The sequence below is a fragment of the Paenarthrobacter sp. OM7 genome, from assembly GCF_029873575.1.
Classification (GTDB): domain Bacteria; phylum Actinomycetota; class Actinomycetes; order Actinomycetales; family Micrococcaceae; genus Arthrobacter.
Window position 1 is genome coordinate 2171669 of the sequence record NZ_CP123579.1, and the last position, 56794, is coordinate 2228462.

Consider the following 56794-nt stretch of genomic DNA (forward strand, 5'->3'; position numbering starts at 1 on the left):
CAAGGAAGGCCTGAAATCCAAGGAGGCCATGAACAAGGACCTCAAAGCGCTGGGGCGGAAGGCGCTCAAGCAATTCGCCAAGGACTATGCGGCCACCCCAGCCTTGGCCATGCTGACGGGCTCCGGGAAACAAGCCCTCTATGGCACCCTCACTGCCAACGCCATCCGCAACGTGTGGGCACACGCCGTCATCTTCTGCGGCCACTTCCCGGAAGGAACGGATACGTTCACCGAGGAAATGGTGGAAGGCGAAACCCGCGGCGACTGGTACGTCCGTCAGATGATCGGATCCGCCAACATCTCCGGGTCACCGTTCATGCACCTCATGACGGGGAATCTGTCGCACCAGATTGAGCACCATCTCTTCCCTGACCTGCCGTCCAACCGGTACGCCGAGATTGCGCCCAAGGTCCGTGACATATGCCAGCGCTACGGCTTGAAGTACACCACAGGGCCGCTGCTTAAGCAGGTCGGCTCTGCCTGGGCCAAGGTCTTCAAGCTCGCTGTGCCCTAACCCTGCCGGATGAGCGCCCGTCCGCGCCGCGATCCCGGTCCCACGGTCTTGGTGAACCGGTTTCTACTCGGGCTTGAATGGTGACAGCCGGCTGATTCTCTGTCGTGCGTCGGCTATCAGGGGACGTGCTGCCAGGGCTCCTGACTTCACAGAAGAGAACACCTTACTGATGGTGCCGCTGAAGCGTCCCTCGCTTCGCATGTTTTGGGTCAGTTCCCACGTGGTCCGGATGGAGTGCACGGCGAGGACGACGACGAAGAGGGAGATCACCAGGCCGGCCACTGAGGCGGCCACGATCATCACCCCAGTGATGTGCACCAGGAGCACGGCAGAAATCACAACGGTGTGGGCGTCAAAAAGTTCCATATTCATTTCTCGTGGAGTAGAGGGTGGGCTGGTTTCGCTGGGAATCCCTTAGCCGGAATTATCCTAGAACAGAGGCCAGGGCACCGCCGGCATGTCACCGCTCGGAGCCGGGAACCGTCCAAGCAGGCGCAGTCGCTCGCAGCGTGTGGCGAGCGAGGCGATTTCTTCGGCGCTCAGCAAGTCCGCCAGGTTTTGACCCAGCCCACCGTTCAAACCCTCTGCGACACGATCGATGCCTTCGAGTTCCCCGGCGGCCAGCGGGTCGCCCAGCCATCCCCACAGCACTGTGCGCAACTTATGGTCATGGTGGAAGGTCAGTCCATGGTCCACGCCGTGTCGGTGTCCGTCCGCCATGGCCAGAATGTGGTCGCCTTTACGGTCGGCGTTGTTGACGATCATGTCGAAGACTGCCATGCGTCTGAGCGCTGGCGAGTCTTCGTGAATGAGGGTGACCATCCGTCCCTTCTCATCCTGTCCTTCGAGAACGTGCTTCCATCCCGTTTCCGGCGCGTGGTCCGTTGCAACCAGATCGACGGCGCGCTGGGCAGGGTCTCGCTCTTGCCACAGTTGGACCATTCCTTCGCCCAACGGGCCATCGCGCAGCCAGGTGCATGGCACGATGTCCCCGCCGAATACCTGCGATACCAGGTACGCGGCCACCTCTCGGTGAGCAAGTTTGCCATCGGGGAAATCCCAGAGCGGACTTTCGCCTGCCATCGGCTTATAAACGACTTTTACGTCCCCGATGGCGCCCAGGAATGTCGCGTTTGAAGCCGTCGTGATGCGGCCAGTGAGCGTCAGCTCGGCGGTCGCCAAGTCCGGCGCCGGCATCACGCCTCGGGAAGGGTGCAACTGTGCCCGTCGGCGTCTATGGGGTATCCACAGAGCGGGCACGTCGGGCGCCCGGCTCCGACGATTTCACGGGTGCGCTTGGCGAATGCGCGGGCGGTGCCTACCGGCATGCGCACCAGCAGCATTTCCGCTTCGACTGCGTCGTCCCCAACGAGCGGCTCGTCGTTGTCATCAGCATCGACGTCGGCGATGGGGTAGGCCTCAATCACCACTTGGGCTGTGGTGGGATCCCAACCCAAACTCATGGCTCCAGCGCGGAACTGCTCGTCAACCGCCTCAAGGGGATCGTTGTCGACAAGCTCGATGGGAGTACTGGTCGGTACGCTGAACGGATTCCCCTGAACAGTGATGAGCTGGTCAAGGATCTCGTCGATCTTTTCTGCGAGCTGGGCCGACTGCTGCTTCTCCAAGGCAATACTCACGATCTGCTTCCCTGCACGCACTTGCAGGTAGAACGTCCGCGACCCTGGAAGGCCAATGGTCCCAACTACAACCCGATCAGGCCAGGCAAACTCGTGAACACTTGTAGGCATGCTTGTATTTTAGGCACATAAGGTTCACGGCGCGTTCTGTCCTGCACCGCCGCCCACCGGCGCATCGCCGGAATGGATGCCGTTCGACAGCCATGACAGATCACCCGCATCGGTGTTGGTCGCGTAGACACTGGGCCTGTCAGCGCCGTAGCGCACGATCGATACGGAGGCGGGGCCCACGTTAATACGCTGGAACAGGTCAAGGTGCATGCCGAGCGCGTCGGCAAGGATCGACTTGATGATGTCACCGTGACTCACCGCCACCCAGGTTGCTCCCGGCCCATGCTCGGCTTCGAAGGCTGCATCGTGGCGTCTGATGGCTGCCACGGACCTGGCCTGCATCGCGGCCATGGATTCACCGCCGGGAAACACGACGGCGGATGGTTGAGTTTGCACCACCGGCCACAAATCCTCAGTTGCGAGATCACTGAGCATGCGGCCCTGCCACTGGCCGTAATCGCATTCGGTGATATCGATTTCGACTGGTGCATACGGCGTGCCGGCCTGGCGGTCGAGAATGAGCTGGGCGGTCTGCCGGCAGCGCTCGAGAGGACTCGACACTACCCCGACTACCGGCACTGCTGCGAGCCGGTCTGCCGTCAACGCCGCCTGTTCGCGCCCTACCTGGTCCAGGCTCACGCCCGCGGTCCGGCCGGCCAGCAGTCCAGTTGCATTGGCTGTGGTGCGGCCGTGCCGCACGAGAATAACTGTCGCCATCCACTCAGCCTAGTATCCCGCACGTCACGGCGTGATCCGCGAATCGTTTCTCCCGGTCTCAGGCCATCATCAGGGCCTCGACCTGTTCGGGCAGCATGAGACCTTCAGCGACAGCGACGTCGACGACGCTCTGTCCGGACACGAGCGCCTTGTGGGCGATGTCGGCCGCAACGGCGTATCCCAGCACAGGGAGCAGTGCCGTGGCTTGTGCTGTGGAGGCCCGTGCCCTGGACCGCAGCAATGCTTCGTTCGCTTCGATGCCCTCGACGCATAGGTCCCGCAGAACATCCGTGCTGTTGGTCAGCCAGTTCATTGATTGCAGCAGGGAGTGGGCGATGACCGGTTCAAAGGCGTTCAGTTGTAGCTGTCCGTTGTCGGCAGCCATGGTGACAGTGAGATCGGCCCCGGCAACGAAGAACGCAACCTGGTTGACGACCTCCGGAATCACCGGGTTGACCTTGCCGGGCATGATCGAGGAGCCCGCTTGGCGCGGGGGCAACCGGATTTCGGCGAGCCCTGTTTGGGGTCCGCTGGAGAGCAGCCGAAGGTCGCTGCAGATCTTGGAGAGCTTGATGGCAGTGCGTTTGAGCGCTCCGGAGAACGTCATGAACGCGCCGGTGTCCCAGGTTGCTTCAACAAAGTCGTGGGCACGGTCCAGTTTGACCCCGCTCACCACCGAGAGCTTGTCAATGACGCGCTCCACATACCGCGGATCTGCGGTGATGCCGGTACCGATGGCCGTGGCGCCCAAGCTGCACTCAGGCAGGAGTGCGGCCGCTTCGCGCAGACGCCGTTGGTCTTCCTCCAGAGTTACCGCGAACGCGGTGAATTCCTGGCCGAGGGTCATGGGAACTGCATCCTGAAGCTGCGTGCGACCAATTTTCGGGATGGCTGCGAAGGCCTGGCCCCGTTCGGCGAATGATTCTGACAACAGGGCCAGGCGCTCCAGGAGGTCCTCCAACGCGAACACGAGGGCCAAGCGCACCGCTGTCGGGTAGACGTCGTTGGTGGACTGGCACTTGTTGACGTGCCCGATCGGGTCGATCACTCCATAGGAGCCGCGGGGGTGGCCCAAGGCCTCCAGGGCGAGGTTGGCGATGACCTCGTTGGCGTTCATGTTGGTCGATGTCCCGGCGCCACCTTGGATGACGTCGACGGGAAAGGCATGGTCAACGTCACCGGCGGCCATTGTGTCGCAGGCTTCAGCGATGGCCTTGCCGACTTTCGACGGGATCAAGCCCAGCTCGGCGTTGGTCAGGGCTGCAGCCTTCTTCACGAATGCGAGGGCGCGGACGAGGTGCCGGTGGGTTCCCAGCTGGATGCCGCTGATGGGGAAGTTGAGGATGGCCCGTTCGGTGTGGATTCCCCACAAAGCGGATTTTGGGACGGCCAAGGAGCCCAGGCTGTCGTGCTCAATTCTTACTCCTGTGTTCATGAGGTGATCGCGATGACTTTGGGTTGGGTCATTTCCTCGTAGGCGAAGTGGACGCCTTCACGGCCCATGCTGCCGTACTTGGAACCGCCGAAGGGCATGGCGTCGTGGCGGTAGTCGGAGGAGTCGTTGATCATCACGCCGCCTGCGTCGATCGCCTTGGCGGTGGCCAGGGCCCGGCCCAGGTCCTTGGTGAAAACCCCTGCCTGGAGGGCGTATTCGCTGTCGTTGGCCAGTGCGATGGCTTCCTCGGCGGTGTCGAAAGGCTCGACCACGACGACCGGGGCGAAGAGTTCCTCGCTCCAGGCTTCGCAGCTGCGGGGCACCCCGGTGAGCACAGCGGGGGTGATTACGGGTCCGTTCAGGGTCCCTCCCGTCAGCAGTCGTGCCCCGGCGGCTACGGCCTCCTCGATCTTCCGTTTCGCTTCGGCGGCGGAGGCGGTGCTGATCATGGGCCCGACATCGGTGTGTTCGTTGCGGGGGTCGCCGGTTTTCAAGGCGGCTGTTTGGGTGACAAAGGCATCCAGGAAGGTGTCGAAGACTGCCCTCTGGACGAGGATCCGCTGGGCACCGATGCAGTTCTGGCCGGCGGCCCAGAAGGAGCCGGACACGCTGGCTTCGACGGCGGCTGGGATGTCGGCGTCGTCGAAGACGATGACGGGTGCGTTGCCGCCAAGTTCCATGGACAGGCGTTTGATTCCGGCGTTCGCGGCGATGGCCCGGCCGGTGGCGAATCCTCCGGTGAAGGAGACCATGCGGACCAGTTTGGAGGAGATGATGGTTTGCGCGACCGTGCGGTCACCGAGGACAACGGTGACGAAGTCTGAGGGCAGTCCTGCCTCGCGAAGGAGGTCCACGAGGAGGATGGCGGTCAAGGGTGTCAGCTGGGAGGGCTTGAGGATGACGGTGTTGCCGCCGGCGATGGCCGGGCCGAGCTTGTGGGCCACCAAGTTCAACGCGTCGTTGTAGGGCGTAATCGCTGCGATGAGCCCCAGTGGTTCACGGGTGAACCATCCCTGGCGGTTCTCAGAACCGGCGAACGAGTCGAACGGAACGACTTCGCCGACGTTCCGGCGGGTTTCCGCCGCCGAAAGCTTCAGCGTGTTTACCGCGCGGGAGACTTCTTTACGGGCCTGCTTGATGGTCTTTCCGGCCTCGGCGACGATCAGTTCGGCGACCTTCTGCGACCGCTGCTGCAACAGGTCTGCGGCGGTGTCCAGAATCCTGCCACGCTCGTGGCGGGGCATGGCGGCAGCTGCCGGAGCGGAGGCAGCGGCGCGGATGAGCTCGACACGTACATCCGCCTCGGAGCACTGGGGCAGGGTAGCCAGAACGGTACCGTCAAACTTGTTGCGAACCACCAGATCGTTGGTGGTGGCTTCGCTCTTGGCCTCGGCGATGGCTGTTTCAGGCACGGACGGCTCCTTTGGCGAATTCGTCAACGGCGATGATGTCGGAAATGAGGGCGTAGGCTGTTTCGACGCGGCCGGCTCCCGGACCGGAAACGGTGACGGCCCCGAGCAGGTCGGTGGTGAAGGAGACGGCGTTGGTGGCACCGGAAATCCCGGCCAGCGGGTGGTCCGCCGGAAGGGCGATCGGCTGGACGGAAGCAGTGATGCTGCCATCGCTCTCGCGGCGGGCTTCACCGATCAGCTTCCACCGGAAGCCGCTTGCCAGGGCTTGGGCGACGGCTTCACCCTCGAGGTTCTGAATTCCTGTGGTTTCCACGTCATTGGGGTGGATGGTGGCACCGAGCAGTTCGTTGGCCAGGATGGCGACCTTGAGCCGGACGTCGGAGCCGCCGATGTCGGCGGTCGGATCCGCTTCGGCGTATCCGAGAGCCTGGGCCTCGGCGATGGCCTCGTCCAGATGCAGGCCGGCTTCCATACGCCCCAGGACGTAGTTGCTGGTTCCATTCAAGATTCCCTGCACGGCGTTCAGCTCCAGACCTCCGAGCATCTTGTGCGCCAAACGGATCACGGGCGTGCCGCTCATGACGGCGCCTTCATACTCAAAGCGAACGCCGTTGTTGGCGGCGAGCTTGGACAGTTGAGTGCCGTGCAAGGCCACCGGCCCCTTGTTGGTGGTCACCACGTGCTTGCCCGATTCGATGGCCCATTTCACATGCGAAACGGCCGGTTCTCCGTCAATGGGGCTGGTGAAGGTGGCTTCGACCACGATGTCGGCGGGGCTGTTCTTGATGACCTCTTCGTTGCGGGGGTCGGAGCTGCCGCCCGGGAGTCCGTCGAACGAAGATCCGCGGGGCATGGCCAAGACAGCGGCAAGATCGATGCCATCGCCTTGGACGAGCGAGCCGAAGGCGAGGTCGGTGATGGCCACAACGCGGAGCTCGAACCCGAGGGAAGCGAAGCGCTGCGGTTCGTCGCGGATCAGTTCGGCCAAGGCGCGGTTCACGCCTCCGAAACCGATGAGGGCCAGGTTGTAAGTAGTCACGTTGATCTCCTTGGGTAGGGCGGTGATGCTGTCCTCCAAGCTTCAGTCCGCGGAGTGTCAGTTACTTATGGGCGAATCGCCCGCCGAAGATGCCGAAACGCCCAAATGCGGGCAGTTTGATCCGTGGCCGCTTCATATCGCGAGGACTACAGTGGATGTATGGCTGCAAGCCGCAATCCGCTCGATGAGCTGAGGGAAACGATTGGCCATCTGGCCAATCAGCTCAAGCTGCCAGGGTCGGAACGCGTTGACGACCTGGTGGGCGATTTCATCGGTGCGCGGCCCGGTCCCGCCCGGCCGCTGTCCGAAGTGCAGGCCGAGCTCGATGCGCTGGTCGGGCTGGAGACCGTAAAGGAACAGGTCAGGGCCTTGGTGGCATTGCTCCAGGTCCAGGCCCGTCGCAAAGCCCACGGACTGCCGGAGGTGGCCACATCCCAGCATCTTGTATTTCTCGGAAACCCGGGCACGGGCAAGACCACCGTGGCGCGCCTCCTGGCCGAAATGTACCGTGCGGTGGGCTTGCTCCAGAAAGGACACCTGGTCGAGGTGGACCGTTCCGGCCTGGTGGGTCATTACGTTGGAGCAACTGCCATCAAGACGGACCGGGTAATCCGGCGGGCGTTGGACGGCGTCCTGTTCATCGATGAGGCCTATGCGCTTGCCCCGGAGGACGGCCGGATGGATTTCGGCCCCGAGGCGATCGAGGTCCTGCTCAAGCGGATGGAGGACCACCGCCACCGCTTGGTGGTGATCGTGGCCGGTTACCCGCGGCTCATGGAGTCTTTCTTGCTCTCCAACCCCGGGCTGCGGTCAAGGTTCGCCCGCGAGATCACCTTCCCCGATTACTCAGTAGACGAACTGGAGACGATATTCCAGCAGATGCTGGCCCAACATGAGTACACGCTGGAGCCAGGCGCGGGTCAGATGTTGCGCCGCATCCTCGCCGGGCTTCACGCAGGAGAAGACTCAGGGAACGCCCGCTTCGCCCGCACCTTGTTTGAGCAGTCACTGAATCGCCAGGCGCTGCGGCTGACGCGCGACGAAGAACCGGGCCTCGACGCACTTGATCGTGAAGCGGTCATCACGCTCACCGAGGATGACATCGTCGGGGCCGCTCTGGCTCTGGGCCAGGAGCCGCAGCCGGAAGCCATCCCGGAACCGGAGCCCTCACGCTGGTGGCGCTGGCTTGCCTGACCTGAATCAGGCCTTATCCTTCTGGCTATGATCGCTTCCGGGCCGGTGACCGGAGATCGCAGCACGGACATCGCCTTCTTTGTGTGCGTCCTTTTTCTTGCCGAACGGCAGCACTTTGAGAAGCGGGTGCAGGATGACCATGATCACCAGGCCCCAGATGGCGCCGAGAATGGCTGAGCACAGCGTGTTGACCAGCCATGCGAGGAAGCCACCCACAACGGGGATTCCGGCAAAGGGTGTCTCAAGGACATGAACAAGGTCGTACGGGCCGTGCCAGCCGAGGTCGTGTGCCCCCTGCAACATGATGTGGCCGCCAACCCAGAGCATGGCGATGGTCCCGATGAGGGTGATCGCGGCCAACACGGCGGGCATTCCCTTGACGAGAAGCCGGCCGAAGCGCTGTGAGCCCGCGGAGTCCTTGGTGGTCAGGTGCAGGCCGATGTCATCCATCTTGACGATCAGTCCTACCGCACCATAGACGATGACCGTAATGGCGATCGCTACGACGACGAGGATGAACGCCCGGGCCCAGAGGGACTCGGTGGCTACCTCGTTCATGGCGATCACCATGATTTCGCAGGACAGGATGAAGTCGGTGGTGATGGCTCCCTTGGTCACCTTGGCTTCGGCCTCAGGGCCGCGTTGGACAGCTGGTGCCTTCTCGGCATCATCAGCATGGCCGCGGAGCTTGTGCCAGACCTTTTCGGCGCCCTCGTAGCAGAGGTAGGAACCGCCCAGCATGAGGATGAACGGAATGATTCCCGGGATGAAGGCGCTGACGAGCAGCAGCGCCGGCAGGATGATCACCAGTTTGTTGCGCAGCGAGCCCCAGAAGATCTTCTTGATCATGGGCAGTTCGCGGGATGGGTCAGCCCCGGACACGTACTGCGGCGTTACGGCGGCGTCGTCGATCACTACGCCGGCAGCTTTGGCCCCAGCCTTGGCGGCTCCCGCTGCGATGTCGTCCACCGAGGCGGCCGCGATGCGGGCCAGGGCAGCAATGTCATCCAACAGGGCGACGAGACCGCCGCTCACAGGGCTGCTCCGTCCTGGTCAAGGCCGGAAGGCTGGGCGTGGATAACTGGTACAAGGAGCATGAAGGGCATGCTCGGATTATACGTTGGCTGGTAAAACCGGGGATGGCCGTGACGCGCCTTAGCCCGGACATTGCCACCTGAAATATACCTGTGCGCGGGTTTTGCCTGCCAGGCATCGCCGGCGTGATCCACCTATGCTGGCTTCATGTCTACTGATGAAGAGAAGGATCCTCCCGTACCTGCTGACCTTGAGGGCAAAATGCCGAGAAAGGTCCACGACGCCTCCCGGCACGACGAAAAGGAAACAACCGAGGAAGAACCTGACGAAAGTTAGTTGGTCGGAGGCGCTCAAAGGAGTGTTGACAGACTCGAAGTAACGCGGGTAACCTAAGTCACATGCTCGCTTAGTAACGCGCGTTACCATCACGCATTACCAGGCAAGCGAACCAGACAAGGAAGGTCTGGCGCACGACTCAGAACACCGAACACCGGAGCATTCGATGGCGAAAAGCACCACCCCCGGCACTGCGGCCGTCCGGCAGCGCGGAGTCACCATGAAAGACGTCGCCAAACATGCCGGTGTTTCCCGGACGGCTGTTTCCTTTGTGCTGAGCAACCGCGAAAATGCCAGCATCTCAGAGGAAACCCGCACCCGGATCAATGACGCCGTGCAGGAATTGGGCTACCGCCCCAATGCCGGCGCCCGTGCGTTGGCATCACAGCGCAGTGACTGGTACGGGATCGTGACGGAGATCGTCACGGCACCCTTCGCCGTCGACATCATCAAAGGCGCGCAAGACCAAGCCTGGCTTGACCGCCGGTTCCTGCTCATCGCGCCATCCGACCAGGCCGATGCCGTAGGACCCAACCAGGGCCTGGAGGATGCTGCCATCGAAAAACTGTTGGAGCAACGAGTGGAAGGGCTTCTCTACGCAGCCACCTTCCACCGGGGCGTCCGGGTTCCAGAGAGCGCCAACGAAGTACCCACCGTCCTGATTAACTGCTACGACGCTGATGGAAAACTGCCCTCGATCGTCCCGGACGAACGTGGGGGAGGCAGAGTCGCCGTCGAACGTTTGCTCCAAGCCGGCCACTCGCGGATCGGAATCATTAACCTTGACCCGGTTATCCCTGCCGCAGTAGGCCGGTTGGAAGGTGCACGCGAAGCACTTTCCGCTGCCGGACTGGAGCTTGACCCGGACTTGGTGGTGTCCGGATACGCAACGGCGGACGGCGGTTACGACGCCGCATGCCGGATTCTGGACCGCTATCCACCGAAGGACAGGCCAACGGCCCTGTTTTGCCTCAATGACCGCATGGCGATGGGCGCTTATGACGCCATCAAGGAACGGGGACTGACCATCCCCGGGGACATCGCCGTGATCGGCTTCGACAACCAGGAACTCATTGCGGCCTACCTCAGGCCAAAACTGACCACGGTTGCGTTGCCATTCGAAAAAATGGGCGCCTTGGGTGTCCAAACGCTTGCCGCTCTTACAGCAGGACAGCCGATCCTTGCCGACCAGCAATTGGTCGACTGTCCGCTGCTAGAACGCTCTTCGGTCTGACCGCGAAATCAACCTCGAAGAGCAAACCCCTTACCCACCCCTTCACCTTGGACGATGAAGATAGGAAAGAGATAACCATCATGACACAACCCCGATTCAGGGCTGCCCGGATGACGGCGGCGAGCCTTGCAATAGGCGCTATGCTTCTCACCGGTTGCACCGCGAACGTTGCCAAGACCAACACGTCCGACGCCGGCGCGAACGCCGGCGCGTTCCTCACCATCCCGCGTGAAGACATGGGCACGTTCGTGCAGAACTTCAATCCCTTCGCCCCCACGGTGAACCCCATGGTTCAGCAATCCATCTACGAATCCCTCCTCATCTTCAACCCCGCCAAGGGTGACACGGTGCCGTGGCTCGCCACCGAGTGGAAGGCCGCCGAGGATGGCAAGTCCGTCACGTTCACCCTCCGTGATGGTGTGAAATGGTCCGACGGACAGCCTTTCGTTGCAGACGACGTTGCCTATACGTTCGAACTTCAGAAGAAGATCAAGGGCGGCTTCGAGTACTTGGACACCGTCACCGCCGAGGGCAACAAGGTCACTTTCACCTTCAACAAGCCGTGGTCCCCGGCCCTTTACGACGTCGGCCACATCACCATCCTGCCCAAGCACATCTGGTCCGCTGTGCCGGACCCGGAAAAGGATGCCAACGCCAAGCCCGTGGGCACCGGACCATACACCGAGGTTGACAGTTTCCAGGCACAGTCCTTCGTGCTGAAAAAGAACCCCAACTACTGGCAGCCGGAAAAGCAGAAGATCGCCGGTATCAAGATGCTCGCCTTCGCAGGAAACGACGGCGCCAACCTCGCCGCAGCGAACGGCGACGTGGACTGGGCTCCCCAGTACATCCCCAACATCGAAAAGACCTTTGTCTCCAAGGACAAGGAACACCGTCAGTACTGGTTCCCGGCTACGGGTGCCATGATCAACTGGCAGCTCAACACCACCAAAGCGCCATTCAACGATGTTGATGTCCGCAAAGCACTGAGCATGGCAGTTGACCGCGGGCAAGTCACTAAAATCGGCATGAGCGGCTACGCCAAGCCGGCCGACTGCACCGGGCTGTCCGGCAACTACGAGACCTGGAAGAATACCCAGGTCAAGGACAACTGCACGTGGACCAACCACGATGTCCAGAAGGCCAACGAGCTGCTGGACAAAGCCGGCTACCCCAAGGGAGCTGACGGAAAGCGCACGCTGAAGGACGGCAAGCCTTTCGAATTCAAGATCTCCGTGGGTGCTACTTCGTCTGACTGGCTGTCCGTGGCCAACGTCATCTCGCAGAACCTGGCAGAAGTCGGCGTCACCACCAAGGTGGAGTCCCCGGACTGGGCCGCTGTGGTTGCCGGCTACGAGACCGGCGACTTCGACTCCGGCATTGTCTGGAGCGCCAACGACCCCAGCCCGTACAAGTACTTCAACACTTCCATGGGCACAAGCACCGTGAAGCCCGTGGGCACCAAGACGTTCGACAACTACCACCGGTTCGGCGACACCACGGCGGATGCCTTGCTCGCCGACTTCGCAGCGGAGGCCGATCTGTCCAAGCAGAAGGACATCGCCAACAAACTGCAGGAACAGTACAACGACGTCGCGCCGCTGGTGCCGCTGTTCTCCGGCCCTGAATGGGGTGCCTTCAACGACACCCGCTTCACCGGCTGGCCCACCGAGGCCAACCCATACGCCACTCTCTCGGTCCGGTCGCCTACCACGGTGCTGGTCCTGACCACGCTGGAACCGCGCAAGTAGTCCCCACCGCCGCCCTCACCTCGCTGCGCTTCGGCCAGGGAACCCGGGCGGCGTGGGCCCACCCACCGCCGCCCTAACCTCGCTGCGCTTCGGCCAGGGAACCCGGGCGGCGTGGGCCCATCCACCGCTTGAGGCCCAGTCGGGCCTCACCGCGCACGCCCGGCGGTTCTACGCCGTTAACCCGGCCGACTCCGCCGGGCGTGCCTCCCATACTTTCCGCACTTCCCGAATGGAGGGAAACCGTGCGCTTCATCCTGCGCCGCCTGGGTTTCTACCTGATCGCCTTCTGGGCGTCCATCACCCTGAATTTCCTGCTTCCGCGGTTCATGCCCGGGGACCCCGTCTCCCGCATGTTCGCCCGTTCCCAAGACCGGATGCAGCCTGAACAGATCGAGGCCCTGCGCAAGCTGCTGGGTGTTGACGACCGGCCCCTCTGGGCTCAATACATCGATTACCTGCACAACATCTTCACCGGGCAGATGGGTGTTTCCATCTCCCGTTTCCCCACCCCGGTGACCGAGGTCATTTCGTCCCAGATCGGTTGGACACTCTTGCTGGGCGGTACCGCACTGGTCATTGCCGCCGTCGTAGGAAACCTGCTGGGCATCCTGGCCGCCTGGCGGCGCGGCGGAGCGATCGACTCCGCGCTTCCGCCGGTGCTGGTGTTCATCGGCTCCTTCCCGTACTTCTGGCTCGCCATGGGCGCTCTCTACCTGTTTGGCGTGGTGCTGGGTTGGTTCCCGATCCGCCACGCGTTCACGGACGGTTTGGAGCCGGCGTTTACTTGGGAATTCATCGGCGACGTCGGTGCGCACCTTGTGCTGCCGGCGCTGACCATTGTGTTGGTGTCCATCGGCGGCTGGATGCTCGGCATGCGGAACACCATGATTGCCACCAATTCCGAGGACTACATCACCATGGCCGAAGCCAAGGGACTCCGTCCGGGCCGCATCATGCTCCGCTACGCAGCACGCAATGCCATGCTTCCCTCCGTCACGAGCTTCGGCATGGGACTGGGATTCGTGGTGGGCGGCGCCCTGCTCACAGAGGTGGTGTTCGCCTATCCCGGCGTCGGCTACCAGCTCCTCAACGCTGTCCAAGGCCTCGACTATCCGCTCATGCAGGGCCTGTTCCTGACCATCACCGCCGCTGTTCTGCTTGCCAACTTCCTGGTGGACATCCTCTACGTCCGCCTCGACCCGCGCGTGCGCAGCAACTAGAGGGACCGATCATGACAACCGCACTTCTGAAGCAGCCAACTCCAACGCCGGTCCGCAAGCCGAACCGCAGCTTCGTCCACGGCCTGCTCACCAACAAGAAAGCCCTGACGGGCATGGCCGTGATGATCATCTTTATCGCTTTGGCCTTACTGGCACCGATCCTGTTTCCCGGCGATCCGTCGCGGATCACGGCCATGGCTTCACTGGAACCTTCAGCCGAGCACTGGCTGGGAACTACGGCCAAGGGACAGGATGTCCTCGCGCTGACCGTCCATGGTTCGCGGAGCTCACTGTTCGTGGGCCTGACAGTGGGCGTGGCATCCACTTTCATCGGTATCCTGGTGGGCCTTGCCTCGGCGTACTTCGGCAAATTCATTGACGAAGCACTGTCCCTGGTCACCAATGTCTTCCTGCTGCTGCCCGGCCTGCCGCTGTTGGTCATCCTGGCCGCGTTCCTTCCGCCGGGACTGGGGACCGTAATCCTGGTACTCGTGGTGACCGGATGGGCCGGTTCCGCCCGCGTGCTGAGATCGCAGGCGTTGTCCATCCGTTCCAAGGATTTTGTGGCTGCAGCCGTGGTGTCCGGCGAACGGGCCGGCCGGATCATGTTCCGCGAGATCCTGCCCAACATGGCCTCGATCGTCATGGGTACGCTCCTGGCTTGCGTCATCTACGGTATCGGCGCCCAAGCAGGCCTCGAGTTCCTGGGCCTGGGCGATGTCAGCACTGTCTCCTGGGGCAACAACCTCTTCTGGGCCGGCAACGAAGGTGCACTGCTCACCGGAAGCTGGTGGGTCTTTGTCCCCTCCGGCGTGTGCATCGCGCTGGTGGCTTTCGCCCTCGCCCTCATCAACTACGCCGTGGACGAGGTCACCAATCCGCGGCTTCGGAAGATCAAAACGCCTAAAACAACACCCACGAACACCGAAAGGAGCGCCGCCAAATGACCATCTCCCAAGTTTCTTTCGGCTCCCGCCAACCGGTCCTTGACGTCAAGGACCTCACCGTCAAGTACATCGGTGATACCCGCTCCACCACCGCCGTCGACCGCGTTTCCTTCAGCATCGGCACCGGTGAGGTATTCGGCCTTGCGGGGGAGTCCGGCTGTGGGAAGTCCACCATTGCCAACTCCATCATGAGGCTCCTGAAGGATCCCGCAAAGATCGCAGGCGGAAGCATCTCCTTTGGCGGCAAAGACGTCCTGGCCATGAGCCCGGAAGAGCTGCGGCGCTTTCGGTGGCAGGACGTTGCAATGGTGTTCCAGTCAGCCATGAACTCGCTCAACCCGGTGCTGACCATCGGAGAACAGATCGTGGACATCTTCACCACCCACGCCGGTTACTCCCGTAAAGAGTCGATGAGGCGTGCCGGTGAGTTGCTGGAACTTGTAAGGATCGATCCCGCACGGCTGAAGTCCTATCCGCACCAGCTCTCCGGCGGTATGCGTCAACGTGCCGTTATTGCCATGGCCGTTGCGCTCAAGCCATCACTGTTGATCCTCGACGAACCCACCACCGCGCTGGACGTGGTGGTGCAGCAGGAAATCATGGCCCAGATCAAGGAACTTCAGCGCGAACTCGGCTTTTCCGTCCTTTTCATCACGCACGACATGTCCCTGATGGTGGAACTCTCGCACCGGATGGCCGTGATGTACGGAGGCCGGATCGTGGAAACCGCCAAAGCCCAGGACGTCTACGCCACCCCCCGCCATCCGTACACCCAGGCGCTGATGGGCGCATTCCCGCCGCTCACCGGTCCACGCGTTCCGCTGACGGGATTGCCCGACGGTGTGAAGTTCCGTAACATCCCGGACCTCGCCGAGGTGACACCCGGCCATTTTGTGGCTCCGTTCGGTGGTGACGCCCCGGTGGTTGATTCAGCAAACCTGGAAGGAGCCGCACGATGAGCCACTCCCTGATGAGCCCATCGGCCGTGTCCACTACCGGCACCCCCGCCCTTGAGATTCGAGGTTTGGGAAAGACCTTCCCGATGGGCGGCTTGTTCTCCCGCGGGTCCGTCCGTGCTCTGCATGGGGTTGATCTGACCATCCACCAAGGCGAAATCGTGGCCCTCGTGGGGGAGTCCGGTTCCGGGAAGAGCACCCTGGCCCGCTGTGTCGCCCGTCTGGAAAAGCCGAGCTCCGGGGAGATTCTCATTGACGGCGTCGATGTTCTGAAGCGGGATCGTTTCCACGCGTCGCGGGCGTTTCGGTCCCAGCTGCAGATGGTGTTCCAGGATCCTTTTGGCTCGCTGAACCCGGCGCACAGGATCGAGCATTTCCTGGGGCGCTCCCTGGCGATCCACGGGAAGAATGGTGGTTCCCAGGAGGAGACCCAGCGGCGGCTTGAGGAGCTCATGACCACTGTTGGCCTGGAGGCCGACATGCTGAACTCGTATCCGCACGAGCTCTCCGGCGGTCAGCGCCAACGCGTTGCGATAGCCAGGGCGCTCGCCGTTGAACCGCAGGTCATCCTGGCCGATGAGCCTACCTCCATGCTGGACGTTTCCGTACGGATCGGCGTTCTGAACCTCATGCGCAAGCTCCGTGACCAGCAAGGCATCTCCATGCTCTACATCACCCACGACCTCGCCTCCGCCCGGTACCTGGCGGACCGGACCGCGGTCATGTTCGCCGGTGAACTGGTGGAGGAAGGGGAGTCCCTGGACCTGTTGGCCAACCCCGCGCATCCGTACACGCAACTCCTGGTGTCGGCTGTCCCGGATCCCGCCCGGGCAGGCTCGTACGATCCCGTCCGTAGAGCCGAATTGCGGCAGGCGGTCATGGCTTCCACACACTGCGCTTTCGGCGGCGACCCGGACCAGGCGTGCTCGGACAAAGCACCCGTCCGTCATCAGGTGGGGGACCCCGAAAACCGTCACTGGGTCCGCTGCCACCTGTACCGCCCATGGGCCGCTGCCGGCGGCCATGCCCTGGCGAGTGAACCACTCCACCCCGGCCACCCGGCGTCGAACGCTCAAGAAGAGGCTTCCGCATGACTGAACTGACCCATCCGCTCGCCACCATTCCGCAGGATGAGTTGGTGGCACGCGCCGAAGCCGATCCCCTGAGGCCGCGCTTCCACTTTGTCTCACCGGCCGGTTGGCTCAACGACCCCAACGGTGTCAGTCACTGGGACGGCACCTACCATCTCTTCTATCAGTACAACCCCGAGGGCGCTTTCCACCACCGCATCCAGTGGGGCCACGCCACCAGCACCGATCTGGTCACGTGGATTGACCAGCCTGTTGCTTTGGAACCCTCCGAGGGACCTGACGCCGAGGGCTGCTGGTCCGGGGTGTTGGTTAACGACGGCGGCACGCCCACCTTGGTGTATTCGGGCCGCGCAGAGGGCAAGGAGTTGCCGTGCGTCGCTGTAGGAACCCCTGACCTGCTGAGCTGGACCAAGGACCCCGGGAACCCTGTTATCGGTGCCCCACCTGCCGGCGTTGACATCACGGCCTACCGCGATCATTGCGTATGGCGCGAGGGAAGCACATGGCGCCAGTTGGTGGGTTCAGGAATTCGACACCTCGGCGGCACGGCGTTCCTCTATGAGTCTTCGGACCTGCGGTCTTGGGACTACCTGGGCCCGCTGATGATCGGGGATGCCTCGCAGGGCGATCCCGCCGACACTGACTGGACCGGGACGATGTGGGAATGCGTTGACCTCTTCCGGGCAGGGCAGGGATCGTTGGGGTCTGCGCCCGCTGACGGCTCGCCGGATGTGCTGGTCTTCTCCGCGTGGGACGACGGCGAAACCCGCCACCCGCTGTATTGGACCGGCCGCTACGGCGGCGATACGTTCGAGCCGGATACGCTGCACCGATTGGACTTCGGAGGGCGGTTCTTCTATGCACCACAATCGTTCCAGGATGAGTCCGGCCGGCGTGTCATGTTCGGCTGGATGCAGGAAGGGCGAAGCGATGCCGCCATGGTGGAAGCGGGCTGGTCGGGCGTCATGAGCTTGCCGCGCGTCGCCACGTTGGCGCACGACGGAACCCTGGAGTTCGCACCGGTTCCCGAAGTAGAGAAGCTGCGCAGAAGCCTCTTCAGCGTCCCCGGCCGCGTGATGGTGGGGGCGGGTACGTCCGTGGAGACCGGCGTGTCCGGTAACCAGCTGGACCTTGAACTGGATGTGCAACTTGCACCCGGGGCAGAGGTCCGGCTCGGAGTGCTGGCGTCGTCGGACGGGGCCGAGGAGACAGTGATCGTGCTGGACCGGGCCGCTGATGGGACCCCCGGCGGCACCCTTCGCCTGGACCGTACGCGCAGCAGCCTCGACCCCACCATCGATGCGGAAGACAAATCCGGGCCCCTGCCGATGACGGACGGCCGGGTGCGCCTGCGCGTGTTGGTGGACCGGTCCGCCGTCGAAATTTTCGCCAACGGCAAGCCGCTCACGGCCCGCGTCTACCCGACCCTGGGCGGCGAGCGCGTGACGCTGGCAGCGACTGAAGGGTCGGCGCGGCTCCTCTCCTTCGATGCCTGGACGATGGCCGGGATCTTTGACAGCGCCCGCAACCTCATCCCGAAAGGACTGTGAACCCGTGGAAATGTCATCACCGGTTACCCGCCGTGGATTACTGACGGGCGCCGGCGCGGTTGCGCTGGGCGGGTCCCTGGCGCTGTCCACCCCTGCAGAGCCCGCCATGGCGGCGGGTGGCCCAGCCTCGAAAGGATCATCGCGGATGCGCCCGGTCTATCACTTCAGCGTGCCTGACAACTGGAAGAACGATCCCCAGCGACCCATCTACCTCGATGGGGAGTACCACTACTACTACTTGTATAACGCTGACTACATCAACGGCGGTGGCGGCACGTCATGGCGCCGTGCCACCACCACTGATCACGTCGCGTTCAGGGACCGCGGGGTCGCGGTACCGAAGTTCAGCAATTCCAACGGCGACTGTTGGTCCGGATGCCTGGTGGTTGATGAGCGGAATACTGCGGGTTACGGGGCGGGTACGGTGGTGGCACTCGTCACCCAGGCGCCGGAGGGCCGGCAGGCACAGTACCTCTGGTACTCCACAGACAGGGGCCGGTCCTTCATATCAGGTGGCCAGGCTCCGGTTTTGCCCAACCCGGGGGTTCACGATTTCCGCGATCCCAAGGTGATCTGGGACGAGGACCGCAACCGGTGGTTCATGGCCAACGCGGAGGGGCAAAAGCTGGGTTTCTACACGTCCCCGGATCTGCGCTCCTGGACGCGGGTTGGCGAGTTTCTGCGCAGCGATTTGGGGCTGCTGGAGTGCCCCGACCTCTTTAGGATGACCGCCGACGACGGCACCCGGCACTGGGTGCTGGGCACCAGTGCAAACGGCAAGGGCCGCGGACTGCCGGCAACCTATGCCTACTGGACTGGAGCTTTTGACGGCAGCTCCTTTGCTCCAGACCATCCTGAGCCGGAATGGCTCGATTACGGCTTCGACTTTTATGGCGCAGTAACATATCCGCATCACGATGCGTCGGGGGTGGAGGACCCAACCCTCCGCCGGGCGATTGGTTGGGCAAATTTCTGGGACTACCCCCACAACACGCCAACCCTTGCCACTGACGGCTACAACGGCGATGACATGATCGTCCGGGATATCCGGCTCAAGCGTGGCAATGGCGCCTATTATCTCGCCTCCGCCCCCACCTCTGCGCTGGGTGACCACGTAACGCGAACACATCGCGTGGGTGACGTGGCGGTTGCGGGTACCCATGACCTGGAGATTCGCTCGACCGCTTACGACCTCACGTGCGAACTGGTGTGGGATCCGGCTGCGCCGCCCGCCAATCTCGGGTTGGAGGTCTGCCGAGCACCCGGTGGCGGCAGGCACGTGGCCGCGGGGGTCTTCCTGGGTGGCCCGTTCACGTACGTCAATCGCCGCCCCACGATCAACCCGACAGCCGGCGAAACGCAAACGCCGGTGGACCCTGCCACAGGCCGCCTCACGCTGCGGATCCTGGTGGATCGAACCAGTGTGGAAGTGTTCGTTGGAGATGGGCGCGTGGTGCACTCGCACCGGGTGTTCCCCCTTGAAGGCGACGACGGCATCCGTCTTTACGCCCATGAAGGCACGGCGACGTTCCGGGATATGACCATCAGGGAACTCAAGGTCACGCCGTAGCAATGGAGGGCGTGGGGGAATAACTACTGAGAGCACTCAGTTATGAGTGAAGTCAATAAGTGGTTTCCCATCAGGGATCAGTATTCCCCCACAGCCCAGCCCACCAGGAAGAAGTCCCCATTATGCCTTCACTGAACACGTCCGTCTTGACTGATGCAGTTGTCCTCGTCACTGGAGCCAACGGTGGCATTGGCACCCACTTTGTCCACGAGGCTTTGGCCCGCGGTGCGAGCAAGGTTTATGCCACGGCGCGAAATCCGCGCACGTGGGGCGATGATCGCATCGTCCCGCTCACCTTGGATGTCACGGATCCGGCATCCGTTCGGGCGGCCGTCGAGGCTGCGCAGGACACAACAGTCCTCATCAACAATGCCGGTGCCAGCACACCGACGCCTGGCATCCTCAGCCACACGGATGAGGAGATCCGGCACAACGTGGAGACCAATTTCCTTGGGCCGTTGTTCCTGGCCAGGGCCTTCGCTCCGGTCTTGTCCGCCAAGGAGGAGTCGGTGCTCATTGACATTCATTCCGCCCTGAGCTGGTATGCGGTGGCAGGGATCTACAGCGCCACGAAGGCGGCCCTGTGGTCAGCCACGAACTCCCTGCGCCTTGAACTCGCCGCCGGGAACGTGCATGTCGTGGGGGTCCATGTTGGCTACGTTGACACCCCCATGGCCGCGCACTCCGCCGAGCCGAAAACCGCCCCCGCGGACCTGGTGGCAACCGTATTCGACGCCGTCCAGGCCGGCGAGTATGAAGTCCTCGCGGATGAGACGTCCGTGAACCTTAAGGCCGGACTTAGTGCCCCTGTGGAAGCCATCTACCCGCAGCTGAAGCGCGTCAGTGCCTGAAACCAAAGGCAGGGACACCTCAGTGGTGGCCCTGCCTTTGGTGCGTATGGTGCCGGTCCCTGCGCCCGAGGTTCGGGCTTCCTGTTGCGACGGTGTGCAGGTACGGTTCCCTACGCTTGCCGAACCTGTACTTCGGCGGTCAGTGGGGTCCAGGACTTACATGATCCCGGTGGGAACCAGCAGTGCCCAGGCCAGTGCAGGTGCTACGAGGACCACACCGCCGGCGTACACCATCAGTTGCTTGTAGACACGCTGGCGATCGTCTTCGCGGGCATTGGCGACAACCAGTGCGCCGTCGGTGGAGAACGGGGATACATCGACGACGGTCGCGGCGATAGCCAGTGCTGCCACGGTGCCCGAGGCGCTCAGTGAACTGGTTGCAAGCAACGGTCCCGCCAAGGGGATGAAAGCCGTGAGCAGGGCGGTGGAGGATGCAAAGGCCGAGCCGACGCCGATGACGTAGCAAAGAACCAGTGCAATGAGGAGCGGGGCTCCGAGTGCCAGTGCCTGCTCGGCGAGCGTATCGATGACGCCTACGTGCTGCAGCAGGGATACGTAAGTGATCATGCCGGCGACCAGGAGCACGGTGGACCAGGAGACTCCGCCGATGAACGTCTGGTGTTCCTTGATGTTGACCAGCGCCAAGAGCAGTCCTGCGGAGAGTGCCACGAAGCCGATAGGCATGTGGAAGCCCAAGGCGCAGACAAGCATTGCGACGATCAGTGCCAGCGTGAGGATCTGCTGGCCGTGTGGCCGGGCGGTATGCGTGGTGTCCAGGTCAGCGAGCTGGCCTGTGGCGCCGTCGCGGATCTTGCCCAGGAGGGCAAACAGCACCACTGTCAAAACTGACAGGATGAGGTTCAGCGCAAAGCTTGCGGCGAAGAGTGAGCCCTGCGAGATGGGGAAGCCGTTCTTCACTGCGATGTCGTGGACCAGAACACCCGCCACTGACAGCGGTGAGAATCCACCCGCATGTGCTCCGTTGATGATGAAGGCACCCATGAGGACGGGGTGGATGCGTGATTCATAGGCCAGCCCTATGGCGGCAGGGGCAAGAAGGGCGACGGCGGCAGGGGAGAAGGTGCCAAGGGCTGTCAGCGATGCTGCCAGGAGAAAGAACACCCAAGGCAGGAGCATGGTCTTGCCGCGAACCAGCCGGACACACGTCTGGACGATGATGTCGATGGTCCCATTCCGTTGGGCCATGCTGAAGAAGTACGTGACACCGATGATGGTGATGATGATGTTGGCAGGGAAGTCCGCCAGGATTTCCTTGTCCGTCATGCCCAGCATGAAGTAGCCAACGCCGAAGGATGCTACCAGTCCCATAACCCCGATGTTCAGCGGCCATTTCGTGGCGACGACGAACATCACCACGAGGATGACCAGCGGGATGATCTGGATGGCAGTCATGGTCGGCTCCGATTCCGGGGTGGCCGCCGGGTTGAAGATGGCGCCCCCGAACAGGATGGCAACCAGGCCCAGGATCACGGAAGCGGCAACCGTTACCAGCAGGATACGGCGGCGGCGGTTGGGACTGCCGGAATTCTGATCCCGGGTTTCGCTCTCCGATTCGGGAGCTGGTTGGTAAGTAACTTTAGCCATGGTGGTGTCTCCTCATTGAGTGGCTGATGCCAGCGGGGCTTCGACGGCACTGCCGAGAGCCTCCGGGACGTGAATGATGCTGGTGGCGATGGTGCGGGCGGTCCGGTCGACGCCCACCAGGAGGGAACCGTCCCGGTGTTCGGTCCAGGTTTCAATCACGCCGGCCGGCGTGCGGAGTTTTAGCGTGGGGCGGGAAGGGATACCGGTAATGTGGTTCAGCACTGTTCCCGGGGTGCGGGCGGCCAGTGTCAAAGCGATGCTTCCCGTGATGGCCAACGCCGGATGCGGTTTGCCCATGGAGAGCATCATGACGTTGACGTCGCCTTCCAGGTCCTCCCCGGTGGGTGCGCCCACGATCGCAAGCTTGGGGACGGCCCGCGCGGCTTGCGAAGGACTGGCCGCCAGGCCCATCCGGACAGCTGCGAGGCGTCGGATCATGTCCAAAGTATCCAGCTGCAGTTCGACGCCGGCACTCCAGGTTTCATAACGGGCAGTGTCCAGTCCCAACTCCTCGGCACGCACCATGACCACCGGCGCACCGGCGTCGACCATTGATACCGTCCACCGGGTGCCGTTTGCGACAATGACGTCCGTCGGCGCGCCGGTAGGAAGGAGCTTGCCGGTGGTTTTTCCTGCCGGATCACGGAAGCCAAGACCCACCCTGTAGCCAGGAAAAACGACGCCGGGCATGTCTGCATCCGGAATGATCGGCAGTGCGCCCTCGGGGGTCGAAACCCGTTGGATGATGATCTGGCCCGTATTGGTGTTGCGGGTGACGATGCGGGTGGAATCGCCGTCGGGCGAAACCCAGCCTTTTTCAATGGCGTAAAGCCCCACAACCGCGGAGCAATTCCCGCAGTTGCTTCCCCAGTCCACGGCTGCCTCTTCGATGCCTACCTGGGCGAAGGTGAATTCGACATCGACTTCATCGTCGTCGGGCCGACTGAGGATCATCGCCTTGCTGGTGGTGGAGGTGGCCCCGCCGACCCCATCGATCTGGCGGGAGTCCGGGCTTCCGAAGAGCCTGGGAAGCAGCTCGTTGACGTCGGTGCCGGCTTCTTCCAGATGAGCAGTTTCAAAGACCCAGCACTTGCTGGTGCCCCCGCGCATCCATTCCGCTTCTATCTTCATGGTGTTCCCTGCATCTCGGTGATGTTCTTCTTGTACGAGGATGATCGGGATCACAAATGAAGACAATGTTGGATATATGATGGGGGCTGAAGGGATGCTTAATTCACAAGGTTGTCAGCGCACAATGACTGGATTCGGATACGCCAATGTCTGGAAAAGCTGGCTCTGTGGCAAGTCGGTCTCCCGTAAATACAGTGAATGAACCACTTGGACAGGAGCATGAATGCATGCTTAACGATGAAAACGCCGAACTATTCGATATCCGGCGGCTTGCGCTGCTGGTGGAAGTGGTCGAGCAGGGATCGATCACCGCTGCGGCCGACACCATGCTGTATACGCCATCGGCCGTTTCGCAGCAGTTGCGCAAGCTCGAGCAGGAAGTCGGACAGCCTCTCCTCAACCGCCGTTCGCGCGGCGTAGTCCCCACCGAGGCCGGCCAGATACTGGCAGGGCACGCCCGGAAAATTGTTGGGCAGATGCGGGCGGCCCGCGCGGACCTGGATCAGATCGCGGGGCTGCGCCGAGGGTCACTGACGGTTGGTACTTTTCCCACGTTGGCGGGATCGTTTCTCCCGCTTGTCATCCGGGCATTCAAGAAGCGTTACCCCGCCATTGGACTTTCTGTGCGCAGTGCCCGCTTCGACGAATTGGTCTCGGACCTTGAATCCGGGGTAACGGGACTGTGTCTGCTGTGGGATTACCCTTGGAACCGTTTCAGTGATGAGTCCATCCGCATCACTGAGGTCTTCCAGGAGAGCACGGTGATTCTCGTGGCCAAGGGGCACCCCTTGGCTGACCGTGAGGAAGTAAGTATGCGTGAACTCCGGAAGGAGTCATGGATAGTCCGCGCTGAAGCTCATCCGGTAGTGGAAGTGTTGCAGCGATCTGCCCACGATGCCGGTTTTGAACCAAACATCGGGTTCCTGGCCAACGACTACCAGGAGGCGCAGGCCATGGTCAGCGTGGGCATGGGCGTGGCAATGGTGCCTAAGACGGCTGTTGCACTCCAACATCCCGATGTCCGCGTCCTCAGTCTGGGCCCGGACGCCCCCTTACGGCGGGTACTTCTGGCTCAGCGCCAGGACAAGGTCTACGCCCCCGCCGAAGTGGCATTCCACTCCACGCTGGTGGAAATCGCCCGCGAACGGGGGCGCGACTACTTGTAATCAGTGGTCGGCGTCGGCATCAGCCTTCCGGGCGCTTTTCTCTGCGTCCTTCTCCGCACGCACTGCTTCTGCCTCGTGTTGCTCTTCTGCCTTTTCCTGGTGGATGACTTCGGCGAAGAGCTTTTCCATTTCCTTGGCCACGCCAGCGGCCGAGGCGGGGTTCTGGCCCGTAACCAAGCGGCCGTCCACCGCTACCTTCTCCTCGAAGACCCCTGCGGAGACGTGGCGGGCCCCCTGTTCCTCGAGCCGGTCCGCCAGGAAGAACGGGATGACCTTGTCTTTCCCCGCAGCCACTTCTTCGTCATTGGTGAACGCGGCTACGTCGCGGCCTTCAACCAGCCTGAACCCGTTGTCCAGTTCTACGTTCAACAGGCCGGCCGGCCCATGGCAGACGGCACCTACCAGACCGCCCGCGTTGTAGACGCTGGCCACCAGATTCTGCAGGCCTTCGCTGTCCGGGAAGTCCCACATGGTCCCATGGCCGCCCACGAGGTAGATGGCATCGTACTGTGCGGGGTCTACGACGTCGACGCGTGCGGTGTTGTACAGGCCGGCGCGCGTTGTCTCATCCTGGGTAAAGGCAACCTGGATGGGATCGTCCGTGTCCACTTCGTCGCGCGGAGGTTGGCCTCCTTTGATGGAAGCAAAATCGACGAAGTGGCCTGAGTCTTTGAAGACCTTCCAGGGATGTGCGGCCTCTGCCACGTTGTAGCCGGTCTTCTCTCCCGTGTCGCCGAGCTCGGAAACGCTGGTTAGTACCATGAGGATTTTCTTCATGAAGTGCTCCTTTCGTCCTCCTCCACCCTACGCCCCCATCAATTCCGGTCCTTTAGTAGGCTGAACGAGCATCCATGCGTCTGGTGTCGCATGCTGTAGTTGTTCCCTGGATCAGGAGAGTGAGTGCCATGCCCAAGACCGGCAAAAATGATCATGCACGGAAAAACGAGTTGCCATCGACGCTCCAGCGCTCGGATCAGAAGGCCCAGGACACGTTCGCCAAGACCTACGACTCGGCGATGGATTCCTATGACGGCGATGAGGGCAGGGCCGCCCGCACGGCTTTCGCGTCGCTGAAGCACAGCTACGAGAAGGTGGGCGACCATTGGGAACCCAAAGAGGAAAATGGACCTTCCGATGACCACGCGGCTGGAGGGGCCAGCTCGGATAAGCCCACTGCCGGCGGAGTGGACGCCAACGCTTCCAAGGAGCACCTCTACCGGCGGGCCCGCGAGCTGGACATCAAGGGCCGTTCAACCATGAACAAGGATGAGCTGGTCCAGGCACTGCAGAAAGCCAATGACGCGGCTACCCGGAAAGCCCGGGAAAGCTGAATCTGGGCGCAGGATGCCGCAGCGGGCGAATGGTTGGGCTGGGTGATGTCAGGCACATTGTGACGCGTCTGCGAAGCGCCCTGTTTTTGCTGTTGCGCCGAGGTAAGGCTAACCTAAATAGTCTCCATTTCCCCATGCCCTCCCGTTCCGGGCATACATCGCAGGCGGTTCCCTTTGCGCAAACTCAGCCGTTCCACAGCAGCCCTTGGGGTCGCTGCACTTCTTTCCCTGACCGGTTGTGGTCTTAGCGGTGGACAGACAGGCGCCACCGGGAAAGTGGCCGATACCAACCAGCGCATCGTCGTGGATAACTTCCGGGCCCCCGTGGCCAACTGGGCCCTGGAGTCCGATGCCGCGTACATTCTGTCGTTGTCCGGCTGCCTGGAAACCCTGACCAAATATGATTCCGCCCAGGGCAAGGTGGTCCCGTTCCTGGCTACTGAGTGGAAGCAGGTCTCACCACTTGAGTGGAACTTCACCATCCGTGAAGGCGTGAAGTTCCAGGACGGTACCGATCTCACCGCAGAGACCGTCGCCGCTTCGCTGAACTCAGTCCTTAAGGCCAAGGTGCCTGCAAGGGCGTTCAGCCCGGGCATTGTCAGTGGAGTCCAGGCAACTGACGCCAAGACCGTTCGCGTCACCACGCCGGTGGAGAATCCGCTGGTGCCGTTCCGCTTGGCGAGCGTCAACACGGGCATCCTCGCGCCTGCCGCCTATACCGGTGCCACGGTGAATCCCTTCGGCCACTGCACGGGACCGTTCACCCCAGTGTCTGAGAAGGCGAAGCAGTCCCTGACCCTGGACCGCAACGAGAATTACTGGGGCGGAAAGGTGCAGTTGGCTGGCGCAGAAGTCCGCTTCATCACCAATGGCGCTACCAGGGCCGCGCAAGTGCAAACCGGCGAGGCCGACATTTCCTTGTCCATTCCAGCCTCCGCACTGTCCACGCTTGAGAGTGCACCCGAGGTGTCCGTCCTGAAGGCAGATTCACCCCGCACGGCCACCCTGTACATGAACAACGGCAGGGCACCCTTCAACAACGTGGATTTCCGCAAGGCACTCCGGTCCGCTCTGGACCTGGAAGCCCTGGCCGCCAGCGTCTACGAAGGCGCGGCGTTGCCTGCAGCTGGTCCCTTCGCGCCCTCCGAACCATGGGCATCCAGCGAAGCCAAGACTCCCAAGCAGAACCTGGACGAGGCGAAGAAGCTCCTGGCCGATGCCGGCTACACCGCGGACAGGCCGCTGGAGATCATCGCCATCGTGGAGCGGACGGAGTTCGCCGACGTAGCAACGGTGATTCAGGACAACCTCAAGGACATCGGTGTTCCAGTGACCATCCAGGCCAAGGAATACGCCTCGGCTGAACCGGACGTCTTGGCCGGCAACTATGACATGATCCTGAGCCAGCGCAACCGGCTGATTGACATTGCCGATCCCATTGGCTTCCTGACGGCCGACTACACCTGCAAGGGCACGTACAACCTGAGCCACTTCTGCAACGAAGAGTACGACGCACTCATCACAGAAGCTGCCCGGACCTCCACCACTGAGGAACGGTACAAGCTGTATGGCAAAGCCGGTCAACTCCTGAACGACCAAGCCGTGAACCTGTGGCTGGTCAATGAACAAGCCACGGACGCTGTCCGCAGCAACGTCCTGTCCTACGTCCAGGACCCGCTGTCCCGTTACGTCCTGACCGCGCAAACGGCCAAGGCCGGCTCCTGACAACGGGCTGGGACAACCGAAGCACGTATGATCACGTTCCTTGCGAAGCGGACGGCGACCCTGGTGGTCGCCGTCCTGCTGTCGTCTTTCGCCGTCTTCCTGATTCCTTACGTGACCCCAGGCGATCCGGTCCGGAAAATTATCCGGTCCCGTGTAGCCGGCGATGTGGTGGACGAAGCCACCGTTCAGGCACTGGCGGAAAGCCTGGGACTCAACGATCCGCTTCCCGTGCAATATCTCCGGTGGCTGGGCGACTTCTTCACAGGGGACATGGGGTTGTCGCACATTAGCCGTACACCGGTGATTGATCAGGTGTTGCTTGCCTTGGGCATCACCCTCAGCCTTGTGCTGGTGGCTTTGGGCACGGCCGTGCTGGTGTCCCTCCCATTGGGCATTGTTGCGGCCCTGAAGCAAGGCAGCAAAACCGACAAACTGATCACCACTGTCACACAGTCCTTTATTGCCATGCCGGAATACTGGTTGGCACCACTGCTGGTGCTGGTCTTTGCCCTCAAACTTTCCTGGCTGCCCTCGGCCGGGTGGAATACGGCGTCGTCCATTGTCCTGCCGGCCGCCACGCTGTCCCTTCGGCCCATCAGCTTCTTCACCTCAGCGGTCCGCTCGGGAATGATCGATGCCCTTGAGGCGGAGCACATTCCCGCTGCCCGGGCCCGCGGCCTTAGCCACGTGCAGACTGTCCTGCGGCATGTTGTTCCCAACGGCCTGGTTCCGTTGTCCACGTTGTTCGCGGTGTGGTTCGCCGGTCTTCTGGGAGGTTCGGTCATTGTGGAGGTCATCTTCGCGATCCCCGGGATGGGCCGCCTTCTCTACGACGCCGTGGTCAACAGTGACATCCCCTTGGCGCAGGGAGGCGTGGTGGTTGTGGTGGCTTTGGCTGTTGCCATTACCACCCTCGCGGACTTCCTGCACCGGATTCTGAGCCCAAAGGTGAGTGGCGCCCTTGCGTAAACGGTCAGTGCTCGACGGCGCCGCCGTCGTTATTCTCGTCCTGATAGTTGCCGCCGTGGCGGCTGCACCGTGGCTGGCACCTTTTCCACCGGACGATCAGAACCTCGCTGCACGGCTCGCGCCACCCAGTGCCACACACTGGTTGGGGACGGACCACCTTGGGCGGGATACGCTCAGCCGCTTGCTCGACGGCGGCCGGTTCTCTTTGGTGGTGGCGGCACTGGCCACGGTCCTGACCGGAATCATTGGTTTGGTGGTCGGTGTGCTCAGTGCCCGGCGGAAGGGCTGGGTAGACGAACTGTTCACCCGTACCAATGATGTCTTGTTGGCGCTGCCGGAGATGGTGGTGGCATTGTTCATCGTCGCGGCCATGGGCACAGGTTTTACGTCCCTGCTGGTCGCCCTGACCGTAACCGGGTGGACGCCGTTTGCCCGCCTGGCCCGGACGTTGGCCTACGACGTTTCTGCCCGCGGGTTCGTCGAAGCAGCGCGCGTGGTGGGCTGTTCGCCGTCGTTCATTGTCTTCCGTCACATCATCCCGCACCTCGCAGCGCCGATGCTGGGGCAGGCGACCCTGCGTTTCGGACAGCTCCTGATCAGCGTGGGAGCCCTGTCCTACCTCGGGCTGGGCGTTCAACCGCCACAATCCGACTGGGGTTCCATGGTGGCAGCGGCCCAGCCGTATGCGGAGCGGGCACCGTGGGGGATCATTGCTCCGGGCCTCACCATCTTCCTGGTTGCCCTGTGTGTAACGCTGATCGGCCAGCGGACGTCACGGCGGGCAGCCGACCCGGTGGATGTCCTGGTAGTGGAGGGCCAGCATGCCTGAACTGGTGATCGAGAACCTGACGGTGCTGGGCACAGACGCAGGACGCCCGATTCTCTCCGGTGTGAGCCTGGCCGTGCATCCCGGCGAGTTTGTAGCGCTCGTGGGAGGTTCCGGGTCGGGCAAAACCATGACTGCCCGGTCCGTCCTGCAGTTGCTGCCGCAGCCTTTGCGGATTGCCTCGGGGTCCATCCATGTGGACTCCGTAGACGTGACCCGTGCCTCCGGACTTGAGCTGAACCGCATCCGGGGTGGCCGGTTGGGGATGCTTTTCCAGCAGCCCAAGAAGATGTTCAACCCCAGCAAGACCCTCCGTGCCCACCTGAGGGAACCCCTCCGCCTCCATTCAGGCCTGCGCGGAAAAGCTGCGGAGGAGAAGGTGCTGGAGCTGCTGGCTGAAGTGGGATTCGAGGATCCGCAGTGGGGCGCCCGGGCCTACCCGCACCAACTTTCCGGTGGCATGGCCCAACGTGCCATGACAGCCGTGGCCCTGGCGGGCCAGCCGGGGATCCTGCTTGCTGACGAACCAACGTCTGCTTTGGACAAGGTCCTGGAACGCCAGATCCTGCAGTTGCTGGACCGCGAACGGAGCCAGCGTGGTCTGGGGATTCTCTACATCACGCACAATCTTGCCTCTGTTGCGGCCTTCGCAAATCGCGTCCTGGTGATGGAGGCAGGCAAGATCGTGGAGTCGGGCACCACTGAGGAAGTGCTGGGAAGCCCGAAGAGTCCTTACACGCAAAAACTTCTGGAGGCATCAAACCTCCTGCCATCAGGGACTGTGAAGCAGGTGCACCCGGCGCGGAATGTCCTTACCCTCAACAGCGTCGTCAAGAATTTCGGCCGCGGCCGCCGGGGTCGCAGTCCAGCACTTGACGCTGTTTCCCTCGAGCTGAAAAAGGGGGAGATCCTGGGAGTGCTCGGCCAATCCGGTTCCGGGAAAAGCACCTTGGCCAGGTCAATCGTTGGTCTGGAAGGAATGAGCAGCGGCAGCATCACCCGGGCTCTGTCAGCAGACCGGCTTGCCGATCCGACTGCCGTCCAACTGGTGTTCCAGGAACCACATGACGCCTTCGACCCCCGCATGACACTCCGCGCAAGCCTGGAAGCACCCTTGCCACGGCGGCTCCCGTCGAGCGAGAAAACCCAACGGCTGAGCGACGCCATGACGGAAGTGGAACTGGAACCCAGTCTGCTGGACAGGCGTCCGGGCCAATGCTCCGGCGGCCAGTTGCAGCGGGTCACCATCGCCCGGGCGCTCCTGATGGAGCCGGAAGTGCTCATTTGCGACGAAGCAACCTCTGCCCTGGATGCACTGACACAAAGAACCATCCTTGACCTGCTGCAACGCCTGCACCGCGAGCGGGGGCTGTCCCTGATGATGATCACCCACGACATGGACGTGGTGCGCCATATGTGCCAGCGGGTAGCCGTCCTCTATCAGGGGCGGTTGGTGGAACTCACCGACACCGATAAGTTCTTCGCTGACCCGCAGCACCAGCACAGCAAAGACCTGGTCTCGGCCGCGATTCCCTGCAGGGGACTGCATCTGAAAAAGATGAGGACTGCCCCTTAGCAACAGTTCACGTCAGATGATCGAAGTCTCCCCGCACCCAGGCGGCATGCCGTTCAGCGGAGTCGTGCAAAACGGCTTTGGCTCCGGACGATATGACGTTGTTGAAATTCCCATAGATGCGATCGAACCCAAGCGTGTCCAACTGCGCGGCGATCCGCAACACCACGGCTCCGGACAGCGGCAGGCGGTTCGGGTAGCTTCGCATAAACGAGATGGAACGGCAATCCGGATTGGGAAACACGCTGTCACCGGTCAACAGAACCCCCATGCCGGCTGCTCCGGCCGCCCAGTGCGCCACGGCGCTGCCGGGAAAGTGTCCGCCGGTTTGGTGCAGGGTCAGCCCGGGGGCGATCGACATGCTGCCGGACCAGTAGGCAATGGTCGGATCATGGCGTCCCAGCCATTGGCGGTCTGCCTCAGTCACCCATACCGGGGCGCCGCCCAGCCGCCGTGACCATTCGACCTGCACGCCGAACATGTGCGGATGGCTGGCGGCGATCGCCAGGACAGGTCCGTGCTCCAGCACCGCCTTCACAGCGTCGTCGTCGATGTAGCCCACCGGATCCCACAGCAACGAGCCCTGGGACGTCACCACCAGCTGGGCCGTCTGGCCGATTCCGACCTTCGGGTCAGTACTGACGCCGATAAGACCTGGTTCGCTTTCCGAGAGCGATATCCGCTGGCCGGCCGTCCTGAGTTGGTCAAGAGTGACCCACTGTTGCCCTTCGTCAGGGACGTACTGCCGTTCGTCGGCACAGATGGGGCAGACACCCGGAACGGGTTCATCACGTTCCACCGCACAGGCCGCGCAAATCAGCATGGATGGTCCTTTCGGAGCGGTCAGATTCGGGGCCTACAGTCCACGGCCCGCGGACCGCCGTCCGCCGCACACTGGTGGGCCCAGAATATTGCACGGGTGCGACTCTCCGGAAGGGCAGGTTTCGGGGCCGACAGTGTTGCCAAAGCCAACGGACAGGCTCACAGTGGGTTACGTCAGGTCACTAACACGATCAGGGAACCGTGTATCCGCCGTGGAGGTCAACCATGAGCACCACATCCGACGACGTCTACCAAGCTTCACCCCCGGACGAAGAACCACAGCTCAAGCGGGTTCTGGGGCCCAAACTCCTGCTCCTCTTCATCGTGGGCGACATTCTCGGAGCGGGCGTTTACGCAGTCACCGGGACGATGGCGGGGACGGTGGGCGGCATTGTCTGGTTGCCGTTCCTTCTGGCCTTTATTGTGGCGACGCTGACGGCATTTTCCTACTTGGAACTGGTGACGCAGTACCCTCAGGCGGCGGGCGCGGCGCTGTATACGCACAAGGCATTCGGGATCCACTTTGTCACGTTCCTTGTGGCGTTCGCCGTGGTGTGTTCCGGCATCACCAGCGCATCAACGTCCGCGAATGTCCTCGCCCAGAATCTGTTCGGAGGTCTGGAAGTCAACGGGTGGATGGGCGCGCCTGACAAAGGAATGATCACACTGGTCGCAATGGCATTCATGCTGTTGCTGGCAGTAATTAACCTCCGCGGGGTTGGCGAAAGCGTGAAGTTCAACGTGGTGCTGACCTCGGTTGAGGTACTCGCCCTGTGCATTGTGATCGGCGTCGGGTTCTTCGTGATGGCGCAGGGAACAGGCAACATCCAGGAAATCACGGTGTTCACCGACTACCAGGACAAGGGGCTGTTCCTGGCTGTTACAGCCGCCACGTCCATTGCCTTTTTTGCCATGGTTGGATTCGAGGACTCCGTGAACATGGTGGAGGAGACCAAGAACCCGGAGCGCATCTTTCCCCGAACCATGTTGACGGGCCTCGGTATCGCAGTGTTGCTCTACATGCTGGTAGCGGTGTCGGTTGTCAGTGTGTTGTCACCCACCGAATTGGGGGAGATCAGGGAATCCGAAGGGGCGGCACTCCTCGAGGTCGTCCACAAGGGCTCCCCGGATTTCCCGATCGATAAGATCTTTCCGTTCCTGGCAGTCTTTGCGGTGGCCAACACTGCCTTGATCAACATGCTGATGGCGAGCCGGCTGATCTATGGGATGGCCCGCCAGCATGTCCTGCCGCGCGGCCTTGGCAAGGTGCTGCCCGGACGCCGTTCACCGTGGGCCGGCATCACTTTCTCCACCGTCCTGGCCCTGGGACTGATCTGGTACGTCAGCATCGATCCGGACAGCAACATCGTGGCCAACCTGTCGGGGACAACCGCTTTTCTGCTGTTGTGCGTCTTCACCGTGGTCAACGTGGCGTGCGTGGTGCTCCGCCGCAAGAGGCACCCGGACCGCAAGGTCTTTTTCACCTCGCCCGGTCAGTTGCCGTGGGTGGCCGCCACCCTCTGCGCCTTCCTCGCTGGTCCCTGGGTGGGCAGGAACCCCATACAGTACCAAGTGGCCGGCGGGCTCATGGCCATTGGTGTCGTGCTCTGGTTCATCACGTGGCTGATCACCAGAAAGTCCACTCCTTCAGCAGGGCCACGCGACCGGGAGCAGGGAACTCCTTCCGGATGAATCACCAGGAGCTGCTGTGAACGATCAAGCAGGCACCACCGAACCGGTCAACACGGAGCCTCCGCTGGACGGCGATGAAGCCGCCACCCTGATGGGCTTCCTTGAGCGACAGAGAGCGACGTTTGCCTGGAAGACGGAGGGACTTGACCGGGACGGCCTGAGGGCCCGGCACGCTCCGTCGTCGTTGACTTTGGGTGGGCTGCTCAAGCACTTGGCCCGCTTCGAGGACGATATGTCCACCGAGTGGCTCCATGGCCGCAGGCAACTTCCCCCGTGGAACGCAGTTGACTGGGACGCCGACCCCGACTGGGACTGGAATTCCGCTGCCGGAGACCCGCCGGAGGAGCTGTATGAAAGGTGGCGTGACGCTGTTGCCCGCTCCAGGGTCTTGTTCGAAGCAGCTATGGCAGAAGGCGGCCCGTCCCGGCAAGGCACCATCGCGTCCCGTCCGGACATCGAGTTGCCCAGCCTGCGCTACATCCTCCTGAACATGATTGAGGAATACGCCCGGCACAATGGCCACGCAGACCTTATCCGCGAATCTGTGGACGGTCTCGTGGGGCAAGACCCGCCCGGCTGAGGCTGCGTCCAGCGACGTCCTCTGGAGGGTTCCGCGAAAAAGATCATCATGCTTACTATTGTGGAGCGCTTGAAGTCAGAGCTGAACACCACACATTGGAGCGGATATGGCACTGGGCAAGGGAACGCGCGTGGAGTGGAACACCTCCCAAGGCAAAACGCACGGGAAGATTGTGGAGAAGAAGACCAGCGACTTCGAATTGGACGGCAATACCCACCGAGCTACTGAAGACGAGCCGCAGTACGTGGTGGAATCAGACAAGACCGGCGCGCGGGCGGCCCACAAAGGCTCCGCCCTGACCGAAAAGAACCAGTGATATGTCCCATCAGCACGATGTAGTCATCATCGGCGGGGGCAATGCGGGAGTCTCGCTTGCGGCCCGGCTGAGCAGATACGGGGTCAAGAACATTGGCCTCATTGAACCCAAGGACCATCACCTCTATCAGCCTCTGTTCTCCCACATCGCCGGCGGCAGGGCTGCGGTCAAGGAAGCCACCCGCAGCCAGGCATCCGTGATGCCCCGGGGGGTTGCCTGGATCAAAGACCATGCGGTGGACGTGGACACCACGGCCAACATGGTGATGCTGGCCTCAGGCAGCGCCGTGGGCTATCAACATCTGGTGGTGTGTCCGGGGCTCCAGTACCGGTGGGATTCAGTGCCGGGCTTGGCCGAGGCTGTCCATTCCCCGTACGGTGCGTCCCACTATGAATTCGAGCTCGCACCCAAGGCCTGGTCACTCCTGAGCAGTATCCGGTCCGGCACAGTGGTTTTTACCATGCCGTCAGGACCTGTTAAGTGTGGGGGCGCCAGTCAGAAGCCGATGTACTTGGCGTGCGACTACTGGCGCGAGCAAGGTGTCCTGGACAAGATCCGCGTGGTGATGGTGCAGCCATATCCCACCGTATTCGGCATCCCCGAGGTGGACAGGGAGCTTGAGCGGAAAATTGCTGAATACGGCATTGAGCTCCGGACAAACAGCGAATTGGTGGCCGTGGACGCTGCCAGCAGGCAAGCGACCATCCGCAACAATGTCACCAACACCACTGAGGAGCTGGGGTACGACGTCCTGAACGCCGTCCCACCCCAGTCTGCGCCGGAGTGGCTCAGAGCTACGGATCTTCCAGCCCCTGGTGGGCAGGACGGGTTCGTCCACGTGGACACCGAAACATTGCGCCACGTCCGCCACTCCAACGTGTGGTCCCTGGGCGACGCTGCAGCCACCACCAACTCCAAGGCCGGCGGTGCCCTGCGCAAGCAGACCAAGGTGCTGGCGAAGAACCTCGTGGCGGCCCGCCAGGGAAAGCCGCCCGCGATGAAGTACGACGGCTATTCCGTGTGCCCCTTCACTGTTTCGCGCACCACGGTGGTCTTCGCTGAATTTGACGACCACTATCGCCCTATGCCTACCATCCCGAAAGTGCCCACGTGGAAGGAAAGCCGGGTGTCGTGGTGGGTGGACCGCATCATGTTCCCCCAGGTCTACTGGCACATGATCCTCAAGGGCAGGGCTTAAGGACGAGTCCATTCCCACCACGTCAGCCAGGCAGCTGCGGGTTCCGGGCTAGGGTGTGGGGCTGCCACCGTTGACGTTGAGGGTTTCGCCAACTACGTAGCTGGATTCGGGCGAAGCGAGGAACACGTACGCCGGGGCAAGCTCTGCCGGCTGGCCGGCGCGGCCCAGGGGAGTGGAGTGCCCGAACTCCGGCAAGGCCTCTTTGGGCTGGCCGCTGCTCACCTGCAGCGGGGTCCAGATGGGACCGGGTGCCACCGCGTTGACCCTGATGCCCTTGGGGGCCAGCTGCTGGGCCAGGCCCTTCGTGAAATTGTTGATGCTAGCCTTCGTGGTGGCATAGTCCACCAGTGTGGGCGAAGGGTTGTAAGCCTGGATCGATGTGGTGTTGATAATGGTTGAACCAGCGGGCAGGTGGGGCAGTGCAGCCTTGGTCAGCCAGAACATCGCGTACACATTGGTCTTTAGTGTGTGGTCGAATTGCTCGTCGGTGATGCCTGCGAGGTCTTCCTGTGCCACTTGCTTGCCTGCGTTGTTGACCAGGATGTCCACTCCGCCCAAGACGGCGATGGCGGTATCCACCAGCTCCCGGCATGTAGCGGAGTCTTTGAGATCGCCTGGCACCTTGACGGCCTTGCGGCCTGCGGCTTCAATAATGCCGGCGATCCGGGCGGCATCTTCTTCCTCTTCGGGAAGGTAGGAAAGCACGACGTCGGCGCCCTCCCGCGCGAAGGCAATGGCGGTCGCCGCGCCGATGCCCGAGTCCGCGCCGGTGACGATCGCCTTGCGGCCATCCAGCCGGCCGGTTCCGCGGTAGGTTTCCTCACCAAGATCCGCTGTGGGCGTCAAATCTGCGTCCAGTCCCGGCTCGGGTTGGTGCTGTTTCGGCGGGGAGATTTTTTCGTAGGCGGTGACAGGGTTTCGGAACGTGTACTGATCAGTCATGATGGTCCTCCTGTTGTCTACGGGAGAAGCGCTGCGGGTATCGCGCCCCTAAAGCTAAGGAAGCTTATGAATCCACACTAAGCACGCCTGAGGTCAGGTGCAAAACCGGGTGGTGTGTCCCTGCTGCCCGACGCTGGCTGCGCCTAGGTGCTGCTGCCGGAAGCGCCCGACGCTGGCTGCGCCTAGGTGCTGCTGCCGGAAGCGCCCGACGGCGGGAGGTCGCCGTCGTGCTTCTGTTGGTCTGGGCGTGGACTGCTGTCGGCCGGCAGTGCCGCCGCAGGGGCCGTTGTGGCCCCGCGCTGGAGTTGCAGCAGGGCCAGCAGGGGGAACAACAGGACGGAGAGCATACCGGCGCCGACAAGTGCGGAGGAGATTCCGCTGGTGATGAATCCCTGCTCCCGTCCGATGGTGGTTACGGCCACGATGATGGGCAGCCCCGTTGCCCCGAACAGCAGGATTGCCCGCTTATGGGCCCATGTCGAGCCCCGGGGCGCCGCCAGCAAGGACGGCAGGCCGCGGATGACCAGCAGGAGCACCAGGAACAGCGGGACCAAAGCGAGGGTAGCAGGGCTTGACGTCAACGCGCCGAGATCAAAATCAATACCGGTATCTATGAAGAAGATGGGCACCAGGAATCCGAAGGCGACCGCATCGATTTTTGTTTCAATGACTCTTCGGTCAGCTTCGGGAGCACGCGCGATGGTTACCTGCCAGAGGACGCCGGCCGCGAAGGCACCCAGCAGCATGTCCAGCCCCAGCACCATGCTCAGGACAACCAACGAGCTGAGGACAAGCATGATGGACCGCATGGCGAATTGGCTGCTGGTGTGGAGGGTCCTGGTGACCTGGGCGTGGAAGAGAGTGTGCCGTGCTTTTGAAGCGAAGTAGATGGATACGCCGGTCAGGAGGACAAATCCCAACAACACCACTGAAGCCGTTCCCACTTGCTTCCCGGAGAAGAAGAGTGAAATCGCAATCAGGGGACCAAACTCGCCTACGGCGCCCAGGGCTGCAACGGCAGTGCCGACGGGAGATGTGGATTCGCCCGCATCACGGATGATGGGCAGCAGGGTTCCCAATGCTGTGGAGCACAAGGCCACTCCAATGATCACGGCGGCCTCGGGGGCGGGAGCCAGCACAAAGCCGGCGCCGACTCCGGCTGCCAGGGAGATCACCCATCCCGCGGAAGCACGTTTGATGGGGCGCCCGCGGATTGCCGTGAAGTCGATTTCGTTCCCTGCAACGAAAAACAGCATCGCCAGCCCAAAATCAGCCAAGGTGTCGGTGAACGGAGTGGATTCGATCCAGCCCAGCAGGCTGGGGCCAAACAGGATCCCCAGGACAATTTCGAAGACCACGATCGGCACCTTGATCACGGGATCAAGCAGCCGAACGGCTAGGGGAGCTGCAACTGCCAACGCTGCGATGAGGACCAGTGACGCGGACAGGCCTTGCATGTCAGGCCCCGGGCCGTCCGGGCCATGTCTTGCCCGCCCAAGGATCGTAGTCGGCAAGGAGTTCCTCCTGCGGCGGGCGCCCGCTGTCGGGAACGTGCTGTAGGTTGATCCGAACCCTGTACCAGAGCGAGCTGGATCCCCTCATCCCGTCAATAAGGACATCTGCCGGGTGCAAAGCGGAGACGACGTCCGGGTGCCGTTCTTTCCATTCCTCCAGCGCGGCGAGGGCTTCTGGTTTCGTTTTGGTGCGGGCCACCTCGATGAGTGGCATCGTGGGCATCCGGCGGCCTGAGCCGTCCCCGCTTCGCGGAGCCTTTTCTGCCGGGCCGAGCTCGGCAGCCAACGCCAGCAGCCCGTCGAGTGACCCCACGGCGTGGTCGATGCCGGCGTGGGGATCACCCACATCGGCATAGCGGCCAGGGACAGTGAGGACCGTGAACTGGTCCGGCCGGGCTGAGCGTACTTCTGCCCAGGTCAGTGGAGTTGAGACGCGGGCATCGGGGAGTGACCGGACCGAATAGGCGGAGGCAACGGTGCGGTCCTTGGCGTTCTGGTTGAAGTCGACGAACACGCTTTCACCCCGTTCCTCTTTCCACCACCTGGCGGTGGCGAGTCCCGGTGCGCGGTTCTCCACCTCCCTGGCCAGGGTTTCGGCGGCGAGCCGGACCTCGCGGTAGGACCAGTGCGGCGCGATCCGCACCAGGATGTGAAGCCCGCGCGAACCGCTCGTCTTAGGCCATCCCACCAACCCCACGTCGTCGAGGACGTCCTGTGCGACGTACGCGGTGTCCACGATCTGCGACCAATCCACACCCGGCATGGGGTCGAGGTCCACGCGAAGCTCGTCAGGGTGCTCAAGGTCCTCGGCGCGGACGGGGTGTGGATTGAGGTCCAGGCAGCCAAGGTTCACTACCCAGGCCAAGCCCGCGGCGTCCCGGATGACCGTTTCTTCAGCGGAGGTTCCGGAGGAGTAGTGGAGCGTAGCTGTGTCGATGAACGGCGGATGGTTTTCCGGCACGCGCTTTTGGAAGAACGGCTCTGCATCGATGCCTTTGGGGAAGCGCTTGAGGACCATCGGCCGGCCGCCGGCTCCCCTCAGCGCACCATCGGCCACTTCAAGGTAGTAGCGGACCAGATCGAGTTTAGTCAGCCCGGGTTCCGGGAAAACCACTTTGTCCGGATTCGAGACACGAACCTCGGCACCGTCAATGTCAAGAATCTCCGCGGGGGTCTTGGAGGGGCTCATGCGGTCACGCTAGCAACGAACGGTTGTCCCAGCCAGAGGAATCGGAGAAAAAGTGGTTCCATGCTGTTGCCGGGGCCACTACATTTACGGAACTGGCATTTATAGTAGCGAAAACGTCTTCTCCAAACCCCGAAAAAAACCAGAGGTACCCAGGCGTTAACCCCGCGGGGTGTATCCGTAGCGGTGGAATGCACATTGACGTTTTGAAGGCACATTGATGAAACATATTCTTTCCCGGCATCTATTATGTCTGCCCGGATGGCTCACCAATGAAAGGGGAATGGATTGGGCTGGGTCTGGACCTTCGACAGAAATTTGCAAAGGTAAGTGTCGAGACGGTTAACGGGAGGGTTTTCACGTTTTCTTGAATGACGAGGCCGAATTCATCCCCTGCCCCGGAACGCCTGGTAAGCATGGCGGAACGCCTCTTCGAGACGCGTTTTGCGGCCTGGAGGCATCCAGCCGCCGCCAAGGCAATCCGGCTATATTTGGCCATGTCAGCCCACCACCATCCACTGAGGGAGTCTGCACACTATGGCCAAGGAACTCGCCACCCAGCTCATCGAACAACTCCAGGCTGCCGGAGTGCAGCGGATCTACGGCATCGTCGGCGACAGCCTCAACCCGATCGTGGACGCTGTTCGCCAGACCGGAGGCTCGGCGAAAGGTGGCATCGACTGGATCCATGTACGTCACGAGGAAGCCGCGGCGTTCGCCGCCGCCGCGGAGGCGCAATTGACCGGCAGGCTCGCCGTTTGCGCAGGATCGTGCGGCCCCGGCAATTTGCACTTGATCAACGGCCTGTACGACGCCAACCGCACTGGAGCTCCGGTGCTGGCCATCGCCTCGCATATCCCCAGCAAGCAGATCGGCAGCGGTTTCTTCCAGGAAACCCATCCGGACCGGCTGTTCACGGAATGCTCGGTATATTCGGAACTGATCAGTACTGCCGAGCAGGCACCACGGGTCATGCACAGCGCCATCCAGAACGCCATCGCCCTCAGGGGAGTATCAGTGGTTACGCTCCCGGGCGATATCGCCGGTCTCGAAGCCACGGCCCCCACGCCTTTGCCTGCCACGTTCCGGCCCGCAACGGTGGTGCCAGATCCTGCGGGCGTCCAGGATTTAGCCAAGGCCATTAACGACGCCGATAAGGTGGCTGTTTTCGCCGGTGCCGGCGTTGCGGGCGCCCACAGGGAACTTATGGCGCTGGCAGAGCTCATCAAAGCGCCCATTGGACACTCCCTCAGGGGCAAGGATTTTGTCCAGTACGACAATCCGTTCGATATTGGCATGACCGGTTTGCTCGGCTACGGTGCTGCGGCGGAGGGTATCGAGGACGCTGACCTGCTGATCCTGCTGGGCACCGACTTTCCGTACGATCAGTTCCTGCCGGATACCCGGACAGCCCAAGTGGACCGGGCCGCCCAGCGGCTGGGCCGGCGGACCGACGTCGATGTTGCCGTCCACGGCGACGTCCTGCCAACACTTCAAGCATTGCTGCCACTGATCCATGCAAAGAAGAGCCGCCGGTTCCTGGATCAGATGCTCAAGAAGCATGACCGCCTGATGAACAAAGCCGTGGGCGCCTACACCCGCAAAGTGGAGAAGAAGCAGCCGATCCACCCCGAATATGCTGCCTCCTTGCTGGACCAGGTTGCAGCAGAGGATGCCATCTTCACGGCTGACACCGGCATGTGCAACGTCTGGACCGCCCGCTACATCAACCCGTTGGGCACACGGCGACTGATCGGTTCCTTCCTCCACGGCTCCATGGCCAACGCGCTTCCGCACGCGATTGGTGCGCAAGTGGCGTATCCCGGCCGGCAGGTGGTCTCAGTCTCCGGTGATGGCGGCTTGTCCATGTTGCTGGGTGAGCTCATCACCGTTGCCGCGCACAAGCTGCCCGTGAACGTGGTGGTGTTTAACAACTCCACCCTGGGCATGGTCAAGCTGGAGATGCTGGTGGATGGACTCCCTGACTTCGGCGTGGACGTCCCGGACGCAAACTACGCCGAGGTTGCCAAGGCGCTGGGCTTCCACGCAGTGCGCGTCACGGATCCAGCGGACATCGAGGCTGCGTACAGGGAGGCCTTTGCGCACCCCGGACCGTCACTGGTGGAGCTCATTACCGATCCGAACGCGTTGTCCATTCCGCCGAAGATCTCCGGGTCCCAGGTCATCGGATTCGCGACTGCCATGTCCAAAGTGGTCCTGAACCGGGGCGCAGGCGAGGCCGTGAGCATGGCCCGCAGCAACCTGCGCAACATCCCGCGGCGTTGACTCACTGCCGGAGTGCGGCGGCCAGGTAAGGGGCCGTCCGGCTTTCCGTTGAACGGGCGACGACGGCGGGCGGACCGGTGGCGATCACCTCGCCACCGGCGTCGCCGCCGCCGGGTCCCAAATCGATCACCCAATCTGCGTCCGCCACCACGTCCATCTCGTGTTCGACCACGATCACGGTGTTGCCGGCGTCGACGAGCCTGTGAAGCTGCTTCATCAGCAACTGCACGTCAGCGGGGTGCAATCCGGTGGTGGGTTCGTCCAGCAGGTACAGGGTGTGCCCGCGCTGGACGCGCTGTAGTTCGGTGGCGAGCTTAATGCGTTGGGCTTCCCCGCCGGATAACTCCGTGGCGGGCTGCCCCAACCTGAGGTAACCCAGCCCGACTTCCTTCAAGGTTTGCAGGCTTCGCGAGACGGCCGGGAGATCTGAGAGGAACCCGGACGCTATTGAAACGGTCATTCCCAGGACCTCCGCGATGGTCCGGCCACGGTAGGTAACTTCCAGGGTCTCCGGGTTGAAACGGGAACCGTTGCACTCAGGGCAGGGGCCGTAGCTTCCCGGCAGGAACAACAATTCCACCGCCACGAACCCTTCTCCCTGGCACGTTTCGCAGCGGCCGCCGGCGACGTTGAAGGAGAACCTTCCTGCGCCGAAACCCCGGGCACGGGCGCCATCAGTGGCCGCGAATTCTTTCCGCACACCATCGAAAAGGCCCGTGTAGGTGGCCAGGTTCGAGCGCGGAGTGCGGCCGATGGGCCTCTGGTCCACCTTCACGAGGCGATCGAGACGGTGCAGCCCGGACACGGCCGCAGTCCCCGGTACCGCAGTGGGCGACTCGCTGTCCGTGGACTCCGGGTGCAATTCGGCGCTGACAACATCGGCCAGAACCTGGCTGACCAACGTGGACTTACCCGAGCCGGAAACGCCCGTCACAGCCGTGAGCACACCCAGGGGAAAGTCGACCGCAAGCCCGCGGAGGTTGTGCCGGGTGATTCCTCGAAGTTCCAACGACTCATCCCATGGGCGGGCAGCACCTGTACCCGCGCGGCTGCCTTCGGGGAAAAGGAAGGGTCTGGTCACGGAATCCTGCACAGCTTCCAGGCCGCCCACGGGGCCGCTGTAAAGGACCTGGCCACCACCATCTCCGGCATGCGGTCCGACGTCCACCAACCAGTCCGCGGCCCGGACGAAGTCCATGTTGTGCTCCACAACGAACACTGAGTTTCCGGACGCCTTGAGCTGGTTGAGGACCTCAAGCAAGGGTTCGGCATCAGCCGGATGAAGTCCGGCGGACGGTTCATCCAGCACATAAATGACGCCGAACAACCCGGAGCGCAGCTGTGTGGCAATCCTGAGCCTTTGCATCTCGCCGGGAGAGAGCGTCGGCGTTGCGCGGCCCAGTGCCAGGTAGCCCAGGCCGAGTTCCAGGAGCACGGTAACCCTGGCGAGCAGGTCACGGGTGATGGCGACGGCCACCTCGTTGCCTTCGCCGGAGGTCTGGGTGCGGGACGCCGTGCCCGCGGCCGTGAGCTCGGCGGTGGGCCTGATGATCTCTGCCAGTTGCGTCATGGGCAGGGCGTTCAGCTCTGCGATGGTCTTACCGGCGAAGGTGACTGCGAGCGCGTCGGGCCTGAGTCCGCTGCCGTCGCACCGTGGGCATCGGCCGGTCTCCATGAAGCGCAGCACCCGGTCCCGCATGGTGGTGCTCTTGGAGTCCGCGAGCGTGTGGAGAACATAGCTTTTGGCGCTCCAGAATCTACCCTTGTAGGGCTTGGCAACGCGGTCGCGTTGGGGTGTCACTTCCACCACTGGCTGTTCCTCTGTGAAGAGAATCCAGTCCCGGTCCTTCTTCGGCAGTTTTTTCCACGGCGTGTCCACGTCGTAGCCCAGGTGGGTGAGGATGTCCCGAAGGTTCTTGCCTTGCCAGGCGCCCGGCCACGCGGCTATGGCACCGTCCCTAATGGTGAGGGAGGGGTCGGGAACCAAAGACGATTCGCTGACCGTGTGGGCAACGCCCAGGCCATGGCACTCGGGGCATGCTCCGGCGGCGGTGTTGGGGGGAGAACGCATCTGAGTCCAGTTGCTTGGCGCCTTGCGGATAACGCCCGGCCCGGGAGAACAGCATGCGCAGCGAGTTGGAGAGGGTTGTCACTGTACCCACGCTGGAGCGTGCGGTCGCGGTGCCGCGGCGTTGTTGGAGCGCGACGGCGGGTGGCAGCCCGGTGATGGACTCCACCTTGGGGTTGTGGCCCTGTTGGATGAGGCGGCGGGCGTAGGGTGCCACGGATTCGAAGTAGCGGCGCTGTGCTTCGGCAAAGATGGTGCCGAAGGCCAGGGAAGATTTGCCGGAGCCGGAGACGCCGGTGAAGGCGACGATCGCATCTCTGGGGACGTCCACGTCAACGGTGCGGAGGTTGTTTTCGCGTGCCCCCCGGACTCGGACAAAGCCATCCTCGGGGGCGGCAACCTGCGCTGCCGGCGCATGGGGAACTGGCCGCTGGGAATTTGTCAGTACTCTGTCCATTTCTATGACTCTAGCCGCGTTCGCGACTTGTCGCTTGGACGGGCCGGCTCCCAGCCTTGGCGCTAAGGGGCGGGGATGATGAAATCGTGCCTGCCGGCAGGCGTCGCTTTGCTGTTTGGTTGAGGGATCCCCGGACCCGGCTCCGGGCCGGCACTGATCAAGAAGAACTGATCCGGTCCGCTCAAACGGTAGTGCAGCAGGGTCCCCAGGAGGAGAATGCGGATTATGGCTGACGAAACCCTGGATGAACAGCGCACCAACGAGAACGTGGTCAAGCGGCTGATCGACTGCATCAACAATCGTCATATCGAGGTCATGGATGAGCTGTTCCATGACGACGCCGTGATGCATTGGCCTCAATCCGGGGAAGTGGTTCGCGGGGCGGAGAACCGCAGGGCCATCTACAGCGCCTTCCCACAACTCCCCACCATTACGCCGCGGCGCCTCCTGGGTGGCGGCAACCTGGTCACCGCTGAGGCCCTGCTGGACTATGGCGGACCTACCTATGAGACGGTCTTCATCTTTGAATTCCGCGACGGCAGGATTGCCAAGGAAACAGCCTACTGGAGCGAAGCCTTCCAAGCTCCCGAGTGGCGCTCCCAGTGGGTTGAGGTCACCAAGGCCTAGGCGATCCCAGGACCGCCCCGCATATCGGCTTCACTCTGCTGGAGGCCGGCGCCGTTGCTGCTTGGTTGCGGACCTGATTTCCTTGGCTGCGCGGTGCCGGCGGGCCGAGCCGCGGGTGGGCTTGGAGGGGCGGCGAATAACTTCCGGGACAAGGCCGGCCCTGACGATGTCAGCGAGTTTGGCCAGGGCGATCTCCCGGTTCCGCAGCTGTGACCGCTCCTCGGCGGCCGTCACTGTGATCACTCCGTCGACAAGTCGTGGCCCAAGGCGCCTGAGCAGCATCTGGAGCTGCCCATCCGTCAGCGCCGCAGTTTTGGCAACGTTCCACATCAGCTCTGCGCGGCTGTCTGTGGTGTTGACATGCTGGCCGCCGGGTCCCGACGAACGCGAAAAGCGCCAGGACAGCTCCGAGGCGGGAACCATCACTGTGGGGGAGATGCGCAGGTCCATGGGTCTAGCCTCGCACGTCCCGAGCCGTGCCGGGTCGGCAAAGGCAGGGACATCCTCCGACACGGTTTTAGAAATTAGGTAAGGCTAAGCTAATCTTTCGTTTTGTGATTGAACTGAGTGAACTCTCCGGGCTTGAAGCCACAGAGCTGGTCCTCCGCTATGGGGACAAGGACGTGGTACACGGTGCCGGGCTCCACCTGGAGCCAGGCCGCATTGTGGCCTTGGTAGGTCCGAACGGCAGCGGCAAGTCCACGCTGCTCCGTGCGCTCGCCCGTCTGCATGAGGCTTCCTCCGGAACAGTGACGGTCCGGCCCGCCGGCGGAGAAGCATCCGATGCGCTGTTGATGAAGCGCAGTGACTTCGCACGCCACGTAACGTTGCTGTCGCAGAGCCGGCCTGTGCCGCACGGACTGAGCGTTCGTGACGTCGTGGAGTTCGGTCGCCATCCGTACCGCGGACGGTGGCGTGCTGCCGATCCCGAGGGCCCCGCTGCTGTCCACCGTGCCATGGAACTGACAGGCGTTGCTGAACTTGCCGATCGTGGTGTCCAGGAACTCTCCGGCGGACAACTGCAACGGGTATGGCTGGCAAGCTGCCTGGCTCAGGACACGTCGGTGTTGCTCCTCGACGAACCCACCAACCACCTGGACCTCCGGTACAAAGTGGAAATTTTTGACCTGGTCTACGACCTCGCCCGCGTCCACGGTGTGGCGATTGGCGTGGTTTTGCACGACCTCGATGAAGCAGCCGCGCTGGCCGACCACGTGGTGGTTCTCTCGGAGGGTCGGATTGCAGCGGCGGGTCCAGCCCACGAAGCCCTCGATGCAGCGCTGTTGAGCGACGTCTATTCAATCCCCATCGTCACCCATACTGACCCGCTGACCGGCAGGCTGCGCACCCGCGCGGTGGGCCGGCACAACGACAGCTGAAGACTTCCAAGACAACGTCAGCACCCCAACACGAAAGGGACCCCGTGTCCATGAAGATTCACAAGGCCTTGGCCGCCACTGCTGCCTTGGCAGTCCTGCTCACCGGCTGCGGCACTACCGAAGGACCTGCCAGCCAGGCGTCCAACACTGCGGCGGCCGGCGAAGCCATCACCGTAACCGACGCCCGCGGCACCGAAGTCAAGCTCGACGGCCCAGCCAAGCGAGTGGTGGGCACCGAATGGAACGTGGTGGAGAACCTGACCACCCTCGGCGTCATGCCGGTTGGCGTTGCAGACGTCAAGGGATACAGCGCCTGGGTTACCGCCGGCACGCTGGACAGCACTCCCACGGACATTGGAACCCGTAACGAGCCCAGCTTCGACACCATTGCGTCGCTGGATCCTGACCTGATCGTTGCGACCACTGATCTTGCCGAACCAGTCATCAAGCAGCTCGAAGAGTTGGCTCCCGTTGTGGTGGTGAAGTCTGCCGATGGCAGCCGCCAGATTGCGCAGGCTGAAGACAACTTGAAGCTGGTCGCCAAGGCGACCGGCACGGAGAAGAAGGCCGACGAGGTCATCGGTGCGTTTGATGCCGCCGTCATCAAGGGCAAAGCCGATCTCGAGAAGGCCGGCCTCGGCGGTTCCCGCGTGGCGTTCGCCGATGGCTGGGTTGCTGACGGCAAGGTTTCCATCCGCCCCTACACCAAGGGATCCCTGCTGGCTGACATTAATACGGAACTGGGGCTCGTCGACCCCTGGACCGTTGAAGGGGACCCTGCGTATGGCTTGGGCTCCACGGACGTCGAAGGCCTGACTGCCGTCGATGCCGACCACTTTGTCTACATCACCAACAGTGCCGACGGTGACTTCACCGAGCAGTTGACGGACAACGCCGTGTGGAAGTCCCTTCCGTTCGTGACCTCCGGCAACGTGCACCGCCTTGCTGATGGCATCTGGATGTTCGGTGGCCCTGCCTCGATGACCCAGTATGTCGACGCGATCGTCGCGTCCCTCACCAAGTAGTCCCACCTCATGACCGACACTGCGAAGAGGCCCGCCATGACCGTACCCACGGCCGTGGCGGGTACTCCCGTCCCCGCACCGCCCACCGGACACGGCGCCCGGCAAGGAGCCCGGCGTCTTGCCGGACCGGTCCTTGTGGCTGCGGCCGGGATGGTTGTCCTGGTGTTGTTGTCGGCGCTCCACCTCACGCAAGGAACGGCCGACGTCGGCCCGTTGCAGTTGCTGGGGCTGGTCACCGGTGGCGGAACTGACCAGGACACCGCAGTGTTGGTCGGCTCGCGCGTACCGCGGCTTTTCGCCGGCCTGTTGGTCGGCGTCGCGTTGGGGGTGGCCGGTGCAGCCCTGCAGTCGGCCACCCGCAACGTTCTTGCTTCCCCGGACACGCTGGCGGTCAACGCCGGAGCCCACTTTGCCATCGTGGCAGTGGCCGCCTTCGGGCTGACGCTGCCGGCGCTGCTGTCGGGCGGTATTGCCTTTATCGGCGGTCTGGCTGCGGCGATGCTGGTTCTGGCATTGTCCGGCGGGGGAGCCAACGGCAACGGCGGTCCCATCCGTTTGGTGTTGGCCGGCACGGCGCTGGCCCTCGGCCTGCATTCGTCCACCAGCGCGCTGTTGCTGTTGTTCAGCCAGGAAACCACCGGTCTCTACGCCTGGGGGCAGGGCAGCCTTGCCCAGTCGCGCACCGATGAACTGATCCAGTTCACACCGGTCATACTTCTGGCCATTGCAGGCTTGTTCCTCCTCGCCCGCAGGATGGATTTGCTCGGTCTGGGCGACGATGCCTCCCGGCTGGCAGGTGCGGATCCGCGCCTGGCCCGGGTCGGCGCCGTCGTACTTGCCGTCGTCCTGTCCGCAGCGGCAGTAACGATCGCCGGGCCGATTGGCTTCGTGGGTCTCTGTGCCCCGGCCATTGTTCGGCTGCTGGCCTCCCGGCTCCGCGGCCTTGGCCGACACCGGGCGTTGCTGCCAATCTCCGGTGTGGCCGGTGCAGTGGTGGTCATCGGGGCCGACGTTCTTGTCCGTGGCCTCTTCGGTGCCCAAGCCGGCGTCGAAGTTCCCACCGGTGCAGTCACTACGGTCTTCGGCGCCGTTTTCCTGGTGGCACTGGCCATGCGGATGTCCGACGCCGGCTTGAGTGTTGCAGGCGACGCTTTGGCGCGGCTGCGTTCACGCCGGTTCTTCCTCACGGTATTGATCGGGCTGCTGGTGCTGCTCACGGGCTTGCTGGTGGCGGGCGCGTTGCTGGGCGATGCGAAACTCTTGCTCGGTGATCTGGTCAATTGGCTCACGGGCCAGTCCGGAAACCGTGTCAGTGCCGTGCTGGGTACTCGCGTGCCGCGGGTCCTGGCAGCAGTTCTTGCCGGAGCTGCCCTGGCTCTTGCCGGTGCGCTCATCCAGGCAGTCTCCCGGAACTCCTTGGCCGAGCCTGGGATTCTGGGAGTCTCCGGTGGCGGCGGACTGGCGGCAATCATCGTCATCACCACGGTCCCCACCGCTGGCTCGTGGGTCATCACCGGCTCTGCGCTGGGCGGCGCGGCATTGTCCGCGCTGCTGGTCTTCGGCCTCGCCTTCCGCGGAGGGCTGCAGCAGAACCGCCTGGTATTGATAGGCATTGGTGTCTCCGCGGGATTGGCCGCGATGATTACAGTCCTCCTGGTGAGTACGGACCCGTTCAACCAGACCAGGGCGCTGACGTGGTTGTCCGGCTCCACGTATGGCCGTAATTTCGCGTCGGTCCTGCCTCCCCTCCTTGCTTTGCTGGTCTCGCTGCCTGTGCTGGCGGGAATGCGGCGGGATCTGGACCTTATTGCGGTAGATGATGATTCTCCCCGTGTGCTTGGCATCGGGCTGTCCGGATCACGCCTGCTCCTGTTGTCGGTCGCAGTGCTCTTGACAGCGGGTGCTGTCTCATCGGTGGGCGTGATCGCATTTGTTGGTTTGGTGGCCCCCCACGCAGCCCGGACCCTGGTGGGGGCGCGGCACTCCCGCGTGCTTCCGGTGGCCGCCCTCATTGGGGCCGGCACGGTGGTGTTCGCAGACGTGATTGGCAGGACTGCCATAGCACCCGCACAGATCCCCGCGGGAATCATGACGGCCTTGGTGGGAGCGCCGTACTTCGTCTATCTGCTGTGGCGGTCCCGGGTGGACCGAAACGTCTGACCTCCCGCTCCAAGACCTCCCGGACACTGGCCTCCACCACATAGGATCGACTGTATGGCCGGTACCGTGGACGTTCTTGGCCCCATTCTGGAAATGATGACCTGGGTGGGGTTCGTCCCGGGTGTGCCCTTGCTGATCAGTGCCTGGATCATCGCCAAGCGCCGATGCGTTTGGGTGACCGCGGACGGTGAACGCTTTGCCGCGGGCGGATTCATGGGCCTCCACTGGGTAGACCAGTCAGACGAGGAACGCAAAGTCCTGCTGGATGTCCCGGCTGGTGCCGGAGGCTATGAGCCGCGGGCAGTAGTGGTGCATTATGACGTCTGCCATCCTTCGAGATGCTCGCTTGAACCACCGCGGCACGACCATACAGTGCTGATTGTCGGTTGGATCCTCACTGGCGTTGGCATCCTGAGCACGCTGGGCGGATTTGCCCTCCTGGTGCTTTAGTCCTGAACCCCTCGAATGACTCTCCGGACCGGATAAGGGAATCGTTGGGGAGACAGGATTTTCACCGTGGTTGCTCAACCCGATCGTCAAAGAAGGGCGCCAGGCAGTCCGCGTAGTGGTTCAATGCCTCGGTAAAGGAGAGCAGCCGGATGGTATCCGAAGTGGCAGTTTCCGTTGCGTCGGCGCGAGCTTCATCAACAAGGCACAGCAGCGGTTCTGCACTGAATCCGTTCGCGGTCAAGGTGGCAATTCCCCAAGGATGGTGGGGATCCGCCACCGAGATGCCAGCAGAATCGAAAGTGTCCCGGAGGACATTGCCCGTCACTGTCCGCCACGACTGGAGGTACGGCGGCTTTAGTTGTTCGATAAGGTCCTCGTCGTTGGCCTCATAGGCTGAACGCAGCGCCGTAGTGAGACCGTCCCACTCCTGGGCGTCGCGGACCATGAGGTGCGCGGCCCGCAGGTGGGCAAGTGTTTCGTCCAACGTCATGGCAGTCCCCAAACTTCCCGTCGTTTGCGTGCCCCGGACAGGCATGCCTGACCGCCGTCGGCCGTCATCATCAAGGAGAACGGACAACAGCCCGCCATGATTCCCGGCAGGCCGGGTGCTGTGCATTTCCGGCCTATACCGACATTCCTTGGCCGCCTAGTAAATCAGTAGTCTTACTATTAGGCTGGCCGTTTGGGGAAAGTCCCCGGCACGGAAAAAAGCGAGGCGAGGCATGACTGAAGAGCAGGACATCAAGAAGGTCACGGACATTATCAACGACTCCAGGATCGGAATGCTGACCACCCTCAACGAAGACGGCGCGCTGGTCAGCCGTCCGCTCGCCGTACAGGACGTCAAGGACGACGGCGACATGTGGTTCTTTACGGGACTGGACACCTCGCAGGTGGCGCATGTCCGGCAGGATGCCCGGGTGAACGTGTCCTTCGGCAAGAACACGGAGTGGGTTTCAGTAGCGGGTACGGCTGAAGTTGTTACGGATCGCCGGAAAATCCGCGAACTGTGGAACCAAGTGGTGGAAGCCTGGTACCCGGATGGACCGGATACTCCGGAAGTGTGCCTGCTGCACGTCGATTCGGACTCGGCTGAATACTGGACCAGTCCGGGTGGAACAGCCGCGACGGTACTTCAGTGGGTCAAGTCCAAGGTCACCAACTCCCGGTTCAGCGTCGGCGAGAGCGGAACAGTGGAACTCTGAACCACCGTGGATGACGCAGAGCGGTTCAAGGTCCTCCTTACGGAGGAACGGGACCGAAAAATGAAGCTGGTGGAAGCACTGCGCAGCGACATCACCTCGGTGAGCCTCGCACGGCAGGACTCCAATGTGGATGACGAACATGATCCCGAGGGCAGCACCATCGCGTTTGAGCTTTCGCAGGCTGAAGCCCTCTTGGAGCAAAGCCGCGCAGGCCTGGAGGAGATCAATGCTGCCCTGGAGCGGATTGTCGAGGGCAGCTACGGGAGGTGCCAGGTGTGCGGCGCGGACATTCCGGAGGCCAGGCTCGAGGCCCGGCCGTGGACGCCCTTCTGCGTGGAGCACGCCTCCGGCCGGCGCCGGTGAGCTACCCGGACATGCCCGGCGAGACGGGGATGAACTCGATGGTTTGCTGGACCTTCTTCCGGGGTCCTCGGTTGAACCCTTTCGCGTCCAGGTTGTTGCCGGCGCGATAAGCAGCCAGCGCCTCGTCGTAGATGTCGTTGAGCCGTTGCCCGGTGAAAACTTCCTGGGTTCCGTCAGTGAAGAGTATGGACACTGAAGCACCGCCAGGGAAGTGTCTCTTCATCCGGACGAAGCCCTCAGGGTCTTGCTGCAGGGAGATCAAAGGTGGACCGCGCTTTCTTTAGTGGTTAGTGACAGTTTCCCGCACTTTCCGGCCACCGCCGTCTTTGGTACCTGGCCGGTTGCGGGCAGGAACCCGGGTGACGGCTTCGCGCCGTTCACCAACAGTGTTGAGAATCGAGCCGATGCCATCCACCCTCATTCCCACGGAATCCCCTGTCTTCAAAGGCGGGGGAGTCCTGGCGCCGTTCCGGCCCCAGAGTTCGGCCAGGCAGCCGCTGCCGCAGGTTCCTGAACCCAGGACGTCGCCTGGCCGGACCACCGAGTCCTGGGACGCATAGGCCACGAGCTCAGCGAAGGGCCAGCCCATGTTGGACAGGTGGTCCCCGCCAATGGCCTCACCGTTGACTTCCACCGCCATGGCCAGGGGGAGAAAACCCTGCTCGTCGTGCAGGTGCTCGAACTCATCAGCGGTCACGATCCAGGGCCCCAGGGTATTGGCGAAGTCCTTTCCTTTACAGGGGCCAAGGCTGACCTTCATCTCCCGCCTTTGAAGGTCACGCGCCGACCAATCGTTGAGAATGGTGTAACCGAAGATGTGGCGGTGCGCGTCCGGGGCGGACAGGTTCCTGCCCTCACTGCCTGGTACGTGTCCGACGACGGCCGCGACTTCGGTCTCGAAGTCCAGCTCGCTGCAACCCGCAGGAATGCCGATCACCTCGCCGGTGCCGGTCACCGTATGAGGATTCGTGAAATAGAACGTCGGCGCTTCGTACCATTCGGCCACTACGCCTGCCACACCGTCGATGCTCTTGCGAACCCCCTCAACATGCTCCTCAAAGGCAACAAAATCCCTGATGGTGCCCGGTAGCAGCGGGGCCAGCAACTGCACGTCCCGCAAGGCAACAGGACGTACGGTCCGGCGCGTTTCCGCGGCGATGGACAGAGTCTCTTCCAGACCGGCCTGCAGGAGGTGCTGGACGGTGCGTCCCTCGGACAGCGCAAAGCAGTTGTCGTCGTCGACGAACCCTTCCCGAGTACCGCCGTCGTAGTTCCAGCGGGCAATCTTGACCATGGTTTCTTCCTTAGACGGTGGGGCGGGCGGCGGGGGCTGCCGCGGAGGTGATACCGAGACGGCCGGCGTTGCCGGCAAGTACCCGGGTGATATCGGCGTCGGAGAGGCCGGCGGCATGAACCTCCGCAACAGGGTGGTCCGAGCCCATGTCAAAGGGGTAGTCAGAGCCGAGCATCACTTGGGTGGGCCCGGCAGCTTCGATGAGCGCCCTGAGTTCGCGGGGATGGTGGACCAGCGAATCGAAGAAGATCCGCCGAAGATAGGACGACGGCGGTTCGGCGCACTGCCGCGCCTCGGGCCGGACCTTCCAGGCATGGTCCGAACGGCCGATCGTGGTGGGAAGGTAACCCCCGCCATGGGCGGCGAGGATCCGCAGGTCCGGGTACCGGTCCAGGACCCCGCTGAAGATGAGGTGGGACAGGGCCACAGCGTTCTCGGCCGGCTGGGACACGGTGTTGGCCAGGTAAAACCGGTCTAGACGCTCGTCCAGGGAACAGCCGAACGGATGCAGGAAGACCAGGGCACCCAATTCCTCCGCCCGGCTCCAAAAGGATTCCAACCGAGGATCCGACAGCTCCACGGTGGTGCGCTCCGCAGCCTCGGGCGTGCCGGCGAACGATCCGATCTCCACACCAGCCAAACCGCATTCCGTCACGGCGTGCTCCAGCGCTTCGACCATGAGATGGGGATGCTGCAAAGGAACGAGCCCGAGTCCGTTCAGCCGGTCCGGAGCCCTGTCGATGAGCTCACGGACTGCCGCATTCGCCTGCTTGGCCAACGCCAGTGCGAGCTCCGCACGGGCAAAGTAATAGAAGTGCGAGGGTGACGGGGAGACGAGTTGGACATCCACGCCTTGGGCGTCCATGTCTTTCAGGCGTCGGGTGAGGTCAGTGAGCTGTTGCCACCGCTCCTTGATCATGGCGCCTGAGGTGGCCATGGATTCAGGACCGTTCCTCAGGGCTTCCAGGGCCTGGAGGGCCGCGAATCCCTCCGGGTCACCTTCCGCCAGTTCTTGTTGGAGTGCCGGAATGAGGACGTGCGCGTGGACATCGATGACGGATTGGTGGTCTGTGGCAAGGGTGTTCATGCAGGTTCCTTCAGCATGGTTGACAGGGAATTCATCAGTCCGGGCACATCGGCGTCCCGGACGCCGTCCAGCATCCACTGCCCCAACTGGACCGATGCCTGTACCACGGCTGTCGCCCGCTCCAAGCGTCGATCCGTGAACTCTTTCCATAAGGTCTCGGTGAGGTGGTGGGCGGAGATCAGGAGTTCCGCAAGCACTGCCGCATCCTCCAAGGCCATGGCGGCCCCTTGGGCGACCGTCGGGGGGCAGCTGTGGGCGGCGTCCCCGATGATGACGGTGCTCCCGCGATTCCACGGGCCTTCCACCAAGTGCGAGGTGAACCACGTGTAATTGATGCGGGCGCTGTGGTCCAGGTTGTCCCTGATTTCGTTCCACGGGCCACCGTAGGCTGCAGCAAGTTCTGCCATGACCTGTGGGCCGTCTTCGTGCCTGCGTTCCTGCGCCTCTTCCACGAGGTAGGCGTAAATGGTGTCCGGTCCGGTGGGGCAATAGCCGGCAATGAAGCATGGGCCACCGTAGGTGAGATCGGTCCGGACTACGTCTTCGGGCCGTTCGACGAAGGCGCGCCAAATGCCCATGCCGGTGGGTTTGGGCTCGACGTCGATGCCGATCGCTGTGCGGACTGCGGAATGGAGCCCGTCAGCGCCTATGAGGAGATCATAGGAGGCACTGGAACCATCGGCCGTGCGGACCGTGACGGTGCCGCCGTCGTCAGCTATGTCGGTGACGGTTTTGCCATAGCTGATGCGGGCGCCTGCTTGTTGGGCCCGGTCCCGGAGGATGGCGGTCAAGTCCGGACGGTACATTCCGAGCGTTGCCGGAAGATCGTCGCCACCGGTCCGGATGTCCTCCAGGACTGCGATGACTGTGCCGGCGGGGTCGGGGGCGCGCAGGCCAAGGGTGCTGAAAGCGTACCCTTGTGCTTGCACCTGATCCCAGACTCCCAGGTTGCGGAGGATTCGCAGGGCGTTGCCTTGGAGCGTTATCCCTGAGCCCAGGGTTTGCGGTTCCGCGGCCTTCTCCAGGACCACCACCTCGATACCTGCATCGGCCAGGAGGATGGCGGCAGTAAGCCCCGCGGCTCCCGCTCCGACGATTCCGACCCTCTTTACTGCTGCCATCTGAAGACTCCTTTGTGTCGACGGCGTTGCTGCCTGGTGTGCTGCGTGCGGTGGTGGACGGGGTGTCAGCGGACCGCGATGGGATTGACCGGCGAGCCCACAGCCCCGGTGATGGGGAGTGGGGCCGCAGTGAGCATGAAGTCATACCTGCCGTCGGCGGCGCACGCGTGAGCCAGTGCGTCAGGATCCCACATTTCCCCGAGGAACAAACCAAGGTTGGGGATGGCGATCTGGTGCAGGGGCTGGAACGCGCCTTCAAACTCATTGGGCCGGACCTCGAAGCCCCAGGTATCTGTGGCGATACCGGCAATTTCCGAGGTATGCAGCCATTCCGCGGTGCTGAAGGACAGGCCCGGTGCGGACCCGCCGGCGTAGTCGCCCCACCCGTCGCGCCGGACCCGTGTGTACTGACCCGTTCGGATCACAACGATGTCGCCCCGGCGAACAGGGGAGCTGGGACCCTGACGTTCAATAGTGCGTTCCAGGTGTTCGGGGGTGATCGCGAAACCGTCGGGCAGTTCACCATCGGTGCGCCCCAGCTCCGCGCCGAGTGCGCGGCCGACGTCCAGCAGCACGCCGCGGGTGACGATCTTCGCCGCGGCGGTTTCGATCCCGGTGACGAGGTCGCCTTCGGAGGTGACCACATCTCCGGCTGCACGCCCGTTCCAAGCCTTGCCGCGATCAAAAATATGACCCAGCCCATCCCATTGCGTGGAGCACTGCAAAGGCATGGCAATGACGTCATCGGCGCCCCCGAAGCCGTGGGGGAACCCTTGGTTGCCCCGCTCGGCATCCACACCGGTGTCCGTCATTGTGTGCACGGGATTGGTCCGGCGACGCCACCCCTTCTGGGGGCCGTTGGTGTCGAAGGGCTGGGACAGGGAAAAGGCCTCGCCGGTGGTGACCAACGCAGCGGCCTCCACGCGCTTGGCCGCATCAATGAAGTTCAGGGTGCCGAGCACGTCGCCTTCGCCCCAGCGGCCCCAGTTGTTGAACTGCCTGGCCGCGGCGGCGATACTGGCCAGCGGATCTTTCCGCTGGATCAGGGAAACGTTCACGGCATCGGTGGTCACTGTTCGTCCTTGCAGTGGATGAGCTGGGTGCCCAGCCCGGTGATGGTGCCTTCCATGACGTCCCCGTTTTGCAGGAGCCGTCCCCAGTGCTGGCCATTACCGGCAGGGCTGCCTGTCAGCACCAGGTCGCCTGGCTTCAGCGGCATCGTTTGGGAGGCTTCGCTCACGAGTTTGGCAACGCCGAAGATCATGTCCTGGGTGGACTCGTCCTGCATGGCTTTGCCGTTGAGCTTCAGTGTGACCTGGACGTCCTGCGGGTCACCGAAAAACTTGGCCGGTACCAGCAGGGGACCGGTGGGCAGGAACCCCGGTGCGTTCTTGGCGCGGTACCAGTCCGAACCAATGGCGGGCATGTCCTTGCGGAAGACGTACTCGCGGGTGGTGATGTCATTGACCATGGTGTAGCCGTACACGTAGTCCAGGGCTTCCTCGGGAGTGACGCGGAACGCGGTCCTGCCGATGACTGCTGCCAGTTCCAGCTCCCAGTCGTGGGACTTGCTGTAGGACGGCAGGGTGAGATCATCTGTGGCCGACGCGATCGCCGTCGGAAGCCCGATGAAGAAGTACGGTGTGCCCTGACCGGCGCGCTGATCCATCATGGCGGCGGTCTTGGTGCGAACCTCCTCGGCATCCTGGCCGGCTTCGCGGTGGGCTACCGCGAGGTCGATCACGTGCTTGCGGTAGTTGGCCCCTGTTTGCAGCACTTGCATGGGTTCCACGGGAGCAAGGACATCAACGCCGGACAACGCCAGGCCTGTTTCGTCGCCCGCTGAGGCAGCCAAGGCGTCCAGTTCGCTTTCGGTGGTGTCCCAGTGCTGGATGAGCGAGTTGATGTCGCCGTCCAGGGGGAGGACACGTTCTCCCACCACAAGACCGACTTTGGGTTTGCTCTCTCCGGGCTCCTGAAAGCGGATCAGTGCGTAGTTTGGCTGCGTCATTAGCCGCGGCCCTGCTTTGCGTAGGGGTTCAGGAGTGCTTCCTTCATTTCAGCGGAAGCACCTTCTTCCGTTGCGGTGAAGC

General features: G+C 62.8%; 54 protein-coding genes and 1 pseudogene (2 of these 55 cut by a window edge). 30 read left to right on the forward strand and 25 right to left on the reverse strand.

All coding sequences use genetic code 11. The features are described from left to right. Positions 1 to 514, forward strand: the 3' portion of a protein-coding gene (locus tag QEH68_RS10005) for an acyl-CoA desaturase (protein WP_280627849.1). 638 nt of this gene lie to the left of the window's left edge; the window shows 514 of its 1152 coding nt (coding positions 639-1152); its start codon lies off the left edge, out of view; it ends in the stop codon at positions 512 to 514. Positions 515 to 577: 63 nt separating this feature from the next. On the opposite strand, the gene QEH68_RS10010 is transcribed toward QEH68_RS10005, so the two are convergent. From QEH68_RS10010 to QEH68_RS10040, 7 genes are all read right to left on the reverse strand, one after another. Continuing rightward, positions 578 to 880, reverse strand: a complete 303-nt coding sequence (locus QEH68_RS10010) for a hypothetical protein (protein ID WP_280627850.1) — start codon at positions 878 to 880, stop codon at positions 578 to 580. A 63-nt stretch (positions 881 to 943) separates the two neighbouring features. After that, complete coding sequence (locus tag QEH68_RS10015) at positions 944 to 1711, reverse strand: SCO1664 family protein (protein ID WP_280627851.1); 768 nt, start codon at positions 1709 to 1711, stop codon at positions 944 to 946. Then, entirely contained in the window at positions 1711 to 2265 is a 555-nt protein-coding gene (locus QEH68_RS10020; protein ID WP_280627852.1) for a DUF3090 domain-containing protein, read from the reverse strand. Before QEH68_RS10020 ends, QEH68_RS10015 begins: the two co-directional genes overlap by 1 nt. 24 nt (positions 2266 to 2289) lie before the next feature. Then, positions 2290 to 2982 (reverse strand): histidine phosphatase family protein, encoded by a 693-nt coding sequence (locus QEH68_RS10025; RefSeq protein WP_280627853.1) that lies wholly within the window; start codon positions 2980 to 2982, stop codon positions 2290 to 2292. Positions 2983 to 3040: 58 nt separating this feature from the next. Beyond that, positions 3041 to 4417 carry an aspartate ammonia-lyase gene (locus QEH68_RS10030; RefSeq protein WP_280627854.1) on the reverse strand — a complete coding sequence of 459 codons (1377 nt, stop codon included), beginning with the start codon at positions 4415 to 4417 and terminating at the stop codon, positions 3041 to 3043. Continuing rightward, positions 4414 to 5829 (reverse strand): aldehyde dehydrogenase family protein, encoded by a 1416-nt coding sequence (locus tag QEH68_RS10035; protein ID WP_280627855.1) that lies wholly within the window; start codon positions 5827 to 5829, stop codon positions 4414 to 4416. Before QEH68_RS10035 ends, QEH68_RS10030 begins: the two co-directional genes overlap by 4 nt. Further along, a complete protein-coding gene (locus QEH68_RS10040; protein WP_280627856.1) occupies positions 5822 to 6868 on the reverse strand; it encodes a homoserine dehydrogenase in 1047 nt (348 codons plus the stop codon). The genes QEH68_RS10035 and QEH68_RS10040 overlap by 8 nt, the downstream gene beginning before the upstream one ends. A gap of 159 nt (positions 6869 to 7027) precedes the next feature. On the opposite strand from QEH68_RS10040, the gene QEH68_RS10045 reads away from it, so the two are divergent. Next, entirely contained in the window at positions 7028 to 8062 is a 1035-nt protein-coding gene (locus QEH68_RS10045) for an AAA family ATPase (RefSeq protein WP_280627857.1), read from the forward strand. A gap of 6 nt (positions 8063 to 8068) precedes the next feature. On the opposite strand, the gene QEH68_RS10050 is transcribed toward QEH68_RS10045, so the two are convergent. Continuing rightward, positions 8069 to 9097: a DUF808 domain-containing protein gene (locus tag QEH68_RS10050; RefSeq protein ID WP_207597332.1), complete on the reverse strand. Its 1029-nt coding sequence runs from the start codon at positions 9095 to 9097 to the stop codon at positions 8069 to 8071. Between the two features lie 207 nt (positions 9098 to 9304). Between QEH68_RS10050 and QEH68_RS10055 the strand changes: the two genes are divergently transcribed. The 10 genes from QEH68_RS10055 (at position 9305) to QEH68_RS10100 (ending at position 20603) form a co-directional block, all read left to right on the forward strand. Next, on the forward strand, positions 9305 to 9433 hold the full coding sequence (locus QEH68_RS10055) for a hypothetical protein (RefSeq protein WP_280627858.1): 129 nt from the start codon (positions 9305 to 9307) through the stop codon (positions 9431 to 9433). A gap of 166 nt (positions 9434 to 9599) precedes the next feature. Beyond that, complete coding sequence (locus QEH68_RS10060; protein WP_207597333.1) at positions 9600 to 10667, forward strand: LacI family DNA-binding transcriptional regulator; 1068 nt, start codon at positions 9600 to 9602, stop codon at positions 10665 to 10667. 80 nt (positions 10668 to 10747) lie between these two features. Beyond that, positions 10748 to 12418, forward strand: coding sequence for an ABC transporter substrate-binding protein (locus QEH68_RS10065; RefSeq protein ID WP_280627859.1), 1671 nt, complete (start codon positions 10748 to 10750; stop codon positions 12416 to 12418). A 242-nt stretch (positions 12419 to 12660) separates the two neighbouring features. Continuing rightward, a complete protein-coding gene (locus QEH68_RS10070) occupies positions 12661 to 13638 on the forward strand; it encodes an ABC transporter permease (protein WP_207597335.1) in 978 nt (325 codons plus the stop codon). Positions 13639 to 13649: 11 nt separating this feature from the next. Then, entirely contained in the window at positions 13650 to 14585 is a 936-nt protein-coding gene (locus QEH68_RS10075; protein ID WP_207597336.1) for an ABC transporter permease, read from the forward strand. Continuing rightward, positions 14582 to 15544 (forward strand): ABC transporter ATP-binding protein, encoded by a 963-nt coding sequence (locus QEH68_RS10080; RefSeq protein WP_207597337.1) that lies wholly within the window; start codon positions 14582 to 14584, stop codon positions 15542 to 15544. The genes QEH68_RS10075 and QEH68_RS10080 overlap by 4 nt, the downstream gene beginning before the upstream one ends. Further along, positions 15541 to 16635 (forward strand): ABC transporter ATP-binding protein, encoded by a 1095-nt coding sequence (locus QEH68_RS10085; RefSeq protein ID WP_280627860.1) that lies wholly within the window; start codon positions 15541 to 15543, stop codon positions 16633 to 16635. Before QEH68_RS10080 ends, QEH68_RS10085 begins: the two co-directional genes overlap by 4 nt. After that, on the forward strand, positions 16632 to 18182 hold the full coding sequence (locus tag QEH68_RS10090; RefSeq protein ID WP_280627861.1) for a glycoside hydrolase family 32 protein: 1551 nt from the start codon (positions 16632 to 16634) through the stop codon (positions 18180 to 18182). Before QEH68_RS10085 ends, QEH68_RS10090 begins: the two co-directional genes overlap by 4 nt. Positions 18183 to 18327: 145 nt before the next feature. Beyond that, entirely contained in the window at positions 18328 to 19752 is a 1425-nt protein-coding gene (locus QEH68_RS10095) for a glycoside hydrolase family 32 protein (RefSeq protein WP_348537389.1), read from the forward strand. Between the two features lie 122 nt (positions 19753 to 19874). Beyond that, a complete protein-coding gene (locus QEH68_RS10100) occupies positions 19875 to 20603 on the forward strand; it encodes an SDR family oxidoreductase (RefSeq protein WP_207597340.1) in 729 nt (242 codons plus the stop codon). 156 nt (positions 20604 to 20759) lie between these two features. Here the strand turns inward: QEH68_RS10100 and QEH68_RS10105 are convergent, their stop codons facing one another. Both QEH68_RS10105 and QEH68_RS10110 read right to left on the reverse strand, forming a co-directional pair. Continuing rightward, positions 20760 to 22208 carry an SLC13 family permease gene (locus QEH68_RS10105; protein ID WP_280627862.1) on the reverse strand — a complete coding sequence of 483 codons (1449 nt, stop codon included), beginning with the start codon at positions 22206 to 22208 and terminating at the stop codon, positions 20760 to 20762. A gap of 12 nt (positions 22209 to 22220) precedes the next feature. Continuing rightward, entirely contained in the window at positions 22221 to 23339 is a 1119-nt protein-coding gene (locus tag QEH68_RS10110; RefSeq protein WP_280627863.1) for a PrpF domain-containing protein, read from the reverse strand. Positions 23340 to 23566: 227 nt separating this feature from the next. On the opposite strand from QEH68_RS10110, the gene QEH68_RS10115 reads away from it, so the two are divergent. Then, positions 23567 to 24505 (forward strand): LysR family transcriptional regulator, encoded by a 939-nt coding sequence (locus tag QEH68_RS10115; RefSeq protein ID WP_280627864.1) that lies wholly within the window; start codon positions 23567 to 23569, stop codon positions 24503 to 24505. Here the strand turns inward: QEH68_RS10115 and QEH68_RS10120 are convergent, their stop codons facing one another. Beyond that, entirely contained in the window at positions 24506 to 25282 is a 777-nt protein-coding gene (locus tag QEH68_RS10120; RefSeq protein ID WP_207597344.1) for a type 1 glutamine amidotransferase domain-containing protein, read from the reverse strand. A gap of 128 nt (positions 25283 to 25410) precedes the next feature. Between QEH68_RS10120 and QEH68_RS10125 the strand changes: the two genes are divergently transcribed. From QEH68_RS10125 to QEH68_RS10145, 5 genes are all read left to right on the forward strand, one after another. Next, complete coding sequence (locus QEH68_RS10125) at positions 25411 to 25836, forward strand: ChaB family protein (protein WP_207597345.1); 426 nt, start codon at positions 25411 to 25413, stop codon at positions 25834 to 25836. A gap of 174 nt (positions 25837 to 26010) precedes the next feature. Then, on the forward strand, positions 26011 to 27561 hold the full coding sequence (locus QEH68_RS10130; protein WP_280627865.1) for an ABC transporter substrate-binding protein: 1551 nt from the start codon (positions 26011 to 26013) through the stop codon (positions 27559 to 27561). A 27-nt stretch (positions 27562 to 27588) separates the two neighbouring features. Continuing rightward, positions 27589 to 28530, forward strand: coding sequence for an ABC transporter permease (locus tag QEH68_RS10135; protein ID WP_280627866.1), 942 nt, complete (start codon positions 27589 to 27591; stop codon positions 28528 to 28530). Continuing rightward, positions 28514 to 29359 carry an ABC transporter permease gene (locus QEH68_RS10140; RefSeq protein ID WP_207597348.1) on the forward strand — a complete coding sequence of 282 codons (846 nt, stop codon included), beginning with the start codon at positions 28514 to 28516 and terminating at the stop codon, positions 29357 to 29359. Before QEH68_RS10135 ends, QEH68_RS10140 begins: the two co-directional genes overlap by 17 nt. Next, positions 29352 to 30932: an ABC transporter ATP-binding protein gene (locus tag QEH68_RS10145; RefSeq protein WP_280627867.1), complete on the forward strand. Its 1581-nt coding sequence runs from the start codon at positions 29352 to 29354 to the stop codon at positions 30930 to 30932. Before QEH68_RS10140 ends, QEH68_RS10145 begins: the two co-directional genes overlap by 8 nt. 7 nt (positions 30933 to 30939) lie before the next feature. Here QEH68_RS10145 and QEH68_RS10150 read toward each other — a convergent pair whose 3' ends face one another. Further along, entirely contained in the window at positions 30940 to 31752 is an 813-nt protein-coding gene (locus tag QEH68_RS10150) for a hydrolase (protein ID WP_280627868.1), read from the reverse strand. A gap of 224 nt (positions 31753 to 31976) precedes the next feature. Between QEH68_RS10150 and QEH68_RS10155 the strand changes: the two genes are divergently transcribed. From QEH68_RS10155 to QEH68_RS10170, 4 genes are all read left to right on the forward strand, one after another. Next, positions 31977 to 33443 (forward strand): APC family permease, encoded by a 1467-nt coding sequence (locus tag QEH68_RS10155; protein ID WP_280627869.1) that lies wholly within the window; start codon positions 31977 to 31979, stop codon positions 33441 to 33443. Positions 33444 to 33459: 16 nt separating this feature from the next. Then, positions 33460 to 34023: a DinB family protein gene (locus tag QEH68_RS10160; protein ID WP_242703593.1), complete on the forward strand. Its 564-nt coding sequence runs from the start codon at positions 33460 to 33462 to the stop codon at positions 34021 to 34023. Positions 34024 to 34129: 106 nt separating this feature from the next. Beyond that, a complete protein-coding gene (locus tag QEH68_RS10165) occupies positions 34130 to 34339 on the forward strand; it encodes a DUF2945 domain-containing protein (RefSeq protein WP_207597352.1) in 210 nt (69 codons plus the stop codon). Position 34340: 1 nt separating this feature from the next. After that, the gene (locus QEH68_RS10170; protein WP_280627870.1) at positions 34341 to 35537 is read left to right on the forward strand and encodes an FAD/NAD(P)-binding oxidoreductase; all 1197 of its coding nucleotides are present in this window, start codon (positions 34341 to 34343) and stop codon (positions 35535 to 35537) included. Positions 35538 to 35585: 48 nt separating this feature from the next. Here QEH68_RS10170 and QEH68_RS10175 read toward each other — a convergent pair whose 3' ends face one another. The 3 genes from QEH68_RS10175 to ligD form a co-directional block, all read right to left on the reverse strand. After that, positions 35586 to 36479 carry a glucose 1-dehydrogenase gene (locus tag QEH68_RS10175; RefSeq protein WP_280627871.1) on the reverse strand — a complete coding sequence of 298 codons (894 nt, stop codon included), beginning with the start codon at positions 36477 to 36479 and terminating at the stop codon, positions 35586 to 35588. Positions 36480 to 36661: 182 nt separating this feature from the next. Then, positions 36662 to 37936, reverse strand: coding sequence for a cation:proton antiporter (locus QEH68_RS10180; protein WP_280627872.1), 1275 nt, complete (start codon positions 37934 to 37936; stop codon positions 36662 to 36664). A gap of 1 nt (position 37937) precedes the next feature. After that, positions 37938 to 39182, reverse strand: a complete 1245-nt coding sequence (gene ligD, locus QEH68_RS10185) for a non-homologous end-joining DNA ligase (RefSeq protein ID WP_207597356.1) — start codon at positions 39180 to 39182, stop codon at positions 37938 to 37940. Positions 39183 to 39716: 534 nt separating this feature from the next. On the opposite strand from ligD, the gene QEH68_RS10190 reads away from it, so the two are divergent. Continuing rightward, the gene (locus QEH68_RS10190; protein ID WP_280627873.1) at positions 39717 to 41465 is read left to right on the forward strand and encodes a pyruvate dehydrogenase; all 1749 of its coding nucleotides are present in this window, start codon (positions 39717 to 39719) and stop codon (positions 41463 to 41465) included. Position 41466: 1 nt separating this feature from the next. On the opposite strand, the pseudogene uvrA reads toward QEH68_RS10190, so the two are convergent. Continuing rightward, positions 41467 to 43990: pseudogene (gene uvrA / locus QEH68_RS10195) on the reverse strand (excinuclease ABC subunit UvrA). Positions 43991 to 44215: 225 nt separating this feature from the next. Here uvrA and QEH68_RS10200 point away from each other — a divergent pair. Continuing rightward, the gene (locus tag QEH68_RS10200; protein WP_242703594.1) at positions 44216 to 44617 is read left to right on the forward strand and encodes a nuclear transport factor 2 family protein; all 402 of its coding nucleotides are present in this window, start codon (positions 44216 to 44218) and stop codon (positions 44615 to 44617) included. A 30-nt stretch (positions 44618 to 44647) separates the two neighbouring features. Here the strand turns inward: QEH68_RS10200 and arfB are convergent, their stop codons facing one another. After that, positions 44648 to 45067: an alternative ribosome rescue aminoacyl-tRNA hydrolase ArfB gene (gene arfB, locus QEH68_RS10205; protein WP_207597360.1), complete on the reverse strand. Its 420-nt coding sequence runs from the start codon at positions 45065 to 45067 to the stop codon at positions 44648 to 44650. Positions 45068 to 45171: 104 nt separating this feature from the next. Between arfB and QEH68_RS10210 the strand changes: the two genes are divergently transcribed. Genes QEH68_RS10210 through QEH68_RS10225 form a run of 4 tightly spaced genes read left to right on the forward strand, consistent with a single transcriptional unit; the run spans position 45172 to position 49631 of the window. Beyond that, a complete protein-coding gene (locus QEH68_RS10210; RefSeq protein ID WP_207597361.1) occupies positions 45172 to 45996 on the forward strand; it encodes an ABC transporter ATP-binding protein in 825 nt (274 codons plus the stop codon). Positions 45997 to 46040: 44 nt separating this feature from the next. Further along, entirely contained in the window at positions 46041 to 47021 is a 981-nt protein-coding gene (locus QEH68_RS10215; protein WP_278251953.1) for an iron-siderophore ABC transporter substrate-binding protein, read from the forward strand. Positions 47022 to 47030: 9 nt separating this feature from the next. Further along, positions 47031 to 49181, forward strand: coding sequence for an iron ABC transporter permease (locus QEH68_RS10220; RefSeq protein WP_280627874.1), 2151 nt, complete (start codon positions 47031 to 47033; stop codon positions 49179 to 49181). 54 nt (positions 49182 to 49235) lie between these two features. Beyond that, positions 49236 to 49631, forward strand: coding sequence for a hypothetical protein (locus tag QEH68_RS10225; RefSeq protein WP_089594989.1), 396 nt, complete (start codon positions 49236 to 49238; stop codon positions 49629 to 49631). A 61-nt stretch (positions 49632 to 49692) separates the two neighbouring features. Here the strand turns inward: QEH68_RS10225 and QEH68_RS10230 are convergent, their stop codons facing one another. Then, positions 49693 to 50121, reverse strand: a complete 429-nt coding sequence (locus QEH68_RS10230; RefSeq protein WP_280627875.1) for a hypothetical protein — start codon at positions 50119 to 50121, stop codon at positions 49693 to 49695. A gap of 232 nt (positions 50122 to 50353) precedes the next feature. On the opposite strand from QEH68_RS10230, the gene QEH68_RS10235 reads away from it, so the two are divergent. Next, a complete protein-coding gene (locus QEH68_RS10235) occupies positions 50354 to 50836 on the forward strand; it encodes a pyridoxamine 5'-phosphate oxidase family protein (RefSeq protein ID WP_280627876.1) in 483 nt (160 codons plus the stop codon). 6 nt (positions 50837 to 50842) lie between these two features. After that, positions 50843 to 51199, forward strand: a complete 357-nt coding sequence (locus tag QEH68_RS10240; RefSeq protein ID WP_280627877.1) for a TraR/DksA C4-type zinc finger protein — start codon at positions 50843 to 50845, stop codon at positions 51197 to 51199. Between the two features lies 1 nt (position 51200). Here the strand turns inward: QEH68_RS10240 and QEH68_RS10245 are convergent, their stop codons facing one another. The 7 genes from QEH68_RS10245 to QEH68_RS10275 form a co-directional block, all read right to left on the reverse strand. Next, positions 51201 to 51461 carry a hypothetical protein gene (locus QEH68_RS10245; protein ID WP_207597366.1) on the reverse strand — a complete coding sequence of 87 codons (261 nt, stop codon included), beginning with the start codon at positions 51459 to 51461 and terminating at the stop codon, positions 51201 to 51203. Positions 51462 to 51479: 18 nt separating this feature from the next. Beyond that, positions 51480 to 52493 carry a fumarylacetoacetate hydrolase family protein gene (locus tag QEH68_RS10250; RefSeq protein WP_280627878.1) on the reverse strand — a complete coding sequence of 338 codons (1014 nt, stop codon included), beginning with the start codon at positions 52491 to 52493 and terminating at the stop codon, positions 51480 to 51482. Positions 52494 to 52503: 10 nt separating this feature from the next. Then, positions 52504 to 53580 (reverse strand): amidohydrolase family protein, encoded by a 1077-nt coding sequence (locus tag QEH68_RS10255; RefSeq protein ID WP_280627879.1) that lies wholly within the window; start codon positions 53578 to 53580, stop codon positions 52504 to 52506. Next, on the reverse strand, positions 53577 to 54701 hold the full coding sequence (locus QEH68_RS10260; protein ID WP_280627880.1) for an FAD-dependent monooxygenase: 1125 nt from the start codon (positions 54699 to 54701) through the stop codon (positions 53577 to 53579). The genes QEH68_RS10255 and QEH68_RS10260 overlap by 4 nt, the downstream gene beginning before the upstream one ends. Positions 54702 to 54766: 65 nt before the next feature. Next, complete coding sequence (locus tag QEH68_RS10265; RefSeq protein WP_207597370.1) at positions 54767 to 55774, reverse strand: cyclase family protein; 1008 nt, start codon at positions 55772 to 55774, stop codon at positions 54767 to 54769. After that, a complete protein-coding gene (locus QEH68_RS10270; RefSeq protein WP_207597371.1) occupies positions 55771 to 56712 on the reverse strand; it encodes a fumarylacetoacetate hydrolase family protein in 942 nt (313 codons plus the stop codon). The genes QEH68_RS10265 and QEH68_RS10270 overlap by 4 nt, the downstream gene beginning before the upstream one ends. After that, on the reverse strand, positions 56712 to 56794 hold the 3' portion of the coding sequence (locus QEH68_RS10275; RefSeq protein WP_280627881.1) for a VOC family protein. It continues 937 nt past the right edge of the window; the window shows 83 of its 1020 coding nt (coding positions 938-1020); its start codon lies off the right edge, out of view; the stop codon is at positions 56712 to 56714. Before QEH68_RS10275 ends, QEH68_RS10270 begins: the two co-directional genes overlap by 1 nt.

Bases quoted from the DNA above. Each gene is read 5' to 3' on its own strand.
- QEH68_RS10010 (WP_280627850.1), bottom strand. From the start codon at position 880: ATGGAACTTTTTGACGCCCACACCGTTGTGATTTCTGCCGTGCTCCTG.
- QEH68_RS10015 (WP_280627851.1), bottom strand. From the start codon at position 1,711: ATGCCGGCGCCGGACTTGGCGACCGCCGAGCTGACGCTCACTGGCCGC.
- QEH68_RS10020 (WP_280627852.1), bottom strand. From the start codon at position 2,265: ATGCCTACAAGTGTTCACGAGTTTGCCTGGCCTGATCGGGTTGTAGTT.
- QEH68_RS10025 (WP_280627853.1), bottom strand. From the start codon at position 2,982: ATGGCGACAGTTATTCTCGTGCGGCACGGCCGCACCACAGCCAATGCA.
- QEH68_RS10030 (WP_280627854.1), bottom strand. From the start codon at position 4,417: ATGAACACAGGAGTAAGAATTGAGCACGACAGCCTGGGCTCCTTGGCC.
- QEH68_RS10045 (WP_280627857.1), top strand. From the start codon at position 7,028: ATGGCTGCAAGCCGCAATCCGCTCGATGAGCTGAGGGAAACGATTGGC.
- QEH68_RS10055 (WP_280627858.1), top strand. From the start codon at position 9,305: ATGTCTACTGATGAAGAGAAGGATCCTCCCGTACCTGCTGACCTTGAG.
- QEH68_RS10060 (WP_207597333.1), top strand. From the start codon at position 9,600: ATGGCGAAAAGCACCACCCCCGGCACTGCGGCCGTCCGGCAGCGCGGA.
- QEH68_RS10065 (WP_280627859.1), top strand. From the start codon at position 10,748: ATGACACAACCCCGATTCAGGGCTGCCCGGATGACGGCGGCGAGCCTT.
- QEH68_RS10075 (WP_207597336.1), top strand. From the start codon at position 13,650: ATGACAACCGCACTTCTGAAGCAGCCAACTCCAACGCCGGTCCGCAAG.
- QEH68_RS10080 (WP_207597337.1), top strand. From the start codon at position 14,582: ATGACCATCTCCCAAGTTTCTTTCGGCTCCCGCCAACCGGTCCTTGAC.
- QEH68_RS10085 (WP_280627860.1), top strand. From the start codon at position 15,541: ATGAGCCACTCCCTGATGAGCCCATCGGCCGTGTCCACTACCGGCACC.
- QEH68_RS10090 (WP_280627861.1), top strand. From the start codon at position 16,632: ATGACTGAACTGACCCATCCGCTCGCCACCATTCCGCAGGATGAGTTG.
- QEH68_RS10095 (WP_348537389.1), top strand. From the start codon at position 18,328: ATGCGCCCGGTCTATCACTTCAGCGTGCCTGACAACTGGAAGAACGAT.
- QEH68_RS10100 (WP_207597340.1), top strand. From the start codon at position 19,875: ATGCCTTCACTGAACACGTCCGTCTTGACTGATGCAGTTGTCCTCGTC.
- QEH68_RS10105 (WP_280627862.1), bottom strand. From the start codon at position 22,208: ATGGCTAAAGTTACTTACCAACCAGCTCCCGAATCGGAGAGCGAAACC.
- QEH68_RS10110 (WP_280627863.1), bottom strand. From the start codon at position 23,339: ATGAAGATAGAAGCGGAATGGATGCGCGGGGGCACCAGCAAGTGCTGG.
- QEH68_RS10115 (WP_280627864.1), top strand. From the start codon at position 23,567: ATGCTTAACGATGAAAACGCCGAACTATTCGATATCCGGCGGCTTGCG.
- QEH68_RS10120 (WP_207597344.1), bottom strand. From the start codon at position 25,282: ATGAAGAAAATCCTCATGGTACTAACCAGCGTTTCCGAGCTCGGCGAC.
- QEH68_RS10125 (WP_207597345.1), top strand. From the start codon at position 25,411: ATGCCCAAGACCGGCAAAAATGATCATGCACGGAAAAACGAGTTGCCA.
- QEH68_RS10135 (WP_280627866.1), top strand. From the start codon at position 27,589: ATGATCACGTTCCTTGCGAAGCGGACGGCGACCCTGGTGGTCGCCGTC.
- QEH68_RS10145 (WP_280627867.1), top strand. From the start codon at position 29,352: ATGCCTGAACTGGTGATCGAGAACCTGACGGTGCTGGGCACAGACGCA.
- QEH68_RS10150 (WP_280627868.1), bottom strand. From the start codon at position 31,752: ATGCTGATTTGCGCGGCCTGTGCGGTGGAACGTGATGAACCCGTTCCG.
- QEH68_RS10155 (WP_280627869.1), top strand. From the start codon at position 31,977: ATGAGCACCACATCCGACGACGTCTACCAAGCTTCACCCCCGGACGAA.
- QEH68_RS10165 (WP_207597352.1), top strand. From the start codon at position 34,130: ATGGCACTGGGCAAGGGAACGCGCGTGGAGTGGAACACCTCCCAAGGC.
- QEH68_RS10170 (WP_280627870.1), top strand. From the start codon at position 34,341: ATGTCCCATCAGCACGATGTAGTCATCATCGGCGGGGGCAATGCGGGA.
- QEH68_RS10175 (WP_280627871.1), bottom strand. From the start codon at position 36,479: ATGACTGATCAGTACACGTTCCGAAACCCTGTCACCGCCTACGAAAAA.
- QEH68_RS10180 (WP_280627872.1), bottom strand. From the start codon at position 37,936: ATGCAAGGCCTGTCCGCGTCACTGGTCCTCATCGCAGCGTTGGCAGTT.
- ligD (WP_207597356.1), bottom strand. From the start codon at position 39,182: ATGAGCCCCTCCAAGACCCCCGCGGAGATTCTTGACATTGACGGTGCC.
- QEH68_RS10190 (WP_280627873.1), top strand. From the start codon at position 39,717: ATGGCCAAGGAACTCGCCACCCAGCTCATCGAACAACTCCAGGCTGCC.
- QEH68_RS10200 (WP_242703594.1), top strand. From the start codon at position 44,216: ATGGCTGACGAAACCCTGGATGAACAGCGCACCAACGAGAACGTGGTC.
- arfB (WP_207597360.1), bottom strand. From the start codon at position 45,067: ATGGACCTGCGCATCTCCCCCACAGTGATGGTTCCCGCCTCGGAGCTG.
- QEH68_RS10220 (WP_280627874.1), top strand. From the start codon at position 47,031: ATGACCGACACTGCGAAGAGGCCCGCCATGACCGTACCCACGGCCGTG.
- QEH68_RS10225 (WP_089594989.1), top strand. From the start codon at position 49,236: ATGGCCGGTACCGTGGACGTTCTTGGCCCCATTCTGGAAATGATGACC.
- QEH68_RS10230 (WP_280627875.1), bottom strand. From the start codon at position 50,121: ATGACGTTGGACGAAACACTTGCCCACCTGCGGGCCGCGCACCTCATG.
- QEH68_RS10235 (WP_280627876.1), top strand. From the start codon at position 50,354: ATGACTGAAGAGCAGGACATCAAGAAGGTCACGGACATTATCAACGAC.
- QEH68_RS10250 (WP_280627878.1), bottom strand. From the start codon at position 52,493: ATGGTCAAGATTGCCCGCTGGAACTACGACGGCGGTACTCGGGAAGGG.
- QEH68_RS10255 (WP_280627879.1), bottom strand. From the start codon at position 53,580: ATGAACACCCTTGCCACAGACCACCAATCCGTCATCGATGTCCACGCG.
- QEH68_RS10260 (WP_280627880.1), bottom strand. From the start codon at position 54,701: ATGGCAGCAGTAAAGAGGGTCGGAATCGTCGGAGCGGGAGCCGCGGGG.
- QEH68_RS10270 (WP_207597371.1), bottom strand. From the start codon at position 56,712: ATGACGCAGCCAAACTACGCACTGATCCGCTTTCAGGAGCCCGGAGAG.